The organism is Enterococcus sp. E4-223, from assembly GCF_035727065.1.
Lineage (GTDB): Bacteria > Bacillota > Bacilli > Lactobacillales > Enterococcaceae > Enterococcus_B > Enterococcus_B faecium.
Window position 1 is genome coordinate 1 of record NZ_JAPMLH010000008.1, and the last position, 57,671, is coordinate 57,671.

Annotated in this window: 57 protein-coding genes and 12 pseudogenes (1 of these 69 running past the window's edge); 15 read left to right on the plus strand and 54 right to left on the minus strand. The window is 36.2% G+C overall.

The window, feature by feature from the left end; genetic code table 11:
- Positions 1-83: 83 nt before the first annotated feature.
- From OS139_RS10875 to OS139_RS10930, 12 genes are all read right to left on the minus strand, one after another.
- Positions 84-305 (minus strand): DUF302 domain-containing protein, encoded by a 222-nt coding sequence (locus OS139_RS10875; RefSeq protein WP_224446560.1) that lies wholly within the window; start codon positions 303-305, stop codon positions 84-86.
- Positions 287-424: a hypothetical protein gene (locus OS139_RS10880; RefSeq protein WP_002316088.1), complete on the minus strand. Its 138-nt coding sequence runs from the start codon at positions 422-424 to the stop codon at positions 287-289. The genes OS139_RS10875 and OS139_RS10880 overlap by 19 nt, the downstream gene beginning before the upstream one ends.
- A 401-nt stretch (positions 425-825) precedes the next feature.
- Positions 826-1,590: an ABC transporter permease gene (locus tag OS139_RS10885; protein ID WP_002311027.1), complete on the minus strand. Its 765-nt coding sequence runs from the start codon at positions 1,588-1,590 to the stop codon at positions 826-828.
- Positions 1,587-2,240, minus strand: coding sequence for an ABC transporter ATP-binding protein (locus tag OS139_RS10890; protein ID WP_002307505.1), 654 nt, complete (start codon positions 2,238-2,240; stop codon positions 1,587-1,589). The genes OS139_RS10885 and OS139_RS10890 overlap by 4 nt, the downstream gene beginning before the upstream one ends.
- Positions 2,241-2,324: 84 nt before the next feature.
- Positions 2,325-2,747 (minus strand): cupin domain-containing protein, encoded by a 423-nt coding sequence (locus tag OS139_RS10895; protein ID WP_002307506.1) that lies wholly within the window; start codon positions 2,745-2,747, stop codon positions 2,325-2,327.
- Positions 2,748-3,470: 723 nt separating this feature from the next.
- Positions 3,471-3,659: a hypothetical protein gene (locus OS139_RS10900; RefSeq protein WP_002311028.1), complete on the minus strand. Its 189-nt coding sequence runs from the start codon at positions 3,657-3,659 to the stop codon at positions 3,471-3,473.
- A gap of 556 nt (positions 3,660-4,215) precedes the next feature.
- Positions 4,216-6,021 (minus strand): type IA DNA topoisomerase, encoded by a 1,806-nt coding sequence (gene topB / locus OS139_RS10905; RefSeq protein ID WP_325066917.1) that lies wholly within the window; start codon positions 6,019-6,021, stop codon positions 4,216-4,218.
- A gap of 13 nt (positions 6,022-6,034) precedes the next feature.
- Positions 6,035-6,175 (minus strand): hypothetical protein, encoded by a 141-nt coding sequence (locus OS139_RS10910; RefSeq protein WP_002316998.1) that lies wholly within the window; start codon positions 6,173-6,175, stop codon positions 6,035-6,037.
- Positions 6,176-6,188: 13 nt separating this feature from the next.
- Positions 6,189-6,383 (minus strand): hypothetical protein, encoded by a 195-nt coding sequence (locus tag OS139_RS10915; protein WP_002311030.1) that lies wholly within the window; start codon positions 6,381-6,383, stop codon positions 6,189-6,191.
- A 43-nt stretch (positions 6,384-6,426) separates the two neighbouring features.
- A complete protein-coding gene (locus OS139_RS10920; RefSeq protein WP_325066919.1) occupies positions 6,427-7,776 on the minus strand; it encodes a primase C-terminal domain-containing protein in 1,350 nt (449 codons plus the stop codon).
- 517 nt (positions 7,777-8,293) lie between these two features.
- Positions 8,294-8,485: a hypothetical protein gene (locus tag OS139_RS10925; RefSeq protein WP_002314345.1), complete on the minus strand. Its 192-nt coding sequence runs from the start codon at positions 8,483-8,485 to the stop codon at positions 8,294-8,296.
- A gap of 218 nt (positions 8,486-8,703) precedes the next feature.
- Positions 8,704-8,940 (minus strand): hypothetical protein, encoded by a 237-nt coding sequence (locus OS139_RS10930; RefSeq protein ID WP_002341366.1) that lies wholly within the window; start codon positions 8,938-8,940, stop codon positions 8,704-8,706.
- A gap of 72 nt (positions 8,941-9,012) precedes the next feature.
- Here OS139_RS10930 and OS139_RS10935 point away from each other — a divergent pair.
- Positions 9,013-9,327, plus strand: a pseudogene (locus OS139_RS10935) (transposase); the annotation flags it as partial.
- Positions 9,328-9,507: 180 nt separating this feature from the next.
- Here the strand turns inward: OS139_RS10935 and clpL are convergent.
- Both clpL and OS139_RS10945 read right to left on the minus strand, forming a co-directional pair.
- Positions 9,508-11,622 carry an ATP-dependent protease ClpL gene (clpL, locus tag OS139_RS10940; RefSeq protein ID WP_002343081.1) on the minus strand — a complete coding sequence of 705 codons (2,115 nt, stop codon included), beginning with the start codon at positions 11,620-11,622 and terminating at the stop codon, positions 9,508-9,510.
- Positions 11,623-11,857: 235 nt separating this feature from the next.
- Positions 11,858-12,094: a helix-turn-helix domain-containing protein gene (locus tag OS139_RS10945; RefSeq protein ID WP_077940961.1), complete on the minus strand. Its 237-nt coding sequence runs from the start codon at positions 12,092-12,094 to the stop codon at positions 11,858-11,860.
- Here OS139_RS10945 and OS139_RS10950 point away from each other — a divergent pair.
- From OS139_RS10950 to OS139_RS10965, 4 genes and pseudogenes are all read left to right on the plus strand, one after another.
- A complete protein-coding gene (locus OS139_RS10950) occupies positions 12,057-12,560 on the plus strand; it encodes a LexA family protein (RefSeq protein WP_002308079.1) in 504 nt (167 codons plus the stop codon). The genes OS139_RS10945 and OS139_RS10950 overlap by 38 nt on opposite strands.
- An 80-nt stretch (positions 12,561-12,640) precedes the next feature.
- A pseudogene (locus OS139_RS10955) lies at positions 12,641-13,527 on the plus strand (3'-5' exonuclease).
- 276 nt (positions 13,528-13,803) lie between these two features.
- Entirely contained in the window at positions 13,804-13,929 is a 126-nt protein-coding gene (locus OS139_RS10960; protein ID WP_002356294.1) for a hypothetical protein, read from the plus strand.
- 181 nt (positions 13,930-14,110) lie between these two features.
- Positions 14,111-15,273 (plus strand): annotated as a pseudogene (locus tag OS139_RS10965) (IS3 family transposase).
- 472 nt (positions 15,274-15,745) lie between these two features.
- Here the strand turns inward: OS139_RS10965 and OS139_RS10970 are convergent.
- The 9 genes and pseudogenes from OS139_RS10970 to lacA form a co-directional block, all read right to left on the minus strand.
- A complete protein-coding gene (locus tag OS139_RS10970) occupies positions 15,746-16,645 on the minus strand; it encodes an aldose 1-epimerase family protein (RefSeq protein ID WP_002343084.1) in 900 nt (299 codons plus the stop codon).
- Positions 16,646-16,665: 20 nt separating this feature from the next.
- Positions 16,666-16,939, minus strand: a pseudogene (locus OS139_RS10975) (DUF3884 family protein).
- Positions 16,940-16,961: 22 nt separating this feature from the next.
- Complete coding sequence (gene lacG, locus OS139_RS10980) at positions 16,962-18,368, minus strand: 6-phospho-beta-galactosidase (protein ID WP_002290548.1); 1,407 nt, start codon at positions 18,366-18,368, stop codon at positions 16,962-16,964.
- Between the two features lie 141 nt (positions 18,369-18,509).
- Positions 18,510-20,216 carry a lactose-specific PTS transporter subunit EIIC gene (locus tag OS139_RS10985; RefSeq protein WP_077150578.1) on the minus strand — a complete coding sequence of 569 codons (1,707 nt, stop codon included), beginning with the start codon at positions 20,214-20,216 and terminating at the stop codon, positions 18,510-18,512.
- Positions 20,216-20,533, minus strand: coding sequence for a PTS lactose/cellobiose transporter subunit IIA (locus tag OS139_RS10990; protein WP_002343086.1), 318 nt, complete (start codon positions 20,531-20,533; stop codon positions 20,216-20,218). The genes OS139_RS10985 and OS139_RS10990 overlap by 1 nt, the downstream gene beginning before the upstream one ends.
- 27 nt (positions 20,534-20,560) lie before the next feature.
- Positions 20,561-21,541, minus strand: a complete 981-nt coding sequence (lacD, locus tag OS139_RS10995; RefSeq protein ID WP_002290551.1) for a tagatose-bisphosphate aldolase — start codon at positions 21,539-21,541, stop codon at positions 20,561-20,563.
- A 2-nt stretch (positions 21,542-21,543) separates the two neighbouring features.
- Positions 21,544-22,476, minus strand: coding sequence for a tagatose-6-phosphate kinase (gene lacC / locus OS139_RS11000; RefSeq protein WP_077150579.1), 933 nt, complete (start codon positions 22,474-22,476; stop codon positions 21,544-21,546).
- A gap of 10 nt (positions 22,477-22,486) precedes the next feature.
- Entirely contained in the window at positions 22,487-23,002 is a 516-nt protein-coding gene (gene lacB, locus OS139_RS11005) for a galactose-6-phosphate isomerase subunit LacB (protein ID WP_002345825.1), read from the minus strand.
- 16 nt (positions 23,003-23,018) lie between these two features.
- On the minus strand, positions 23,019-23,444 hold the full coding sequence (lacA, locus tag OS139_RS11010; RefSeq protein WP_002290555.1) for a galactose-6-phosphate isomerase subunit LacA: 426 nt from the start codon (positions 23,442-23,444) through the stop codon (positions 23,019-23,021).
- Between the two features lie 486 nt (positions 23,445-23,930).
- On the opposite strand from lacA, the gene OS139_RS11015 reads away from it, so the two are divergent.
- Both OS139_RS11015 and OS139_RS11020 read left to right on the plus strand, forming a co-directional pair.
- Complete coding sequence (locus OS139_RS11015) at positions 23,931-24,713, plus strand: DeoR/GlpR family DNA-binding transcription regulator (RefSeq protein ID WP_002332308.1); 783 nt, start codon at positions 23,931-23,933, stop codon at positions 24,711-24,713.
- A gap of 5 nt (positions 24,714-24,718) precedes the next feature.
- Positions 24,719-25,681 carry a tyrosine-type recombinase/integrase gene (locus OS139_RS11020; RefSeq protein ID WP_325066923.1) on the plus strand — a complete coding sequence of 321 codons (963 nt, stop codon included), beginning with the start codon at positions 24,719-24,721 and terminating at the stop codon, positions 25,679-25,681.
- An 88-nt stretch (positions 25,682-25,769) separates the two neighbouring features.
- Here OS139_RS11020 and OS139_RS11025 read toward each other — a convergent pair.
- From OS139_RS11025 to OS139_RS11035, 3 pseudogenes are all read right to left on the minus strand, one after another.
- Positions 25,770-25,892 (minus strand): annotated as a pseudogene (locus OS139_RS11025) (zeta toxin family protein); the annotation flags it as partial.
- Positions 25,886-26,959, minus strand: a pseudogene (locus OS139_RS11030) (DNA topoisomerase); the annotation flags it as partial. The pseudogenes OS139_RS11030 and OS139_RS11025, both read right to left, overlap by 7 nt.
- Positions 26,959-27,368: pseudogene (locus tag OS139_RS11035) on the minus strand (recombinase family protein); the annotation flags it as partial. The pseudogenes OS139_RS11030 and OS139_RS11035, both read right to left, overlap by 1 nt.
- 261 nt (positions 27,369-27,629) lie before the next feature.
- On the opposite strand from OS139_RS11035, the gene OS139_RS11040 reads away from it, so the two are divergent.
- The gene (locus tag OS139_RS11040) at positions 27,630-28,211 is read left to right on the plus strand and encodes a stage II sporulation protein M (RefSeq protein ID WP_002332305.1); all 582 of its coding nucleotides are present in this window, start codon (positions 27,630-27,632) and stop codon (positions 28,209-28,211) included.
- A 15-nt stretch (positions 28,212-28,226) separates the two neighbouring features.
- A pseudogene (locus OS139_RS11045) lies at positions 28,227-28,454 on the plus strand (hypothetical protein); the annotation flags it as partial.
- A 291-nt stretch (positions 28,455-28,745) separates the two neighbouring features.
- Here the strand turns inward: OS139_RS11045 and OS139_RS11050 are convergent.
- A complete protein-coding gene (locus tag OS139_RS11050) occupies positions 28,746-29,693 on the minus strand; it encodes an SMODS-associated NUDIX domain-containing protein (protein WP_002332303.1) in 948 nt (315 codons plus the stop codon).
- Positions 29,671-30,909 (minus strand): annotated as a pseudogene (locus tag OS139_RS11055) (nucleotidyltransferase); the annotation flags it as partial. The pseudogene OS139_RS11055 and the gene OS139_RS11050, both read right to left, overlap by 23 nt.
- 315 nt (positions 30,910-31,224) lie before the next feature.
- Here OS139_RS11055 and OS139_RS11060 point away from each other — a divergent pair.
- The 3 genes and pseudogenes from OS139_RS11060 to OS139_RS11070 form a co-directional block, all read left to right on the plus strand.
- Positions 31,225-31,380: pseudogene (locus OS139_RS11060) on the plus strand (transposase); the annotation flags it as partial.
- A gap of 116 nt (positions 31,381-31,496) precedes the next feature.
- A complete protein-coding gene (locus OS139_RS11065) occupies positions 31,497-31,982 on the plus strand; it encodes a transposase (RefSeq protein ID WP_002332301.1) in 486 nt (161 codons plus the stop codon).
- The gene (locus tag OS139_RS11070; protein ID WP_226816283.1) at positions 31,870-32,922 is read left to right on the plus strand and encodes an IS3 family transposase; all 1,053 of its coding nucleotides are present in this window, start codon (positions 31,870-31,872) and stop codon (positions 32,920-32,922) included. The genes OS139_RS11065 and OS139_RS11070 overlap by 113 nt, the downstream gene beginning before the upstream one ends.
- A 169-nt stretch (positions 32,923-33,091) precedes the next feature.
- On the opposite strand, the gene OS139_RS11075 is transcribed toward OS139_RS11070, so the two are convergent.
- Positions 33,092-34,054, minus strand: coding sequence for a LacI family DNA-binding transcriptional regulator (locus OS139_RS11075; protein ID WP_002302077.1), 963 nt, complete (start codon positions 34,052-34,054; stop codon positions 33,092-33,094).
- A gap of 1 nt (position 34,055) precedes the next feature.
- Positions 34,056-35,495 carry a sucrose-6-phosphate hydrolase gene (locus OS139_RS11080; protein WP_002332299.1) on the minus strand — a complete coding sequence of 480 codons (1,440 nt, stop codon included), beginning with the start codon at positions 35,493-35,495 and terminating at the stop codon, positions 34,056-34,058.
- Positions 35,496-35,679: 184 nt separating this feature from the next.
- Between OS139_RS11080 and OS139_RS11085 the strand changes: the two genes are divergently transcribed.
- Together OS139_RS11085 and scrK are read left to right on the plus strand one after the other, a co-directional pair.
- A complete protein-coding gene (locus OS139_RS11085; RefSeq protein ID WP_002332298.1) occupies positions 35,680-37,626 on the plus strand; it encodes a sucrose-specific PTS transporter subunit IIBC in 1,947 nt (648 codons plus the stop codon).
- A gap of 263 nt (positions 37,627-37,889) precedes the next feature.
- A complete protein-coding gene (gene scrK, locus OS139_RS11090) occupies positions 37,890-38,762 on the plus strand; it encodes a fructokinase ScrK (RefSeq protein ID WP_002292418.1) in 873 nt (290 codons plus the stop codon).
- 234 nt (positions 38,763-38,996) lie between these two features.
- Here the strand turns inward: scrK and OS139_RS11095 are convergent.
- Positions 38,997-39,997, minus strand: a pseudogene (locus tag OS139_RS11095) (IS3 family transposase); the annotation flags it as partial.
- Between the two features lie 73 nt (positions 39,998-40,070).
- Here OS139_RS11095 and OS139_RS11100 point away from each other — a divergent pair.
- Positions 40,071-40,751, plus strand: coding sequence for an IS6-like element IS1216 family transposase (locus OS139_RS11100; RefSeq protein WP_002332296.1), 681 nt, complete (start codon positions 40,071-40,073; stop codon positions 40,749-40,751).
- A 455-nt stretch (positions 40,752-41,206) separates the two neighbouring features.
- Here OS139_RS11100 and OS139_RS11105 read toward each other — a convergent pair whose 3' ends face one another.
- The 23 genes and pseudogenes from OS139_RS11105 to OS139_RS11215 all read right to left on the minus strand — a co-directional run.
- On the minus strand, positions 41,207-41,386 hold the full coding sequence (locus tag OS139_RS11105) for a hypothetical protein (RefSeq protein WP_002325533.1): 180 nt from the start codon (positions 41,384-41,386) through the stop codon (positions 41,207-41,209).
- Positions 41,387-41,401: 15 nt separating this feature from the next.
- Positions 41,402-41,602 (minus strand): hypothetical protein, encoded by a 201-nt coding sequence (locus OS139_RS11110; RefSeq protein WP_002325534.1) that lies wholly within the window; start codon positions 41,600-41,602, stop codon positions 41,402-41,404.
- 164 nt (positions 41,603-41,766) lie between these two features.
- Positions 41,767-42,474, minus strand: a complete 708-nt coding sequence (locus OS139_RS11115; protein WP_002325535.1) for a hypothetical protein — start codon at positions 42,472-42,474, stop codon at positions 41,767-41,769.
- The gene (locus OS139_RS11120) at positions 42,467-42,904 is read right to left on the minus strand and encodes a hypothetical protein (RefSeq protein ID WP_002332295.1); all 438 of its coding nucleotides are present in this window, start codon (positions 42,902-42,904) and stop codon (positions 42,467-42,469) included. Before OS139_RS11120 ends, OS139_RS11115 begins: the two co-directional genes overlap by 8 nt.
- Positions 42,905-42,919: 15 nt before the next feature.
- Positions 42,920-43,171: a hypothetical protein gene (locus OS139_RS11125; protein ID WP_002320549.1), complete on the minus strand. Its 252-nt coding sequence runs from the start codon at positions 43,169-43,171 to the stop codon at positions 42,920-42,922.
- Entirely contained in the window at positions 43,171-43,377 is a 207-nt protein-coding gene (locus OS139_RS11130; RefSeq protein WP_002325537.1) for a hypothetical protein, read from the minus strand. Before OS139_RS11130 ends, OS139_RS11125 begins: the two co-directional genes overlap by 1 nt.
- 444 nt (positions 43,378-43,821) lie before the next feature.
- Positions 43,822-44,082, minus strand: coding sequence for a hypothetical protein (locus OS139_RS11135; protein ID WP_002325538.1), 261 nt, complete (start codon positions 44,080-44,082; stop codon positions 43,822-43,824).
- Positions 44,083-44,447: 365 nt separating this feature from the next.
- A complete protein-coding gene (gene ssb, locus OS139_RS11140) occupies positions 44,448-44,933 on the minus strand; it encodes a single-stranded DNA-binding protein (RefSeq protein WP_002325539.1) in 486 nt (161 codons plus the stop codon).
- A 2-nt stretch (positions 44,934-44,935) separates the two neighbouring features.
- On the minus strand, positions 44,936-45,835 hold the full coding sequence (locus tag OS139_RS11145; RefSeq protein WP_002325540.1) for a nucleotidyl transferase AbiEii/AbiGii toxin family protein: 900 nt from the start codon (positions 45,833-45,835) through the stop codon (positions 44,936-44,938).
- Positions 45,836-45,847: 12 nt separating this feature from the next.
- Positions 45,848-46,444: a type IV toxin-antitoxin system AbiEi family antitoxin domain-containing protein gene (locus tag OS139_RS11150; RefSeq protein WP_002293530.1), complete on the minus strand. Its 597-nt coding sequence runs from the start codon at positions 46,442-46,444 to the stop codon at positions 45,848-45,850.
- Positions 46,445-46,524: 80 nt separating this feature from the next.
- Positions 46,525-46,674, minus strand: a complete 150-nt coding sequence (locus tag OS139_RS11155) for a hypothetical protein (RefSeq protein ID WP_002295632.1) — start codon at positions 46,672-46,674, stop codon at positions 46,525-46,527.
- Between the two features lie 15 nt (positions 46,675-46,689).
- Positions 46,690-48,893, minus strand: a pseudogene (gene topB / locus OS139_RS11160) (DNA topoisomerase III).
- A gap of 10 nt (positions 48,894-48,903) precedes the next feature.
- Positions 48,904-50,364 (minus strand): toprim domain-containing protein, encoded by a 1,461-nt coding sequence (locus OS139_RS11165; RefSeq protein ID WP_325066925.1) that lies wholly within the window; start codon positions 50,362-50,364, stop codon positions 48,904-48,906.
- A 60-nt stretch (positions 50,365-50,424) separates the two neighbouring features.
- Positions 50,425-52,797 carry an ArdC-like ssDNA-binding domain-containing protein gene (locus OS139_RS11170; RefSeq protein ID WP_325066926.1) on the minus strand — a complete coding sequence of 791 codons (2,373 nt, stop codon included), beginning with the start codon at positions 52,795-52,797 and terminating at the stop codon, positions 50,425-50,427.
- 12 nt (positions 52,798-52,809) lie between these two features.
- Entirely contained in the window at positions 52,810-53,004 is a 195-nt protein-coding gene (locus tag OS139_RS11175; protein WP_002302840.1) for a hypothetical protein, read from the minus strand.
- A 145-nt stretch (positions 53,005-53,149) separates the two neighbouring features.
- Complete coding sequence (locus OS139_RS11180; RefSeq protein ID WP_002310991.1) at positions 53,150-53,485, minus strand: hypothetical protein; 336 nt, start codon at positions 53,483-53,485, stop codon at positions 53,150-53,152.
- A gap of 20 nt (positions 53,486-53,505) precedes the next feature.
- Entirely contained in the window at positions 53,506-55,098 is a 1,593-nt protein-coding gene (gene mobP2, locus OS139_RS11185) for a MobP2 family relaxase (RefSeq protein ID WP_033582043.1), read from the minus strand.
- Between the two features lie 19 nt (positions 55,099-55,117).
- Positions 55,118-55,540 (minus strand): hypothetical protein, encoded by a 423-nt coding sequence (locus OS139_RS11190; protein ID WP_002302844.1) that lies wholly within the window; start codon positions 55,538-55,540, stop codon positions 55,118-55,120.
- 41 nt (positions 55,541-55,581) lie between these two features.
- The gene (locus tag OS139_RS11195) at positions 55,582-55,857 is read right to left on the minus strand and encodes a hypothetical protein (protein WP_002325546.1); all 276 of its coding nucleotides are present in this window, start codon (positions 55,855-55,857) and stop codon (positions 55,582-55,584) included.
- 385 nt (positions 55,858-56,242) lie between these two features.
- Positions 56,243-56,386, minus strand: coding sequence for a hypothetical protein (locus OS139_RS11200; RefSeq protein WP_002293512.1), 144 nt, complete (start codon positions 56,384-56,386; stop codon positions 56,243-56,245).
- A gap of 17 nt (positions 56,387-56,403) precedes the next feature.
- On the minus strand, positions 56,404-56,634 hold the full coding sequence (locus OS139_RS11205) for a hypothetical protein (RefSeq protein WP_002295643.1): 231 nt from the start codon (positions 56,632-56,634) through the stop codon (positions 56,404-56,406).
- A 22-nt stretch (positions 56,635-56,656) separates the two neighbouring features.
- Positions 56,657-57,463, minus strand: coding sequence for a hypothetical protein (locus OS139_RS11210; protein ID WP_010728920.1), 807 nt, complete (start codon positions 57,461-57,463; stop codon positions 56,657-56,659).
- 10 nt (positions 57,464-57,473) lie between these two features.
- Positions 57,474-57,671: the 3' portion of a hypothetical protein gene (locus OS139_RS11215; RefSeq protein WP_002330620.1), read on the minus strand. Its footprint extends 447 nt past the window's final position; the window shows 198 of its 645 coding nt (coding positions 448-645); its start codon lies beyond the right edge, outside the window; it ends in the stop codon at positions 57,474-57,476.

A 57,671-nucleotide genomic window follows, 5' to 3' on the forward strand; every position in this document is an offset into this window, starting at 1 on the left:
TTTTGATGAACGCATATGTAGTCCTCATTTCTTGGGAGTTTTGAGACTACTATATGCGTTTTTTTGTTGATTTACCAACATGTTTAGACATTTTCCTCTAGGAAAAAATTAACTAGCACCACGGGTAATACTGTTTGTTTTAGTAGTCCAATATACACATCGGCTTCTTTTTCATAAACAACTACCTTACACGGTAAAAAGTAGCCAACTTCAATACGTTTTTCCAATACTTCTTTTGCTTGTTTTGGATTACATATTTCTAATACCTCAAAATTTGTAGGGAAATCTAACCCTTTAGATTTAATTTTTCTTTAAAATTAACTTGATACAATACACCAAATTCTCTTTCTTTGAGTTTCTCAATGAGTGCTTCTGTTGCCGCTTGGAATGATTTAGTTGTTTTAACTTCATACATAAAGTTCACTTATATTCCTCCATTTTTCATTTCATGTATATTTTGTGGAATCGACTTTTTTAGAATCTGCTTTGAATATTTTATCTATTAAAGCTTCTTTGATAATAGTGTCCATGATTTGGAATTCTTATTGGATAGAAATTTCTTTCTAGAACATGATTTCGTCGAAAGTTCTCATTGGTTGAGGATAGGCATGTTCAAAACAATCAGTCCGATATCCTTTTAATCCAGTTGCTGCACTATATAAAAAATTTCATCATAGTTTCGCCCTAGTCGTTCCAAAGATTCGATGACAAAAATATCCTTCTTCCTTAAAAAATGAAGTTCTTTTTGCAATTATTCTCGTGAGGTCTTCTTTTAACTACATAAAATTGTAACCACTGGTTTTAAGAGTAGTGTATCATCCCAAATCATATAATTAATTGACTGCGATTGTTATAAAACTCACGGTAAGCCATATAACTAGCAATAAATGAAGAAATCGCAGTAACTGAAATCAACATAAACATCACAACAATTTGGTAACGAATCGCTTGAACAGGATCAATTCCCGCAAAAATCAACCCTGACATCATACCTGGTAGGCTGACAAGTCCAACCGTTTTTGTTCGGTCAATAGAAGGAGCCATGCCCGTTTTGACGCTTTCTCTTACAATACTCATGGACGCTTGTTTTTTATTGGCTCCCAATGCCAATTTTTCCAATACCTGTTGGCGTTGGTCCGTAAATTTTGAATTCAAAGACCGATAGGTCACTCCAATCGCAGTCATGGCGTTGCTGGCAATCATGCCTGTAATTGGAACGATTTGGGAAGGGGTCCAGTCAATGACTCCTGAAAAAACAAGAATGAGTAAGGACAAGGCTGTTCCTACTCCAATAGCCGTCGTTGAAATTTTAAAAGAGCGGTTGATCCCCTCACTGCGTGTATGGGCGTTATAAGAAGCGTTGAACACAATGAACAAAACCATCGCTAAAGTGAGAAAGTTGTTATCCACTCGTAATACGTAGCTCAATACATATCCAATAAGGAATAATTGAACGACAGCGCGAATTCCCGCAATAAAAATGTCGTTTCCTAATCCCAATTTCTCTTTGTAATCAATCAACAAGGCAACTATCAAGAGGACAGAGGATAAAAGCAAAGAAAGATTACTGATTTCCAAATTGTTTGTCATTTCGATTCCTCCATTTTTCCACCTTTGATAGTAATCAGACGAGAAGCTTGGTCGATTTCTTCCTGGTTGTGAGTGACGGCCAACACCGTAGTTTGTTGGTCTTTCATCATGTCTCGGACTAAATCAAGGACAATCGCTCTGTTTTCTTGGTCCAATGAACTGGTAACTTCATCCAGGAGCAACACTTTCGGTTGATACATCAAATTTCGGACCAATGCAACCCGTTGTTTTTCCCCTCCTGATAGTTCCTTGACCTCTTTCGATAAGTAAGTTTCAGGTATTTGAACTCGTTCTAACAATTTTTTTGCACGTTCCCGATCAAATCCTTCTTCTCTTATGCGGGCAGGAAAAGACAAGTTCTCTTGAACTGTCTCATCGAATAGAGAAGCGTTTTGAAAGAAATAAGAGACTTCTTTTCTATACTCCACAGGATCGATTTTTTGCAGATCCGTACCTCGATAATAAATTTTTCCGGAAGTTGGGGAAAGCAGCGTACCAATTAATTTCAAAAGGGTACTTTTTCCACTTCCAGAAGGACCAGAAAAAACAATCACTTCCCCTTTGTTTACTGTAAAAGAGATATCTTGAAGGATTTGGTTTCCGTTTGCCTGAAAACCAACCTTCTCTAATTGAAACAATGAATCACTCATACCACTTCTCTCCTTTATAAAAAAGACCTGCACCAGTGGACCATCCCATACGGGTGCAGGGCTTTTGTTTCATCCTAGTGTACCTCAGTGTTCGTTTGGATCGTTTTTGGCGTCTTCATGAGTAGGGTGAACCGTTCCTTCAAGGTGATCTGGACCAGCATAAATGGTATACAGTCTGAGCGGCTTATCACCGGTGTTTTCGATGTTGTGCCACATGTCCGCCGGAACAAATACGGCGTCATCATCCATCACTTTTTGTTGAACATGTAAGTTATCTTTAGAAGGCCCCATTTTACACACTCCTTCTCCTTCTTCAATACGGATAAATTGGTCAATGCCTTCGTGCACTTCCAAACCGATGTCATCGCCCGGTTGAATGGACATTACGGTGACTTGCAGTTTACTGCCTGTCCAAATGGTCGTCCGGTAATTATCATTTCCTGTGGTGGCGTCTTCAATATTAATGATATACGGCTTCTTCCCATGATCCTTGTAGTCTATTTCCATCTTCCATTCCTCCTAGTCTTTGTACTGAAACAATGATACCTACTTCTTATTTATAATAATTCTAATTAATGGTACCACATCTAAAAATTCTATGCAAAAAAATTGGCTTTTTGGAGAGCGATTCTAAACAAAGACCATATAACGCGCAATTACAATTGGTACCCCTTAATCCTCAGCACATAAAGGAAAAAATATGGAATCAAAAAATAACCGATATGTACTCTGGTTATGACTTGAATCAGGGAGAATTTCAGAGACGACACATCATATTTTTTAGTTTACACTTGTAAACTAACTAGCGTACATTAAGTTTATGCTCACTATCAAGCGTTATCAATCCTTTAGACTCTTATCAATTTCGAAAGAAAGTAGCAAGGTTATTGATTGTGACTGTAAAAGTGGGGTGTTCCTATAAGCACATTAAACTATCTTTTCTAATTTATCATGCTATTTAAATTCTGTTTTTTCATGAGAATTTTTGTCCAAAACTTGTTAAAATGCTTTTAAAAAATACTTACATACACAATCCCCAAAAGACACTAATGTCATTTCAGTCAAAAAAGATACCGCAGAAAATTTCCACCTGAGATTCAATACGATATTACTCTCTTGACAGCCAGCTTAATTCCTTAGTTGAATAGATTATTAAAGTGCACAAAAAAACAATGCGGCGTTTGTTATATTTTCTGGTATAAGCGATGGTGCTATAAACTTTTTTGCAGATTAAAAATCATATGAATTTAACTCCAGTAATAAGAGTTTAAGTGCCAATGCATGCATGATTCTTTCAATTTCCGTTTTATGAGTAGACAGAGCGATTCCTTCATTGCATTGGAAAATGAGTTTGTTTCTCGTAATATGTATGCTCTCATTTTTGGTTGCATAGTATTCTCTCCATTCGTCTTCATACATAAGAACGCCTCCTTTGATCATCCTATATTTAAGTCCTTCGTTATTAATATACGTAAAAAGTTGGTATTTTATTTTTATTTTCTCTCTCTTTAAAAAAACTGAAAAAAGAGCGGTTTACAGGCATTTTCATGGATAGTTACCCATAGATCAATCTGAAATGAGCGTAGAACTTCCCTCTCAAACACTGGTTTTTTAGAGAAATACGAAATATTAGGGTTATTTGCAGAATAGCTACTTATTCTTACAAAGCAACAAGCGAGCAAAAGAAAAATTCCTTTCAAGCGTTTTTTGGCGGTACACTATTTTAGCGACAGGCAAGCTAGCAAATATTTTTTACAACTGGTTTGACTGTCGGCGACGACAGCCCACAGCCAAAAATAAAGAAGTCAAGGACTGTGAGGGTGGAGATTTTTTGGTGGTCTGCCAAAAAATACTTACCCGTTCCTTGACTTATTTAAGTGTTATTCAGTTTTAGGCTATTACAACTGGGTGACTGAGACGATTTTGGGGGCTTGCCCCTTTTTTCCAAAAGGGGCAAGGTCTAGATCTTGTGTTTTTATTTTTTTGGAAATTCAAAAGCTAATTTCATTTCGTCATTCAGTGTTAACTTTGCCGAGAAATTGCTTCCTTTTTTACTTTTGAACCCTTTGATTAAACTCGTTTCTCTTTTGCTTAATAAATCTTGGACATTTTTCTTTGTGAGTGCTTTTTGGCTCCATCTTTTAGGAAGCGTAAATTTGCAACCGTCTTTGTAGCCCGAGCAGCCATAAAATTTTCCTTTGTCTACTACGCTGTTTTGACATTTCGGACACGTACCCATCACATTTTCTTGTTCCATATGACCGGCTACATCTGCAATGTTTTCTTTTTTGTCTTGGAAGTTTTGTGGCACTTTTTCAATGAGGTGCTGCACAAACCGCTCGATACTGCCTAAAAAAGCTTCTTGTGTGCCTTGTTGGCTTCGGATCTTTTTCAAATAGCGTTCCCATTGGGCAGTCATGCCGGCATTGGCGATTTCGTCCTCTGCAATTATGCGGCACAACAATTCGCCTTTTTCTGTCACATAGATTTTACTCTTACTGATCGTGATGTAGTCCTGTTTCTTCAAGGTTTCAATGATACTGGCTCTAGTGGCCTCGGTTCCAATCCCTTCGGTTTCTTTAAGAATGTCTTTGCTGTCTTTATCGTCCATTGCCCGTCCGACATGTTTCATGGCGGTTAGCAGTGTGCCCTCTGTATAGTAATTGGGTGGTTGGGTTTTCCCTTCCTTTGTTTCAAGGGCGAAAGCCACTGAATCATTGACGGTTACTTCTGGTAAAAGTGGGTCGTCCTTGTCTTTTTCTTCCTGTTTATATAGTCGTTTCCATCCACGCTCTTTTTCTGTCTTCCCTTTTGATTGGAACAGAACCTGATTGATCGCTGTATCAATGGTGGTTTCGTCATAGATATACGGCTTTTCAAAAATTGCGAGGGTACGATACAAGACCAGAAGATAAATGTTTTTTTCGTCTTTCGTTACATCACTGAGCTTCGGCAATGTCTTCGTTGGAATAATCGCATAGTGTTCTTGTACTTTGCTTCCATCTACATACCGTTTATTTTCGTTTAGCTGCGGTTCGGAAATGCCCACTCCTGCTAGTTCGAGATACCGACTGAGGTTGCTTTTCAGGTAGTCAAATTCGGGGCTACCAATATAATTGGTATCGCTTCTTGGATAAGAAAGCACCTTTTTTTCATAGAGTTTTTGAGCGATCGAAAGCGTTTTGTCGGCACTGTACTTAAAGCGTTTGTTCGCGAAAGATTGTAAATCAGACAAGCTAAAGAGTTTCGGCGCATACTGCCGTTTTTCTTCCACTTTGACATTTGTTACTTCGGCATTCTCCGCTTGCTCTAGCTGATTGGTTTCTTTGAACCCGTCAAGGTTTTCGAGTGTATCAAACTGCTCTTTGTATTTCCCTTTGTACTTACCATTCGAGTGTGTGAAAGTGGCATACAACTCATAAAATGGCTTGCTGACGAAATGTTTGATTTCTTCGTTGCGTTGGTAAATCAAGAACAAAGTCGGGGGTTGGACGCGTCCAACGCTAAACACGCCTCTCATGCCGTTTTTCTGCATATAAAGCGTGTAAAGACGGGTGAGATTGATTCCTACCAGCCAATCAGCGATTTGTCGGGTTTCTGCTTCTTTGTAAGTGGAATAAAACGCCTGTCCGTCCTTCAGATTTTGAAATCCTTTTTTGATTTCGCTAGTTTCAAGCGAGTTGATCCATAAACGTTTAATGGTTTTCCGGCTATTTCCCGAAAGGTTGATAATCAAGCGGGCGATTGCTTCACCTTCTCGGTCGCTGTCGGTCGCAATCACGATTGTTTCCGCTTCATCTAAATGCTTTTTGACGATCTTGTATACCTGTCAATACGGATTGAACTGTTGTTAATGCTCCGGAAATTCTTCCTTGAATATCTCCTGCAGCTGCACCTAAATATAAAGTTTGGAAATTATTTTGTAGAAAATTCATAGCTCATTCTCCTTTATTTTTCTTCTTCTCTTTGTAAAGCTATTGTTTGTTCTTGCTTTTGTTCTCTATGTTGGTCTTGCTGTTTTTTAAGCTGTTGAGCCAATTCCTCTTTATCATCTTTATATGGAGTGAGTCGTTTCAACTTATCGCTTTGAAATGTACCGATAAAATATTTTTTATCTCCGTTTTCGTCTTCTCTTTCAAACACGTATCATAGATATAAATGTAATGGCATAGTGCGGGTTTTATTTTCAGCCTGTATCGTAGCTAAACAAATCGAGTTGTGTGTCCGTTTTGGGGCGTTCTGCTAGCTTGTTTAAAGTCTCTTGAATGAATGTATGCTCTAAGTCAAAAGAATTTGTCAGCGCCTTTATATAGCTTTCTTTTTCTTCTTTTTTTACTTTAATGATCGATAGCAACAATGATTTAACACTAGCAAGTTGAATACCACCATTTCTTCCTGATTTAATCTTAAAGAAAATTTCCTGGTTCGCTTTCAGTACCTTCAGCAATTTATCTAATGTCCGCTCAGGAATGCCTAGCGTTTCTCTAATCTCTTTTTTAGTCGTCACCAAATAAGGCTTGTATACATCGCTTTTTTCGCTAATATAAGCCATTAAATCTTTTTTCCATTCTGACAAATGAACACGTTGACGTTCGCTTCTTTTTTTCTTGAATTTAAACCACCCTTGACGGACAAATAAATCTTTACTGGTTAAATCACTTGATACCCAAGCTTTGCAAAGAATGGTAATGTATTCCCTATTAGCCCCTTGATAGTTTTCTGAATAGGCACTTCTAACAATTTTGATTACTTCTTTTTCTTCTAAGGGTTGATCTAATCGATTATTAAACTCAAACATATTATATTCGCACGTTTCGATTGAATAGCCTGAACTAAAGTAAGCTAAAGAGAGGGTAAACATAACGCTATTGCGCCCTACTAAACCCTTTTCTCCTAAAAATTTCGTTTCGTGCAATAAGAGATTAAACCAGGGTTCATCTACTTGTTTTTTGCCTTTTGTACCGCTTAAAACCGTTAGACTTGAACGAGTAAAGCCCTTATTATCTGTTTGTTTGAAAGACCAATCTTGCCATTCTTTGAAAGAATAACGGTAATTGGGATCAAAAAATTCTACATTGTCCGTTCTTGGTATGCGAGCAATCCCAAAATGATTGCACGTTAGATCAACTGGCAAAGACTTTCCAAAATATTCTCGGATATTATGCGAGATTATTTTGGCTGCTTTGACAGATTTAAATTCTGATTTTGAAGTCACATAGACTGGAGTTTCTAAAACAAAATATGCTTGATAACCTTTATCAGATTTGATAATCATAGTAGGCATAAAACCTAAATCAATAGCTGTTGTTAAAATATCACTTGCTGAAATAGTTTCTTTTGCCGTGTGAATATCAAAATCAATAAAGAATGTATTGATTTGTCTTAAATTATTTTCAGAATGCCCTTTAGTATATGAGCGATTTTCGTCTGCATATGTTCCATAACGATAAACGTTGGGTGTCCAATGCGTAAATGTATCTTTGTTTTCGTGAATCGCTTCTTCGGAAGTCAGAACAACGCCACGTCCGCCAATCATGCTTGATTTTGAGCGATACGCAAAAATAGCCCCTTTGCTTTTACCTGGCTTGGTAGTGATTGACCGACTGTGCGTGCGGATGTAAAGTATTTAATTCAACCTATATAGTATAAGAAAGTTTAAACTTTACATATATTTTTCTTGTACAAGGATTAGTTCTTCTTGTCTATGATAAAATTTATTAAACAGTTTGAAAGGAAAAACTATTCAAAGAAAGTGGGCGATAACAATGGGATTTTGGTATTTTTTAACGTTAGCTGTCGGTATAACTTTGTTGATCATAAGTGTTTCAAATAAAGAAGTATCTAGATCAACCAAATTCGTAATAGCCTGTTTTGTTTTAGGGATCTTGTTAGTCATAGGTAGTCTACTTTTATTTTTACCAGGCAGCTCTTCGATTATTGAGCAACTACTTCAACTAAATTAGCTTCGTTATTAAAAGCCGACTTTCTAAAAAAAGAAAATCGGTTTTTATTTGTACTGGTCGAAAAAATTTTTTCTACGGCTGATTTTGACTTTATTTTAGATCCAGCTGAACGATCAGCGGCTCCCCTTCTTGCGTTGCTTCATCCAACATTAAAGAATAAACATCGGCATCCTCTTTCGTGATACGCACCTGTTGCGCACTCATTTCTCCAGCACCCACTTCTTGAATACGCATCATTTGGTTCTCTGGATCCACGCTATTGATAAAGTAATAATTTTCCATGACTTTCCTCTTTCTCCTAATTGAATAGGTCTGACTCTTGACTCATTTTTGCTTGTTCGATTTCACGCTGCAGCTTTTCAAAAGCTACTTTATTTTTGAATTGATCAAATTCATTGCTCGTCACCCGTTCCAGGTGTTTGACTTGATTTGTGACCGACCGACGATACTTTACCGATGATCGATAGAAATAAAGTAAGAGACTTTTTCGAAAATAGCCATCATCTATTCCACTTTTTTAATTTGGTATTTGTTGCGATTAGCTCATAATGATCGATTATATTGGAATAACTGACGTGATCGGATGCTACATAAACAAGGACTTGATTTGAATCCAATCCTTCATATTTGAGATCAAAAACGACGAAATAGGTTTGATCATCGTTCGTATAAACACTTAGATCTTCTATGCTAATTTTGGCATCTTCAAGGTCCATATCCCCAATCGATTGCGTCATTTCCTAGTTATATTCATCAGTAATCAACTTCATTTCGTTCAGAAGTCCCACTAAATGTCATGCCAGGTACGAAAATTGAATGACTTCGCCAACAACTGGCATCAGACCTATCCCAAGTTAATCAAAAATCTGCTTAAAATGCCGAATCTGCTCACTTTCATGGATTTCCCACCAGCTATTCGCGGTTCATTGTATTCAACCAACTTCATTGAGAACTTTAACAAACATCTCAAACGCAACACCAACCACAAAGAACAATTTCCAACGGAAGATTCACTGGATCGATTCCTGGTTTCTCAGTTTAATGTCTACAACGAGAAGTCTATGAAGCGAATCCATCGCGGATTCAAAGGACTTCAGGACACCCTGGAATCATCCTTTATTTAAATTAACTACATATTATATGTACGGAGGCATTTCATTTACACAAGATTCTTGACGCTACCCATATTACTCAATAGATTAATATCAAATGGTGAAAATCAACGAAAAAAGGAGATCTATCAAGCAATCTCCTTCCCAATAAATCTCCTCTTATATAAAGTTATTTATGAACACTGATTTAAGCTAAGCTGCCGATATCACAATCTCAGCATCCACTAAATCAGCCTTCAAGTTTTTGACATCTAAGTGGTCAAGGTAGAAATCTGTTACCTTATCACGAATTTGTTGTTCAATTACTCGCCGTAATGGCCGCGCACCCATTGCTTCATCATAGCCTTGTTCCATCAGCCAATCTTTGGCCGCTTTAGTTACCTCAAGTTTGATGGATTTTTTGGCTAAAGTTTTTTGTACATCCGCCAACATCAAATCGACAATTTGACTTAAGTCTTGCTTAGTCAGATGTGAAAATTCCACGATTCCATTAAAACGGTTCAGAAATTCTGGGCGGAAAAATGGTGCTAACTTATCCATTAATGACTGATCTCGTTGCTTGTCACCACTTAATGCTTCATTACCAAATCCAGCATTAGAAGTAGCAATAATAATCGTATTTTTGAAATTAATGACATTGCCTTGTCCATCCGTTAAGCGCCCATCATCCATCACTTGTAACAGTAACGTTAATACTTGTGGATCAGCCTTTTCAATTTCATCTAATAATACAATGGAATATGGATTACGCCGAACCCGTTCAGTTAGAGTATTAGCATTATCTTCATAGCCTACGTATCCAGCCGAGGTACCAATTAATTTCGACACAGCTGTACGATCAGCATATTCACTCATATCTAGCCGAATAATCGCATTTTCATTTCCAAACATATCTAAGGCTAATTGCTTAGCTAATTCAGTCTTTCCTACGCCAGTTGGGCCCACAAATAGAAAACTTCCAATCGGCTGATCCCCCTCTGAAAAGCCCGCACGGTTACGCCGAATTGCTTTTGCTACCATTTCAACCGCTTCATCTTGACCGATTACCTTACTTTTCAGACGCTTATCAAGATTTTTCAAGCGCTCAATATCATTAGCGCCCATATCAGAAACTGGTATACCAGTTAAACGTTCAACCGATTGTGCCACATCATCAATCGTGGCAGTGATTTTTTCTTTTTGATCCGTTTCTTTAATTTTTTGCTTGGTTTCCTCGATCGACTTCTTGATATCAGCGGCTTTTGTAAAGTCCTCCGCTTTAATGGCGGCCTCCTTAGCTGCCTCTAATTTTTTAAGGCGTTGATCCAATGTCTCAACATCAGTTTGCGAATTTTTAGCCGCTAAATGAGCCGCAGTCATGTCGATCAAATCGATAGCTTTATCTGGCAAAGTGCGTTGTGGTATATATTGGATTGAATAATCCACAGCCGCCTTCAAAACATCATCTGGTAATACAACATGATGATGTTTTTCGTACAGCTCTTTAACACCTTGTAATATACGTAAAGTGTCAGCGGCCGTCGGTTCATTAATCACAACATCATTGAATCGCCGTGCTAAAGCCGCATTTTTCAAAATAGTATTGCGATATTCATCTTGAGTCGTAGCCCCGATTACACTCAGCTCGCCACGTGACAAAGCAGGTTTAATGATATCAGCCAATCCTTTGCCACCATCTTCACCACCAGTGGCACCCGTGCCGAGAATCTGATGAATTTCATCGAAGAATAGAATAATATTACCAGCTGCTTTAACTTCCTCTACCAGCTGTTTAATATTTTCTTCAAAAGAACCGCGATATTGAGTTCCCGCTTCCAAAGACGATAAATCAATCGAATAGATTTCTTTATCTTGAATCGTTTCTGGAACTTTACCAGCCACAATTGCTTGTGCCAGACCTTCGACGACTGCAGTTTTACCTACACCGGCATCACCAACTAAGATTGCATTATTTTTCGTTCTACGACTCAAAATTTCTGCAGTTTCTTGAATCTCTTTCTCACGTCCAATCACTGGATCTAGTAATCCATCACGAGCCTGTTCCGTCAAATTAGTCCCTAACTTTTCTAAAATCCCTCCTTTTTTAACAGCCTGTTTACCATCTTTAGATACTTCTATTGTTTTATTATTTTGGGGTAGCTTACCAGTTGCTCGGTATTGAGCAAACTCATCCGGTGTCAACGATTGTCCATTAACTAAATACCGTGCACGCCCCGAATTTTGATTATCCATGCGCCGAAATAATTGATTGAAAACATCATCCATATCATTGTTGAAAAAAGGATCATTTCCGTAGAAATTTGCCATATTACCACACCTCCATAAAAATTTATATGTGTAACTTAGTGACCATAATATCCTTTAAAACTACGACTGAATTGTATCACAATTTTTATGTATCGCTAAGTAAAGTGCTTATAGAATCAATTAGAAATAATTAGGATATTTTGTTTAAACAATAGTAAAGAAGTGTTAAGCGTATCAGACTAAGACTTTGCTTTTTCGTGGGCTTCGATTGCCAGAACGTCCTTTGAAACTTCGTTCAATTCATTACCTCATTTCTTTTATTATTTATGATACGGATTAAAGCGTACTCTTTGCTCAAAAAAAAATTGTTAATAGGAACTTGATACAGATTAGACAGCTCATTTAAAAGAGAAAATGGAATATCAGAACTATCTATTTCATATTTGGACAACGTTTGAAAATGCACATCAGCAGCTTTAGCGGCTTCTTTGCTAGTGAATCCAGCATTAACGCGCGCTGCCTTTAACGACATAGCAGATTATTTTGGCGTATTGAAGTCTACGATTGATCCGCGGTATGGCGAGATACCGAAAAATTTAATACCTGTTAAAAAATATAGACAGATTCCTGTTTTGGAAGAAATTGCTTGTGGAGATCCTATTTTAGCTGAAGAAAATATTGAAGAATATAGAGAAGAGATAGACGAAAACTTGCCCACTGGTGAAGTCTTTTATTTAAAAATCAGAGGTAATAGCATGGTTCCTACAATCCCTTCTGATAGTTACGTGTTGATTCGAAGACAACCAGTTGTGGAAGATGGAGAAATTGCACCAGTTATAGTAAACGGCGACTCTGAAGCGACTCTCAAAAGAGTTAAACATGTTAATGATGTTGTAATGCTAATGCCCGATAATAATGATTATCATCCTTATATCATTGATGAAAATAATCCAGCAAGAATTTTGGGTAAAGCGGTAAAAGTAAGTTTTGACCTATAAAAAATACCCCATTCGCAGTTGGAGCTGCGGCTAGGGTTCTCATTTCCGAGACTGTGTATATTATTATATCAGAGATGGGGATGAAAAATGAAAATATTGTACGAATATTATTACTTTCAATAGGCGCTTTTCTTGTATTTATAGGTTTATTTGGTGGAATCATAGCAAGTGGAGATTTTTTATCAGGTGGATTTTCTGTCGTGGTAGGAATTCTTTTCTTGAGTTTTTCTCATAAAATGAAAGAAATCATCAAAGAACAAACGATAGAAAAAAATGAAGATGCTACTATTCAAAACCCTGATAAAGAAAACGTTATCGAAAACAAAATAGATATTGATGATTTGATTAAAAACCAGTAAATATAACCAGTCCTACCCCTCCCTCGAAATCAAAAAAAGCAGATAAAAAGAGTCCAACTTACATTAAAGCTCGTAAACTGGTTGATGATTACGTCGTAATAGATTTCGAAACCACTGGATTAAGTCCGTTGGATAGCGAAATTATCCAAATTGGTGCTATAAAATATGAATCAAACGAAGAAATTGATCGCATATATCAAAATATTAAACCATTTAGATCAAACATCCCTAAAAGAATAACTAAGATAACTGGATTAGAATTAGAAGATGTCGTAAATATGCCCACATTTGAAGACTTTTCACCTCAGCTAATGTCGTTCATTAGTTGTTATACTCTTGTCGCTCATAACGCACCTTTTGATTTAAAGTTTTTGCTGCATCAATTAAATGAAAATAATATTGAATTAAATCAACGAATCCGTGTAATTGATACTTTACCTTTAGCACGAAGACATTTCGAAACTCCGAATCACAAACTAATAACTTTAAAAGATTATCTCAATTTAGATAATAATTCACACGATGCTTTAGAAGACTGTTTAGTTACAAACAAAGTTTATCAATACATTAAACACGAAAACAATAAAATAGTACAAGTCTCAAATTAGTAGATTAATACACTTGTTTTTTAGAATTGTAAATAACTCATAAAAAATATTTTGACTTTCAAAATCACTTTTGCTACCAGAAGTTGAGGCGAAGTGTTTTAAGCATAGTTGTACCCTAGTTTGACCGTTAAAAATAAATAACGATCGCTAGAGTGCAACTATGTTTGTTTGCCCTACCGTCAGCGTCGGCTTGGCCTCTCACATCCATTACCGTCGGGATTATCTCCGTTACATACCCTTACAAAATACGCCCTGTAAGCATTGCATGAAACCACCGTGCATTTGCACCGTATTTCCGCCCTAGCCGTTCAAATCGGTCGCTACCACCATTCAGAAACACGTGCGGTAATGGTTACACGTTGCTGTCTCCTAGCATTAGTTATTGCAGCGGCTAATGCTTAACCTTTCTACTTTATCGATAATTTAATATCAGGCAGCTTGGCTCCTACCTCTGATACTATTCGTATGTCTTACAAACAGAATCGTACCAAGCTTTATATTAGTTTTATGGATAGGCTACAATTAACTAGACAGAAAAATTAAGGTGTGTAGACTAGAAGAAAACATACCAGGAGGAATTTTTATGTCTAAGAGAACACGAAGAACTTTTTCACAAGAATTCAAGCAACAAATCGTCAATCTTTACTTAGCTGGAAAGCCACGTGTAGAAATCATTCGAGAATATGAACTAACGGCTTCAGCATTTGACAAATGGGTAAAGCAATCTAAAACGAGTGGTTCATTCAAAGAAAAAGATAATCTTACGCCTGAACAAAAAGAATTGTTAGAACTACGTAAAAGAAACCAGCAATTAGAAATGGAAAATGATATTTTAAAGCAAGCAGCGCTGATATTCGGACGAAGAGACAAGTAATCGATGCGAATAAGCATCTTTACCCTATATCAGCGATGTGCAGAATATTAGGTCTATCACGTCAGTCCTATTATTATCAATCAAAACCAAAGAAAGACGAATCAGAACTTGAAGAAGTAGTCGCTGAAGAATTTATCCGCAGCCGAAAGGCCTACGGCTCAAGAAAAATAAAAAAAGCCTTATCAAAATGAGGCATTCAGATCAGCCGACGAAAAATTAGTAGAATCATGAAAAATAGAGGATTAAAATCGAGCTATACTGTTGCTTATTTTAAAGTACATCATTCTACTTGCAATGAAGCCAAAACGACAAACGTATTGAATCGTAAATTCTTAAGAGACAACCCATTAGAAGCGATCGTAACAGACTTGACTTATGTACGAGTCGGGAAAAAATGGAATTATGTCTGTTTCATTTTGGATCTGTTCAATCGAGAAATTCTCGGCTATTCTTGTGGAGAACATAAAGATGCCGTTCTAGTAAAAAAAGCATTTAGCTGTATCAAACAACCTCTGACAGAGGTTGAGATTTTTCATACTGATCGTGGAAAAGAGTTTGATAACCAAGCTATTGATGAATTATTAACAACTTTTGACATCAATCAATCATTGAGTCATAAAGGCTGTCCTTTTGATAATGCCGTAGCTGAATCAACTTATAAGTCGTTGAAAGTAGAATTTGTCTATCAATACACATTTGAAACCTTACAACAATTGGATTTGGAGTTATTTGACTATGTCAATTGGTGGAACCACCTTCGGTTGCACGGTACACTTGGCTACGAGACACCGGTTGGTTACTGTAACCAGAGATTGGCGCAGCGAATCCTTGATAATGAGCTCGGATGTGCTAACGCTAGCGAGGCAGTCTAACTTTAACTGTTAGCTCCTGCCGAAGATCGTCACATCCGAGGAGGCTCATTGTCAAGGACAATCGGAATAGCATACGGAAAGAAGTTCTGCACCTTATAAAATTTGTCAAAAAAACTGTTGCCATTCCAAAACGCTATATTTAAGATTTCAAACAACTATATTAATAGGAAGAAAACTTCATTTTTCCTCTTAGTTCTATAAAAAGTGTGGCTAATTTGAGGCAAAATATTAAATTAAATTTGCCACAAATTAATGGCTCCACTATTATTTTAAATCAAGAAGTAGTAAATAATCTTATTTTTTTACTACCAGACTGTCTTTAGATATTAGCTTTTCGTCACCCACTACAGTTGACATAGACCCACAAAAAACTTAAAAACCTTGCGATGTAAGACTGGCACGGAGAAGACCAATCTATCATCACAAGGTAAGAGTATTCAAATCTTATTGAAGACTCAAATAATAACAAATTTTAATTAAGGATAGTAATATCATAGATTTTTCTAGAAGTTTCTTGAGGTGAAATTTTCGTTACCTGTCTTTTATCTTCTAAGAAATTACCTTCTTCAAGTGAAGTGGAGAGACCACTCCAAGGTTCCAAAGCAATGAATGGACTTTTATTAGTTGTAGACCACAGAATCAAGTTCGGAAAATCATCAAAATCTACTCGAAGACCTTTACCAGACTTCCTTGACTGAAGCGTTACGCTACGAGACTTGAGCTTGTCAAGTGTAATGGCATCATGGGAAAAAAGTGAGTAGTCCAAATCGAGAATCTTTTGATTTTCCAAAAAAGGTGTCCGATCTTGCAAATCTAATAATCCTGTCTCAGGAAAACTCTTTGGTATCGAGCAAGACTCAACCTCACTAAATTCAATATAATAATCCTCATAGTTTTCACCTTCTACTAAAGGACAATTGAATGCTGGATGGGCTCCAATAAAGTAAGGCATTGTTTTTTCCATTTCCAAGTTCGTTACCTGAAATTCGGTTCTAATTGATTTACCATTCAAGGTATAAACAACTCTCAGTTCAAACTGATATAGGTAATTATCAAGCATCTCAGCATTTGGTTTAATACTAAAGGTCACGCTATTATCATTGACTTCTTCCAGAATAAATTCTTCTTTTCGAACAAAACCATGTCTACGAATAAGACCTGTAAAAAAAGGTCTTTCTTGAGGTCTATAAATAGCCCAATCATTTCGTAAACTACCACAGATAGGAAATAGAATAGGCGCCTGTCCATTCCAATAATTTGGATCAGCTTGCCAGAGATACTCTATCCCATCCTTGTCTTTAATCGAAGTCAGTTGACCACCAAGTGTTTTAAACTGAACAGTAAGATACTCGTTTTTTAATTCGATAGTCACAACTAATTCCTTTCTTTTTATTATTGGAAAGGCAAATAATTTACCTCGAAGTGAATAGTCTCACGTATTTCTACATCGAGTGATTGTAAAAATTCCCATTCAAATGCTGATAACTCTAAATCAGAATGGCAAATCCACTCTTTTCCAGTTAAAACATACCATTTACCACATTTTAGCAACGGGGGTAGCTTCAAGCTCAGGAATCATAGGACAATCTTCGAAACTAACAATATATACCTTTTCAAAGCCTGGTCTAAATAAGTGTTGTACTTTTTCTAAAGTATCGGATAACAATTTTTTACATTTTCAAGTAATATTACTCTATCACTTGAGTTTCTGCTACTTTCTTATACCAATGAGCTGATTTCTTAGGATAGCGTTCTTGCGTGTCAAAGTCTACATAGAATAGTCCATAACGTTTTTCGTATCCGTTTGACCATGAGAAGACATCCATAAGTGACCAGATGAAGTAACCTTTAACATTTGCACCATCCGCAATTGCGTCTGATAAAACTTCCAAGTGTTTCTTCACGTAATCAATACGACCATCATCATAAACGGTATTATCTACAAACTCATCTTTGTATCCAAGACCGTTTTCAGTGATGTAAATCTTCTTGTAGTTTGGATAATCATTTTTCACTCGCATGATTTGGTCATACAAGCCTTCAGGATAAATAATCCAGTCCCAATCCGTTCTAGGCACATAATCTGGTGCGATTCGGCGACCAACACCTTTAATCTGGTACTTAGAACTTCCTTTTTCACCCTTACCATTGTGAATGATTTCAGTCTCACCATCAAAGGCTTGCATCCAATCACTCATGTAGTAGTTGATACCAAGGAAATCGTTCAAATCTTTAGCTGCTTCAAGTGCTTGGAAGTCTTCATCACGAAGATCAAGTTCTCCACCATTTTCAGCTAGGATGTGGTTGACCCCTTCCATCGTTTTATCTGAATAGTGTCCAAGGTAGGTTGCATCCAAGATAAATTTGTTATGGATGATATCTTCTAACTCAGCGGCACGAACATCTGCTGGATTTTCTGGATCATAAGGGTATTTGGTTGGCAACGCATGTACTACACCAATTTCGCCTTTATAACCTTTATCTTTATACAATTTCACAGCACGTGCATGAGAAACCATCATATTGTGGTGTGATTGGAAGACTTTGGCAAGATCATATTGAATGCCTGGAGGGAATTTACCAACCAAGTATTGACCATCTCCAATTGGGCCAATTTCATTGAAAGTTGTCCAGTAGTTTACTTCTGGGAACTCTTCAAAACAGAAAGCGGCATAATCTACAAAGTGTTCTATATTTTCGCGGTTTAAGAAATCTCCATCTGAGTGAAGAACTTCTGGTGTGTCAAAGTGGTGCAAAGTCACGAATGGCTCAACATGACGTTTGTGGCACTCGGCAAAAAGGTTATGGTAGAATTCAACACCTTTTTCATTTACTTCGCCATAGCCAGTTGGGAAAATACGAGACCAGGCAATTGAAATACGAATACCATTAACGCCATATTTTTCAGCTAATTCTAAATCAACAGGATATTTATGGTAAAAATCACTTGCAGGCTCTGCTGTGTACCAATAATTGTCTTCAAGATACTTATCCCATGCAACTGGGCCTTTACCATCCGTGTGAGTCGCACCTTCTGCTTGATAAGCAGCTGTAGCACCACCAAAAATAAAATCTTTAGGAAGTGTTTTAGTCATAACTATAAATCCTTTCAAAAAAAGCATTTGAGACGATATTCTGAGTTCCGGAAACCAAGGAAATGAAATGCAATGATATGGTTAACAATATTATAAGGAACTGAAAGAATAATCTCGTCTCAAATAACTTTTACAAATTTATTAATCAAACTGTTGTTGAACAAATGCAAGAGCACCTTGTCCATCACGTGTCAATTTGATATATTGAGCTCCTTCAGTTTTTGCAAGTTTAATGCCCAATTTATCTGTTTCAGCCTTCATATCATCGAAGTTTGAAGCGACCTGTGGAGCCAAGATAACCAAGTCAAACTCTGGCAACATTTCACGGTGAGCACCGTAACCACCCGCTGCCGCTTTGACTGGAACATTGTATTCTGCTGCTGCTTTGTTCAAGGCATTGGCAAGCAAGCCACTTGTACCTCCACCTGCACAAAGAACAAGGACATTAGTTTCTTTTGTGATATTATTGTTTGCTGCTACATCTTCTTTAGCAACGCCTGCTTTTCCAAGAACGGCATCTGCTTTAGCAGTATTGAAGTTTGCAGCTACTTTTTCTTTAAGAGCATCGTTTGTTTTACCAGAACGTTCTTCTTCAAGAATTTGTTCATCGTATACCTTAACAAATGGGTAATAAATGATAGTATCAACAACTACCAAGAGTCCGGCTAAGATAAATGATAGAACTTGGAAGTTAGTACCGAGTACAATTCCCAACGGACCAGGAGTAACCCATGGAAGGTTGGCAGAGAATGAGTTCATGTTCAATGTGTCAACAAAGAATTTAAAGATCCAAACGTTGACAATCGGAGCGAAAATGAACGGTACAAAGAAAATCGGATTCAATACGATTGGTGCACCAAATAAGATTGGCTCATTAACCCCAAAGAATGTTGGAACAACTGAGGCACGTCCGATGGCACGGTTACGTTCTGATTTACAAATCCACATGAACAAGAATGGAACAATCAATGTAGCTCCTGTTCCACCCATGGTAACAATAAACATTTGAGTACCAGAAGTGATAACTTTATCTGCATGTTGTCCAGCTTGGATAAGATGCAAGTTGGCATCGATATTGGCATAAGTGATAGCAGCGATTGCTGGTTCGACAATTGAAGGACCGTGGATACCAACAAACCAGAAGAAGGCATAAGCACCAAAGATAAGTGTAATTCCAAGGTAACCATCTGCAGCTGAGAAGAGAGGAGCAAGAAGGGTACCGATTGATTCTGCAACGGTTACACCAAGAGTTCCCTTAACAATGAGTTCAAATCCATAAAGGAGAACAACCGATACAGTGAATGGAATCAAGTCTTTAAATACTTGAGAGATATTTGGTGGAACCTCTTCAGGCATACGAATAGTAACATTATTTTTCACACAGACCTTGTAAATATTAACTGTCACAAAGGCTGCAATAAATGCTGTCAAAAGACCTTTTGTTCCCGTGAAGGCTGTCAAGAAGCCTCCTTCTTTTGCAGGCTCAGCTGCCATCAAAAGGAACCCTACCATAGACGCTAGCATCGTAGATAAGAAGTTAATCTGATTGGTCGCAGGTAGGTCACGGTTCATTGAGTCCGTCAAAGCTTTAGCGGTAGTACCACCAACAAAGAATGCTAGGATACCCATCGAATAGCTATAAGGAGTCATCAAGAAGGTCTCAATGTCTTTTGACCAGTGGAATCCCCAAGCATTTGGGACATAGGCAATAAGGATAAAGATAGATGAGAAAAGGATGACTGGCATACCAGCGATAAATCCATCACGAATAGCACGAAGATAGATGTTTCGAGAGATTTTCTCAAAGAACGGTTTCCCTTTCTCAATAAGTTCAATGAGTTTATGCATTATTTTGCTCCTCTTTTATAAAGTTCGATGAGGTGATGAATCACATCTTTTAATAAGACAGTAGTCATTAAGTGGTCCTGACCATGCATCATGGTAACGCTGTATGGAAGTTCCTCCCCAGAAGCTTCTCGAGCCAACATAGCTGTCTGAGAATTGTGAGCCTCTGCAATACAGCTTCCTGCTTCTACTGCAAGACTATCTGCCTTAGCGAAATCACCATTTTCAGCCGCTTTAAGCGCTTCTAAAAGTTTAGAGCGAGCATCTCCAGCATAAGCAACAATTTCAAACCCTAAGAGAGTCATCTCTTCTCTGTTCATAACAATATCCTCCGTTTTATGTTTTTACTATACTTTATCAGTCCATGGACTAGCTGTTTTAACAAGAACTTTGTTAAGTTCATCAATATTTTCGAATCCAGTAGTACGCAACCATTCACGTGCTGCTTTTTCACCTTCTTTGATGTAAGGTTCTACAGATCCTGCCCAAGTAGCACGTCCACAAAGCACACCATTAAACTTGGCACCTGAGTCGTGAGCAAATTGCAATGTTTCTTGGAACAATTTAGCAGATACACCTGCACTTAGGTAGATGTATGGAAGGTTAGTCGCTTCTTCTTGTGCTTTAAAGAAGTCAGCAGCTTCAGCTTTACTGTAAACCACTTCACCATCAGCAAAACCTTCGACATATTTAACGTTAACTGGTACTTCTACTTTAAGAACATCAATGTTAAAGCGTGGATCAGAGAAAACTTTCATCGCTTCAATGACTTTGCGAGGTTTCACTTTTGCATATTCAACAGAACCTGCATCTGAGATTTCTTCATCATAAGCAAGGATTTCCAAGAAGAAAGGAATATCTTCAGCGACACATTCAGAACCAACACGTTCAATATAAGCTTGTTTTTGTTGGTTAAGTTCATCTGAGCTGTCTACATCATAGTAAAGCAAGAACTTAACGGCATCAGCGCCTTGCTCTTTGATACGTTTTGCAGACCAAACATCCAAGCAGTCAGGCAAACGTTTTGTACTTGATGTATCATAACCTGTTTTTTCATAGGCAAGAAGAAGACCTGCTTCTTTATCCAATGCTTTTGTTGCTGGAAGTCCATATTCAGGGTCAAGCAACATTGAAGAAGCGTATTTTGTAAGTTCATCAGCAACCAAAACCTTTAGTTCTTCCATTTGAGCTACAGTTGGTTCTGTATCTTGATACTGTGCCATCAAACGTTTCAAAGCACCACGTTGGTCAAATGCCAAAGCTGAGATAACACCGTTTTTATCTGAAATTTTTTCCAAAGATTTGCGTTTCTGTTCTGTAAGTACCATTTTTATACCTCTTTTACTCCAATTTGTGAGTTTAGTGTTTCGTAATTAGTCATATTCACATGCCCTGTCATTGTTTCTTGAGCATTTAACATACCCAATGTCATCGCATGTTTTAATAAGTCAGCGTCACTTTTTTTACTATTTAAAGCTGATGCAATACCAGCTACCGTTGAGTCCCCTGATCCGACTGGATTAACAACTGGGATATCAGGAATATCTACCTTATAGAAAACATCACCATGTTTTGCAAAGGCACCGTTTCGACCTAATGAGACCACTATCCATTCGATACCACTAAAAAGTGACTCTTTAAGAACGTCTTTGAGTTCTTCAATATCTTTTGTTACTTCTTTTCCAAGCAACTGTGAAAGTTCCTCATTATTAGGTTTGATGGCAGTAGGTTTAGCCGACGATTTTAGAACTGTTTCAAGAGGTGTACCTGAACAATCCAAAACGACTGCTACTCCTTCATCCGAAGCAAGTTGGATAAGTTTTTCATAATAATCGTTGGGAAGTCCTGAAGGTAAACTTCCTGAAATTGTCACAACTTCTGATTGTTTAATAAGATTGCTATAGTGGTCAAGAAAGCCTTCTGCTTCTTCATGAGAAGTTGTTGGTCCTTGTTCCAAAATTTCTGTTTGGTTACCCTCGTGTAAGATAGCAATACAGTTTCTAGTGTTTCCTGAGATTTTATAAAAAGCTGGACTAACAGGAGATTGTTCTAATTCGCTTTCAATAAATTCACCAATTTTACCACCTAAGAAACCTGTAGCAGTAACTTTATCACCAGATTCATACAAGACTCTAGTAACATTTAAGCCTTTTCCACCAGCTGTCTTACTAACATCTTTCACCCTATTCACTGTATCAATTTTCAATGTTTCTAGAGGATAAGAGATGTCTACTGAAGGATTTAGTGTGACTGTCAGAATCATTTGTTATACCTTAATCGTGGTAGTCACCACGGTCCCATCTTTCAAGGAATTCTGTAAAGAAATCTTCATCTGCTTGATGTGCATTATGTGTTTCAACGTGTTCGATTTTTGCAATCAATTTTTTATTTTCTTCTGTTGGTTTGTACTCAGCTTCAATGAAAGCTTCAATGATGTCATTCATAAGAAGACCACCAGTAATCATTCCACCGAAACCGATAACATTCGCATTTAACTCTTCTTTTGCATATATAGCTGATGTCATATCACGAACCAACGCTGAGCGAACACCTGGAACTTTATTGACTGCATTGTTAATGCCGACACCTGTACCACAGATACATACTCCCAAGTCTGCTTGACCACTTACTACTGCTTCACCGACTTTTTTACCATAGATAGGGTAGTGAGTACGTGCGTGGTCATATGTCCCGAAATCAAGGACCTCATGTCCTTTTGATTTCAAGAATTCTGATACTGCCATTTTTTCATCTGTGACAATGTGGTCACATCCAATTGCGATTCTCATTCCTTAACTCCTTTTCTTAACACATCTTGTTAAGCATATCTACTCGGATTTGATGACGTCCGCCATCATATTTACCATTGACGAAACCTTTAGCGATGTTTTTAGCAAGCTCATCACCGACGATTTCAGCGCCAACCGTAATCATTCGTGAATTGTTATGTCCACGTGTCATATAAGCTGAGCGTTCATCTGAAACTTCTGCTGCAACCATACCTTTAATTTTAGTTGCTACCATGAATGGACCAGCTCCATAAGCATCAATTACAATACCTAAGTTTTGCTCATCTTTATTTACTTCAGAGGCAACTGCCAAGGTAACATCAACAAAATCTTGTCCGTCCTTAGTCACATCAATTACCTCAAAACCTTCTTCTACAAGAAAATTTTTCACAACATCTTTTAATCTCGTACCTTTGAGATCTGCACCAACAACAATAGCCATTTTGACCACCTCCTAAATTTTAGAAAGAAATGCTACGTAGAAGTAGAAAACATTTTGTAAAATGTTCGAAAAAACGTTTTCATCATTTCTTTGTTTATATAATATCAAGCATTCAAACAAAAAGCAACACTTTTTTGTTTATTTTTTGTTTTTTTCTTTGTTTTTTTAAAAAATAGATAACACCGTTAAATTATTGTTCATTTTTGTTCATTTAATCCATCACAAAATGGACGTGAAATATCTATTCAAGTATTACAAAAGTCTTTTACTTTCTATAACTTACTGATTAAGAGGTCCTACTTTATTTTCGTCTTATACAAAATCTGACCTAAGCTAATATACGTCAATCCTCTGTTCTTATTTCATCATCTAACATTTGTTTTTGTTTGAAATTGTTTGTTTTACCTTGAAAATATTGTCTTTTATGATACAATTAAAAGAGAATTATCTTTGGAAAAAATTACTTTATGAAAGAAGGGTCTTCATATGAACAAAAAACGACGATTAGAAAAAATTTTAGATATGTTAAAGATTGATGGGACCATAACCATAAAAGAAATAATAGATGAACTAGATATTTCCGATATGACAGCCCGTAGAGACCTTGATGCTCTAGAAGCTGATGGACTTTTAACACGTACTCATGGTGGTGCACAATTGCTTTCCTCTAAAAAGCCACTTGAAAAGACACATATCGAGAAGAAAAGTCTAAATACAAAAGAAAAAATTGATATTGCTAAAAAAGCCTGCTCTTTAATCAAAGATGGAGATACTATTTTTATTGGACCCGGAACTACACTTGAACAACTGGCATTAGAATTGAAAGGTCGTAAAGGTTATAAAATTCGTGTCATTACAAATAGTCTCCCTGTGTTCTTGATTCTAAATGATAGCGAAACCATTGATTTATTGCTTCTTGGCGGTGAATATAGAGAAATAACTGGAGCTTTTGTAGGTTCAATGGCTTCGACAAATTTAAAAGCAATTAGATTTGCCAAAGCTTTTGTTAGTGCAAATGCTGTTACCCATAATTCTATTGCTACATATAGTGACAAGGAAGGTGTGATTCAACAACTTGCCCTAAACAATGCTGTAGAAAAATTCTTATTAGTAGACAGTACTAAATTCGATCGATACGATTTCTTTAACTTCTATAATCTAGATCAACTCGATACCATCATTACAGATAACCAGATTAGCCCTCAACACTTAGAGGAATTTAGCCAGTACACTACTATTTTAAAAGCGGACTATAATTATGACTTATAAAAATATTGTTTGACCTTGATGACACTCTTTATGACCATCAACTCCCCTTTAAACGTAGCGTTGAGAAATGTTTTCCAACGATTGATATCCAACAAATAGATAACATTTACAAACGTTTCAGATATTGGTTTGATGTTGCTTTTCCTAAATACACGAAAAAACTCATCAGTATTGAGCAGCTTAGAATTTTTCGCTGTCAGAAGACTATGGAAGAATTTGGCATCGATAGTATTTCTAGGACAGAAGCTCTAGACTTCCAAGCTGACTATGAATATGAACTCGATCAGATTACGATGATTCCTGAGATACATCAACTACTGCTGGCTCTACATAAAAACCGCATCCCAATAGGTATTCTAACTAATGGCCCTGTTGACTTACAGAGTCGAAAACTCCAAAATATTGGTGCCTATCAATATTTTGAAAAGCAAAATATCATCATTAGTCAGTCCACTCACGGAGGAGCTGCAGAAAATAGCTATGAAGGTAATGTAAAAAACTTACAAAGTTACCGAAATGTCCAATTATCTAAAAGGGCTATAGAAATTCTTAAAGAGGAAATTGAGTTAAATCACCAACATATGAGATTCAATCCTGATTATAAAGATAATGGATGGATTTTTACTTCCAAAAGTCGTCATAAACCCGACTATAATGGAACACCTCTTCATTATAGTGTCCTTAACAATTTCCTCAACTCACCTGAAAATGGAAAATTAAATCGAAAAGGTAATCCAAAACGAGCAGGAATTGATATTGATAATAAACTTAGTTTTAATAAACATATTACGACCCATATATTCCGTCATACGCATATTAGTTTCTTAGCAGAGCAAGGAATGCCCCTAGAAGCAATTCAAGACCGTGTAGGGCATTCTAGAGGTAGTCGTGTAACAGAAATTTATTTGCACATCACTAAAAAAACAAAGGATCAAATTATACCTATCCTTGATACTCTTACACAATAAGTGTGGCAAATCTGTGGCAAAACATAAGAAAAAGGCTTGTCCATATTGGACAAACCCTTTATTTTCAAGCTTATATAACCTAATTAAGCTTTACCAGCTGATTAGAATAGGATGTTGCATGTTTTACTACGTCTTTTTCATAGAGTTTCACTAATTCGTCAAAATTTGGGTGCTGTTGTTTGAACGTATCATTATCAATGATAACAACATTTCAAGATCAAGTCCTAAAAAACCGCTATATTTGCCAAAATTCGCTTTTAAATAAGCAAATTCGTTCTCTGTAATAAATGGTGTATCTGTTCTTGGATAACTCAATAATTTTGCTTCATACAGTCCTTGCATAGCTTTTAAAGTTTGGCTCGCTGTCGCTTTATAAAGCTGATTGACTTTTGATTGCAAACTACTTAAAGAAAACAAACTCGGACTATTCGTTTTCTTCTCTTTGGTTTGAACATCAGCAATTATCCCCTCTTGATTGCCTATTTTAGCTTGTTTAGAAGAAACAAAAGCTAAAAGCTCCTCTTGGGTTTTAAAACGCTGTGTGGGGCTTAGAACGCCCTTAAATGACCCTTGTTTTACTTTTATACTAGCTTCCACCTCGAAAAAAGGTTCTTTTTTAAAATTCTCTATGGCTTCCTGGCGCTGAAAAATAAGGTATAAGGTGGGCGTTTGAACACGTCCTAGTGAAAATGTACCTTGTACGCCCTTCTGTTGTAAATTTAACGTATACAAAGGGCTTGCGTTCATGCCGATCAACCAATCGGCAATTTGGCGTGTTTGCGCTTCTTGATAAAAGGGATAGTAATTCATTCCTGGTTGCAAATTTTGAAAACCGCTTCGGATCACATCTTTTTCTAAGCTATTGATCCATAGTCTTTTAAATGTTTTATCTTTTGAAAAGGCATTTGCTTTATGGATAATCGACCAGGCGATATTTTCACCTTCTCTGTCGCTATCTGTTGCAACAATAATTGTATTTGCCTTTTTGAGAAGTTCTGCAACAATTTTAAACTGCTTTCCCTTATCTTTTGCAACTTCAAAATCGTATCGATCAGGAAAAATCGGCAAAGATTCAAGTTTCCAATTTTGCCACTTTTCGTCATAATGACCTGGTTCTGCTAATTCCACTAAATGCCCAAAACCAAAGGTGATAAACGTTTCATCTGTAAATAGTGGGTCTTTGATCTCAAAATAACCGTCTTTTTTGGTGCTTTGTTTTAAAGCACTTGTGTAGGCTAATGCCTGGCTTGGTTTTTCAGCTAAAATAACCGTATTCATTAACTATCCCTCTTTTCATTGTTTTTTCTTTGATCTACTGTCACGTTATATCTTGCTCGATACCTTCTAAACGTTCGGCGATTGATTCCAGTTTGTTCTTCAACTTCTTTATCGGATAAACCATTCAAAAACAAATCGAAAGCATGCTTTAAACGTGGATCATTTTTTTAAATTTCAGTTGCCGACCTTTGAATTTGCCTTTTTTCTTAGCAATTTCGATTCCTTGTGCCTGACGTTCCTTAATTTTTTTTCGTTCTGATTCTGCTTGATACTTGTACAATTCAATGACAAGGCTATTAATCAAACGCCTTAAATTTTCATTAAATTTTCATCTTCAATACCATTCATTGAGGGTAAATTTAAGACTTCCAGGGTTGCCCCCCTTAATTTGAATTTGATTCATCAATTTGTCATTTTGATATTTAATTGGCACAGTTTTTTCTAATTATTTGTCATATTCATAGTCAACTATAGCTACAAAAGCAACTAATTTTGGAGATAGATTGAGATATTTAAAAATCTATCATGAAAAATTAGTTGCTTTTGTCACTTAGCGCTGAAAATTTATGCCATTTATCTAGAAAAATGACAGCCCCTTTAATCTAACTGTCAGATTAAAGGGGCTGTTTATTTATTTTAATGATATAATAACCCTAAAAGGAGTAGGCTAATGAATAGATTTTTTAAACCCATTAAATATTTAGGGATCTTGACGGTTGTTATTGTTATTTCAGCTGTAATAACTTATATTATCAATCCTAATTTATCAGATACATTAAATTCTGTATCAAGCAATGTCCCAAAATCCGTATCACAAAAATCAGGATTACAATTAGTAGTTGCGTATATTTTTAATAATGGGTTTAAAGTCCCGATAGGTATGTTAATTTTATCAATTATACCTATCCGATTTTTATATTGGATTCAGCCACTTTTTACAGTCATACTACCTGGAATATTATTTGGTATAGTTTTTAGATATTCGTTGGCAAAAGGATTCGTTATTTTAATCTCCTCGCTCCCTCATATGTTATTTGAGGTCTTCGCATTTTGCGTATGGATGGTAGCTTTGGATCAATTTAATAAATGGATTAGATACAAAATATCTAAGAAAAAAAGTGCCGATACAAATCTATTGAAAGAGTTAAAATTATTATTAAGCCCTTATATTAAATATGTTCTCCCATTAATTGTTATCGCAGCTTTCACCGAAACTTACGTTGCTGATTGGATTAGTCATATATTAAGTTAAAGGAGGAGTAATAATATGGTTCAACAAATCGTTCTACCCATCAAAGATTCAAATATCTTAAAAATGGTTCAAGACACCTTACTTGATAGCTTTCGTTCTGGACGTCGTAACTATACGATCTTCCAAGTTGGAAAAGCAACGCTTCTACGTGTGAGTGACGTCATGAAGCTAAAGAAATCAGACGTATTCAATCCTGACGGAACAGTAAAACAGACTGCTTTCATTCATGATCAAAAGACAGGTTGTCATTTTATATTTAATTGGCACAGTTTTTTCTAATTATTTGTCATATTCATAGTCAACTATAGCTACAAAAGCAACTAATTTTGAAGATAGATTGAGATATTTAAAAATCTATCATGAAAAATTAGTTGCTTTTGTCACTTAGCGCTGAAAATTTATGTCATTTATCTAGAAAAATGACAGCTTTATAGTGTATAAAAAAATTAGTGTTAATTTTGAGTGTACCGTAATTAGACAAAACAAATAAAAAAGAATCAAATAGTTAAATATTTGATCCTGTAAAATATTATGTTAGTCAAATTTAATTGTGATAATATTTTTATATCTACTTTTATTTATTAAGATATCCGAGTTTTCACTTAGAATTTTGGGAGCGTGATTAGCAATATTATCCTTCAGATCACTGGTTCCATGCTTTACCCCACCTGTTTTAATTTCATTAAATGTAGCAAAAATATATTGGTTATCAGTTTTTTCCATAAGTTTTCGGAATAATTCTTCTTGTTTATCAGTCAATCTAACTTCGATAATGTCTGCTAAAAGCAATTCATAGCATTCAAAAAAATCACCATATTCTACATCTGTTATATGTCTTCCACAATATTTATATGTTAAATCTCCAAATGTATCTTTGTCCAGAATATTTGTTGTAAATAATTCTTCAATAAATTCCCTGCTGAGATTATTTATATTTTCCCTATAAGGAGTTTTATCAAATCTTTTTATAAATCTTCTTAAATCTTTATTTTTGACGTATAATCGGTAATCTCCCCTTGTAGTAGTGTCTATAGGAATTCGATCATCATCTTCAACTGGTATTTTTTCTGATAAATACTGTGCTTCTTTAGGTTCTAATTTATATGCGCCACCTACTGGTTGATACTTTTTTGTCCGTACATTCTGTACTAAAAAATATTTTCCGTCTACTTTTATCCTAAATAAATATGCAAAAGAAATTCTTATTTTAGTGTCCTTGTGTATCAATCCAGCTCTTTTTAATTTCCGTTGGGAATTTTTCCAACTTTTATTATCACTTAAATCTATCATGCTTGATAAAAAATAAGGAATTGTAATACCTACAAAAGTGCCGCTTAGAATTGATCCAATAGAATTTTTTATAAATTCAAAATAAAATATTCCGCCTAAAAATACACATGAGATAACAAAAAGAAACAATATTTTTAATACTATCATTTTATAATTATAATTTCCCAAGCTAAACACCTCCAATTGGAACATCTACATGTCCAATTCCTACACATACGTCATCTTTTATTAAGTAACACTCAATGAAATGATTACCACGAAAATTAGTATTTTCAGTTATTTGGCTACCTCTATCTTGAACTTGCCCACGAATATCATTTCTTTTTTCAGCTTCGTGTCCTACATTTAATACCTTCCATAAAATTTTATCGTATGCAGGGCAATTAGTACTTTGAATACTACATTCAATTTTAAATTTAGGTGGAATGAATTTATTTAGGTGTGGTGCATATTTGTCCAAATACTTCTGCAAAGACATTAAAGTAAACCCGTTTCCTGATACTTTACAATCGATTGTTACATCAAATTGTTCCAAAATAGGATATAAATCTCCTATAAATTCTTCAGTGTCAGTAAAACTTTGTTTTTTAACTGTATTTGATAACTCGTTCCAATAAGAATGCTCAAAAAATATTTCCCAAGCTTTTACTGCCTCTTCGAAAGTACACTCATCATCAAATAAAATATTTAGACTGTCAAGTTGAGTTTCAAGTCTATTTTTCCAATTTTTCATACGTTGATAGTCTATGTCACGATTTACTAATGGCCTTCCATTATCAACTGGAGCATATACCTCTAAATAAACATTTAAACGATTTACAATATTCTTCATTGTATAATAAAATATTTCATCTAATCTTGAATAACTTTCATTAAAATTCTCTTCACATATAACGGTTTGAATCAAGCCACTTGGCATATTCTTCCATGATTCTCTTGATTTACAGAACATTTTAGATAAGCGGATAACTTTTCTTAAATTATCTCCTTTATCTTTTATTCTTTCACTAAACCATAATTCTAAGTCCTTTATATGTCTTACTGACCATTCTGATCCAGAATGCTCATAAATGTAATCATCATCATCAGGATTTTTTTTATATCTTTTGAACACTGCAAAATCAACGTGGTACCCTTTTGAACTGTATTTCAAACGTACACAACTTGTTTTTACTTCAGGCTCTTCTGCAAATTGCTTAGTTTTTCTTTCTAAAGCATTTGCTACCATATTTCTGGTAGCTAAAGAACCTAATTCATTTAAGTTATCCTCTTCAAATACTATCCCAACGTCAACATCGTAGTCTTGTTTATCATTTTGAGTGATAGTATGCATGGCCATACTTCCTTGAATTCTTTCTTCTGCAATCTTATAATCTTTATTTTTTTCTGAGTTATACTGTGGTGTCCCTTGGTAAACATCTCACAGAATTTAGCAAAAGGAAAAATCTGCGAAGAAAATATACCATCATAAATAGAGCTAGTATTGATGAGTCTTTAAATATTTTTTTTCGCCAAGAATCATTACAATGAATGCTAGCTTAATATCAAAAATAATTTATAGATATTTTTTATATTAAAGATCTATTCATTTATCACTTTAAACACAAGGATAGCCAAAGCTTTTTCGATATGATCACCAGCTTAGATCTACGCCTCCCACAACGGTTTTGTAAGAAGCTGACGTTTTGAATAAATACAAATTAGGGATTCAATATTCTTTAATAGTAATTGTGCATTAGAAGGAACAAACAACAAGATAAAAGTGATAAAACGAGTAGCCTACGGCTATCGAAATTCCCACAACTCTCGAACAAGAATTTATCTCATTCAAGGCTTGATCTTCCAAGTAAAACAAAAACCAGTTAAGCACTTTGCCTAACTGGTTATGACTAAATTTGGCTCTATAATTTATGGGACTGATGAATCAGAATTGATTCTGTAGTGACCCCAAAAAGTTAGACCAAAAAATCTAACTTTTGGAGGTCGGTATTTTTTATGGCTAAGTATACTTTTGAACTTAAATTAAAGATCGTTCATGATTATTTGGATGGCAAAGGCGGAAGTGATTATCTGGCAAAGAAGTATTCCATTAAGGCTCCATCACAAGTGAAGCGCTGGATCAATGCCTATCAAGAATTTGGTGAAGAGGGTCTAGTAAGAAAGCGACAAAAGAAAAAGTATTCTGTTCAATTTAAGCTGGATGCGATAGAGTTATATCTAACAAGTGAGCTGTCCTATCGTGAAGTTGCCAACACACTTAACATGAACAACCCTAATTTGATCGCTAGTTGGATGCGTCAATTCCGTGAGGGTGGGATCGATGGACTCTCAAAAACGAAAGGATGTCCACCTATCTTGTCTAAGAAAAATGAACCCAAAAATAAGAAAAAATCTACAACTAAAGCAACGTCTGAAGAACGTGAACGCATCGAGGAGTTGGAGAAACGAGTCCGTTCCCTTCAAATTGAAAATACCTTTTAAAAGAATTGAGGAAGCTGCGAAAACAGGAAGCCCAACAACGACGAATGAAGCAATCGCACGAATCATCGCAAGCCTCCGAGGACCGTTTAAATTAGTTGAGCTTCTAGAAACTTTAAAGTTCCCTAAGGCAACCTTTATGTACTGGCAAAAACGATTGGACCGTAAAAATCCAGATCAAGAGATTGAAGCGGAAATGCTTAAAGTTCGGGAGAAGCACAAGGATTATGGCTGTTTACGGATGACCAATGAACTAAGAAACCGCGGTTTCTCTATCAATAAAAAGAAAGTTCAGCGCCTGATCAAGAAGCTAGGAATAAAAGTAACGGCATACACACGTAAATCACGGCGCTACAATTCTTATCGAGGACAAGTCGGAGCAGTAGCCAAAAATCGGATCCATCGTCGTTTCTACACCAGTATCTGCCATCAGAAAATCACGACGGATACAACTGAATTTAAATACCATGAAGTGGATGCCAAAGGCATTATCCGTCAAAAGAAATTGTATCTAGATCCTTTTATGGATATGTTCAATAGTGAGATTTTATCCTATCGTATCTCTGAAAAGCCCAATGCATTAGCGGTAATGGAAGGTTTGGAGGAAGCTATCCAGACCACTAACGATTGTCCCTATCGTCGTACGTTTCACTCAGATCAAGGTTGGGCGTATCAAATGAAAGCTTATAGAAACAAATTGAAGGAGTACAAAATCTTTCAAAGCCTGTCTCGGAAAGGGAACTGCTTAGATAATTCACTTATGGAGAATTTTTTTGGCTTATTAAAACAAGAGATTTTTCACGGGAAAGTTTATAACTGTTTCGAGGAATTAAAATCAGCCATCGATAGCTATATCTATTACTACAATAATGAACGGATAAAACAGAAATTAAACTGGCAAAGTCCCGTCCAATTTCGTAAAACAACCGTAACGGTTGTGTAAAAATATCATTTTAGAGCATGAAAAAAGGAGTGGATTTCTCCACTCCAAAAAAGTCTAACTTTTGGGGGTCACTACAAGTTGACAACTCCTTTTTGTTTACAAATCAATTGGATATCTACAAATTGTATTTTCTAACGAATTTTATAGACATTAAAAAATTAATTTGACGTTAAATACTTCCTCCAGAAAGTATTGAGATTGGTAAAATATAATCCTTATTTGTCTTTTCGCCTTTAATTTTTTTCAGAAGAATATCAACAATAAGACTTGCAATTTCATCAATTGGTTGTCTTATTGTTGTCAATTGTGGGAAAAATTTCTCAATGAAAGAGGTACCATCGTATCCAATAATTTTTAAATCTTCTGGGATATTAAGTTTAAGTTGATGAGCAATTTTCATAGTGAGAATGGCTGTTAAATCATCAGAAACAAAAATACCATCTGGTTTGTGATTTATAATAGTTGACTTTATTTCCATTTCACGACGGATAGTAGACAGATTATTAGGAATTTTGAAAATTTTTCCATTTGGATTTTGAAAAGAAAAACCTAGTGCACGTAATTCTGTGGGAGAATCCGTGTTATCATTTCCTGTAATCATAATGGTATTTTGACAACCATTTTTTTGTAAAGTCTTAGCTGCAAGTTTTCCCCCTTCAAAGTTATCTGAAGAAACAATGGAAACATTAGGAGCTAAATTTCTATCAAAAGCAACAATAGGTGCTCTCACACGCTCATAATCAGCAATTCCAAGATTATGGCTTGATGAGATTATGCCATCAACTTGGTTGGCTTCAAGCATTTCAATGTATTCTCTCTCTTTAGCAGGATCATTTTGACTATTGCAAATAATCGTTTTATATCCATGTTTAAATAACTCGATTTCGAGATACTCAATGAGTTCAGAGTAAAAGATATTACTAATATTAGGAAAAATAAGACCAATAAGCTGAGGTGACTTTCCTTGAAGTCCACGTGCTAAATTATTTGGTTTATAACCAAGAGTTTTCATAGCTTCATGAACTTTTTGTTTTGTTTTTTCTGATAAATATCCCTTATTATTAATGACGCGTGAAACGGTTGTTGGGCTAACTCCAGCTAATTCAGCGACATCAGTTAATTTTGCTACCATTTTAATATTTTAATTCAAAGTATTTTCCAGTAGGTTCGCCTGATTTGATTTGAATACCATTTTGGTGATTTTCAGGGAATACACGACTAGTAAACACTTTTTCTCCTTTATTAATAAAAATCTCAATGATTGAGTTATCTACAAAAATGTTAGCAGTTGTTTCTTTAGTATCAATTGAGCATTCACGAATCGTACCAAAGTCAGTGGCATATGGAATGCCTGCTTTGCTGCGATCTAAAATAATTTTTCCTTCTTTGGTATCTACAATCAAGCTAAGTCCATTTCCTTTACTATCAGAGAAAAGAAGTAACTCCGATTTCTGATTTGGAGGAAAAGTTAGTTCAAGCTCATAAGTATTATTTGTTTCTGCTTTTGCTGTAAATTGTTCAGAACTAGCACGTAATGATGTAATAGCTTCTACGGGATATTGGTAAAGTTTACCATCTTTTATTGAAAGTTCTTTTACAAGACTCATTGCTCCCTGATAATCATACTTATCAGTTGGATAATCGATATCAGGTAGTCCAATCCAACTGACAATCAGAGCACGACCATCAGGAGTATTGAATCCTTGAGTCGCATACGCTTCAAATCCATAATCAAGATTTTGAATTTCTGAAGCGCCCACAAGTTTTACTTTTTCTATGTCAAGCGATTGATAGATCTTAAAAGTATTCGGATAGATATTCCCATAATTTAGCTCAGATTTATCCAACCCTTGAGGACAATAAATGAGAACAGGTTTTTTGTCTACAAATACTAGATTTGGACACTCAATCATGTATTCTGAACCAGTGCCGCCAAAATCAAGGTTGCCAACTTCCTCCCATGTTTCCACGTTATTGTCATCCGCTTTGTAAAGTTTGATAAAGCCTGATTTTTCTAAATTTTGTGCTCCAACAATCGCATACAATTGTCCTTCATAATTAAACATTTGTGGATCACGAAAATGATCAGTTACATCAGCAGGTTTATGAATAAGAACATTCTCACCTTTCGTAATGTTGTAGTCTTTATCCATCCATGCTCCGATTTGAAGTGTATCACGTTCCCAATTTTCATTTCGAACGTTTCCTGTATAGAGTAAGAATAGATTCCCCTCTATTTCATATGCAGAACCGGAATAAGCGCCGTGGCTATCTCGTTTTGTGTCTGGAAGAAGTTCTGCTCCTGTTACATGAAAATGAACTAAATCATCTGATTCATTGTGTACCCATTCTTTCAACCCATGAGCAGCTCCAAATGGCCAATTTTGATAAAAAAGCGTATATTTTCCGTTAAAAAAAGAAAAACCATTAGGATCGTTTAACAATCCTGTTTTAGGTTCGATATGATAGCTAGCACGCCAAGGTGATCGTTTTACATTATCCTTAATTTTATCCATCTCATCTTTAGTCCAATCAGAATAAGCACGATATCGTATTTCTCGAGGTAAGTTCATATTTTACTCCTTCAATTTATCTTTTTACAACTAGTATGGTAAACGTTTTCCGTTGAAAAATCAATCATTTCATTTAAAAAAATAAACTATATGACAAACGTTTGACATATTTTTAAGATATGCTAAAATAAATTTGCATTTCAGTGAACCGTTTTCACGTAAAAATAAAAAAGGAGTGATTCGAATGAATTACAGTAAAGTAGCTTCCGACGTAATACAAGCGGTCGGAAAAGATAACCTTATTGCAGCTGCACACTGCGCTACACGTCTTCGTCTCGTACTAAAAGATGACACGAAAGTGAATCAAAAAGCTTTAGACGAAAATCCAGATGTGAAAGGCACATTTAAAATTGATGGACAATATCAAGTGATTATCGGTGCAGGTGATGTTAATTTCGTTTATGACGAACTTATCAAAAAAACTGGACTTTCGGAAATTTCAACAGATGATTTAAAACAAATTGCTAGTAAAGATAAAAGATTCAACCCCATTATGGCATTAATTAAATTATTATCAGATATTTTTGTTCCAATTATACCTGCCCTTGTTGCAGGTGGTTTATTAATGGCATTACAAAACTTTTTAACAGCTGCTGGACTTTTTGGACCAAAATCAATTGAAGAAATGTATCCTGCGATTGAAGGTATTTCCTCAATGATCCAACTGATGTCCGCTGCACCATTCATGTTCTTACCAATTTTAGTAGGTATTTCAGCTGCTAAACGTTTTGGAGCAAACCAATTTCTTGGTGCTGCAATTGGTATGATCATGACAACACCAGATCTTGGTGGCTCAACTGAATATTGGAATATTTTTGGTTATCATGTTTCACAAACAAACTATGCTTATCAAGTTATTCCAGTTTTAGCAGCTGTTTGGATATTATCTATATTAGAAAAATTCTTTCATAAAAAATTGCCATCATCTATTGACTTTACATTCACGCCATTATTATCAGTAATGATTACTGGATTTTTGACTTTCACAGTTATTGGCCCTGTAATGTTATTGTTGTCTAATGGAATTACAGACATTATTGTTTGGCTATATAACACTACTGGATTTATTGGAATGGGTATTTTTGGAGGAACATATTCACTTATAGTCATGACTGGTTTACATCAATCATTTCCAGCTATTGAAACTCAATTACTTTCAGCGTGGACAAATGGTATCGGACATGGAGACTTTATCTTTGTAGTTGCATCTATGGCAAACGTTGCTCAAGGTGCTGCAACATTTGCCATTTGGTTCTTAACTAAAAATTCTAAGACAAAAAGTCTTGCTTCCTCTGCGGGTGTCTCAGCACTTCTTGGAATTACAGAGCCTGCCTTGTTCGGAGTTAACTTAAAATACCGCTTTCCATTCTTTTGTGCTTTAATTGGTTCAGGAATTGCTACAGCAGTAGCAGGATTACTTAAAGTAGTTGCTGTTTCACTTGGTTCAGCAGGTTTCTTGGGATTTCTTTCAATTAATGCAACATCTATTCCATTTTACGTATTGTGTGAATTGATTAGCTTTGTAGTTGCTTTTGCAATTACTTACTTCTACGGTAAAACAAAAGCTGCTGGTATCTTTAAAGCAGAAGAAATTGCTGAACAAACACCAGTTAATTCTTCAAAAGTAGCAACAACAGATCCAATATCTACTGATGTTGAATCAACACAAACAAAAGTTTCATCAGAAACAATTGTTAGTCCCATTTCTGGTAAAGTGATTAGTCTTTCTTCAGTAAATGATCCAGTCTTTTCATCAGAAGCTATGGGAAAAGGGATTGCCATTAAACCAAATGGAAACACGGTCCATTCTCCAGTAGATGGTACTATTCAACTCACGTTTGAAACTGGACATGCTTATGGTATTAAATCAAATAATGGTGCTGAAGTTCTAATTCATATTGGTATTGATACTGTATCAATGGGAGGAAAAGGATTTACACAAAAAGTTACTACTAATCAAAAAGTTAGAAAAGGCGATATTCTTGGAGCATTTGACCGTTCAATGATTGAGAAAGAAGGTCTTGATGATACAACAATGATTATTGTGACCAATACTTCGGATTATTCAGAAGTAAATATAGTAGCTGAAAATACAGTCACTGAGGGTACTGATTTACTTGAAATCAAATAAATATATTTCCCTGAGTAAAGATGGAATTTTCTTTCCAAAATCAAATAATATAGATTAATCAAATATTTGAGAATAACATTTTATTTAATCTTTTCATATATCAATTGTATGAAAAATTATTAGAATTTTAAAAAATGATAAAAATTCAAAAAGAAAAAATAGTAGTTATTTACTTGTCATGTTACTAAATAAAAAAATAATTTAAATATGATATATAGTCATTTATTTAGTGATTTCATTCTAAAATAAAGGGAGAAATGTCTATGCTATACGGTGCAATTGAAGCAGGCGGCACAAAATTTGTGTGTGCCATTGGCGATGAAGAAATGACGATCAAGGAAAGAGTGAGCTTTCCGACAACGACACCTGAGGAAACAATGCCTTTAGTCATTGACTTCTTCAAACAATACCAAGCAGATTTAGCAGGGATTGGGATTGGCTCATTTGGGCCTATCGATATCCATCGCGATTCCGCCACTTATGGGTACATTACCTCGACCCCGAAATTGGCATGGCAAAATTTTGATTTCATCGGTACCATGAAAAAAGAATTTCCGATCCCGATTTCTTGGACAACAGATGTCAATGCGGCTGCCTATGGTGAGTATGTCTTCGGCAGTGGCAAAGGATTGAGCAGTGTCGTTTACTATACGATCGGTACGGGTGTTGGCGGCGGTGCCTTACAAGAAGGGCGCTTTATCGAAGGGTTTAGTCATCCAGAAATGGGGCATATGCTCGTCGTCCCTCATCCAAAAGATGACTTTGCTGGCAGCTGTCCATTTCATGGCAACTGTTTAGAAGGGATGGCCGCTGGACCCGCCATCGAAAAACGCTTAGGGAAAAAAGGACAAGAGGTTGCAGAAGATGATCCTTATTGGGAAATCGAAGCCTCCTATATTGCTCAATGTGCCTACAATACAACCTTGATGTTTTCTCCAGATGTGATCATTTTTGGCGGTGGTGTGATGAAACAACGCCATATGCTGCAAAACGTCCACGACGCATTTGCAAAATTGGTCAATGGGTATGTCGAAACACCTGAGTTAAGCAAATATATCGTGACCCCAGCATTAGAAGACAACGCTGGAACGCTCGGTTGTTTGGCATTGGCTCGAGAAGCGGTCTTACATTCATAAACGAAAAAAGGCTCTTCGACATTTAGTGTTGGTAGAGAAAGATACAACTGAAAATTTAGTCATAACCAGTTAGGCAGAGTGCTTAACTGGTTTTTGTTTTACTTGGAAGATCAAGCCTTGAATGAGATAAATTCTTGCTCGAAAGTTATGGAAATTTCGATAGCCGTAGGCCACTTGTATTGTGCAATAGTTTTTTACAAAAAAAAGGGGGTGCGGATATTTTTTTGGACCTTTTTAACAAATATATCTTTGCTTCTTCCGATATTGAAGAGGGCTTAGCCCTCCTAAAGATAACTTAATTCGTTGATTATTATACCAATGAATATAATCATCCAATTTGTTTATAAACTGATTGATTGTTGTATTCTTCCAGTCACGTTGATAAAACATCTCGTTTTTTAATCGTCCAAAGAAACCTTCGCACGCTGAATTATCTGGTGAATAACCCTTTTTAGACATAGAGTGAAGCAAGTTGGCTTTGTTCCAATAGTCCAACTAACAATAGCACCATCGTAACAATCGACAAGTGGTGATAAGTAGATTTTCCCTGCGGGAATTCTAAATTCAGTAATATCTGTTAACCATTTTTCATTTGGCTTCTTTGCTTTAAAATTCCGATTTAATAAATTGGGGTGTGCAGGAGAAATTTCCCCAGCATACGAAGAATACTTTTTTCGTCTAGAAAATTTAACAAATAGATTTTCCTCAGTCATCAATCTACGTACAACTTTTTCAGAAAGCTTTTTACCCATATTTTTTAAAGCTTGGTGAATTCTACGGTAACCATACGCACAGAAGTTATGATTGAAAATCGTGATAATTAATTGACGTTCTTTGTAATACTTATCTGGTTTCTCAAGTGCTTGTTTTTGATAAAAATAGCTGCTTTTAGGCAACTGGAGCTGTTGAAGAAGCTCTTTCAAGGTGAACTGATTTCGTAAGGCATCAATCAATATCGTTTTTTCTTGATTTGATAGACAAAGAAGATTGACGCCTTTTTCTTTTTTTAGCAGTTCAGCCGCTCCTTCGAGTAATGCTTTTTCGAGCTGTAATTGGTGTACTTGTTTTTGTAAGTCTTCTACTTCCTTTAAAAGTAGCTCTTTTTGTTTTTCCTGATTTTTTAAAGTCATACGCAATGGAAAATCCTTTCCAAGAACCGTGTTTTTCCATTGATATAGAGTAACTCTACTAATTCCTTCAGATTCGGCTAAATTTTTCCTATTAGTTTGCGGTTGATTCTGTTGCAAAGTTTTAAATCTACTATCAAATAAGGTAGAATAATAGAAAAAGATAGCAGGAGGAATGACGATGAATCATTTTAAAGGAAAGCAATTTCAGCAGGATGTGATTATTGTAGCCGTGGGCTACTATCTTCGTTATAACCTTAGCTATCGTGAAGTTCGAGAAATCTTATATGATCGTGGCATTAACGTTTCTCATACGACGATTTATCGTTGGGTGCAAGAATATGGCAAACTACTCTATCAAATTTGGAAAAAGAAAAATAAAAAATCCTTTTATTCATGGAAAATGGATGAAACGTACATCAAAATTAAAGGAAAATGGCATTATTTGTATCGAGCCATCGATGCAGATGGTTTAACCTTGGATATTTGGTTACGTAAAAAACGGGACACACAAGCAGCCTATGCTTTTCTTAAGCGGTTAGTGAAGCAGTTTGATGAACCGAAGGTTGTAGTCACAGATAAAGCCCCCTCTATTACAAGTGCCTTTAAGAAACTAAAAGAATACGGCTTTTATCAAGGGACAGAACATCGTACCATTAAATACCTGAATAATTTGATTGAACAAGACCATCGTCCAGTAAAGAGACGCAATAAATTCTATCGAAGTTTACGCACTGCCTCTACCACGATTAAAGGCATGGAAGCCATCCGAGGATTATATAAGAAAACCCGAAAAGAAGGCACTCTCTTCGGGTTTTCGGTCTGTACTGAAATCAAGATATTATTGGGAATCCCAGCTTAAATCATAGATACCGTAAGGGATTTTATTCTTTATTTAAAACTTTGCAACAGAACCGTTTATGGTGACGTGATTGGATTAGAACAAATTGACAACCGCAACTCCACTGACAAAGAAATTCAAGAAGCTATTGAAAAATTGCTTTATTGGGGTACTGCTATTCCAAGAAATGAAGCAACAAAATAATTTTAAAGACAAAGAGAATATGCAATAGTTATTTCTGAGAAAGAACTATTGTAAATTCTCTTTATGTTTTTCTTGTACAAAATCTTATTTACTAGTTTTTCTTACCTTCCAGAAGAAATCATTTAATTCTTTCCAAAAATAAGACACTTATTTAGAAATCTACTCCTATTTCTCTATCATCATAAAAATTTAGAATAGTTTAGTTTTTTTCTCCACCTTTTCCATTGTTTAAAAAGTGCTATCACTTTTAGGTTTAAGGACAAAAAGTGACGTCACTTTTTGAGTGCTGGTACCTCGAATCCTGCTTTTTCTTGCGCGATCAATAAATCTAACGCAATACACATAATCCTAGATTCACTTTTCCCGTACTTCTGCTTTAGTTGCTGCAATTCTTTTTGTCTTTTTTCATCCAACGTAACGGGTAACCGTTTATTTCCTATTGCAATCGACATTGGTACTCTCTCCTTTCATCGAAATAACCCTATGAAAAATATAGCTGCAATCATCTTGAATAGTAGACTCACAAGGGCTAACACAAAGCGCCAAAAGATCAAACAAAATATCAGTATTCCTAAGAATACTACGAAGTTTAAATGTACAGCTGCACTATGACGCATAAGTATCTCGCCAATACACAGTACGAACAACAGAGGAATGATTTTATTCATATGGATCTCCTTCTTTCTCTTAGGTTATCGGGCTTTGCCCGCTTATTTCGCACCACCTAAGCGGCGGGGGCGGTTGGAGCGATTGGTGCGAAATAAGAACCATTCCCTTAATTTCAAGGTTTTTTGTTCTTATTTCACACATTCTCACTTTTCGGTATAAATGGTTATTGACCTTTTTTCCTTTCAAATCGTTGATATGGCATTCGTTTACGGTCAAGTTCATTTTGGATTTCTTCTGTATCGTCGTAAGTGTAGGTGTCTAAAAAATCAGTTAAAGTCGTGTACCAGTCGTCGCCTGGATTATCTACTTCTTCTACATATTCCCTCAAAAATGCTTCGGGTACAGCGAGTTCATAATCCATTCCCATTAACACGATAGATTCCGTCCCACACGTCAAAAATCTAGTAAATACAAGATAATAATCGTCTACCGTTGCATCTTTGCTGTTTAGCTCTTCCATTTCTTCTTCCATTAATTCCATGCTCTCAAAAATTGAATAATATTCTGATTCTGAGTAATAGTGTTTCCTACAAATCGTGTAGCTGACAAAGTTTTCAACCAGCTCACTCCTTTCTAGGTACACATTCATGATGTATTTTTCTGTTTCTAGTCGTAGAAGCTCTGTTCCTTTTTTTACCGTTTCAGGACGACGTTTATACACGTCTAAATGATTATGGCTGACTGTGACCTTCGTTTGACTCGTTTCGCTTTCCATATACAACTGTTCTTCCACTCTTTGAATAAAGTACTTCATTTCTTCCATACAACTAAAGTCTTTTTGAATCCGTCTGACTACTTCATTCAAATGTTCTTTGTTTGTTAAAAAGTGAGAAACATCTTCCATTGTTAGTTGATAAGCCACATTACTCATTTTCATTTTCCTCCTTTTTCATGATGTAACATGCGCCATACTTGTTGACATTTTCAAAGTAGTCCAACCATTCACTTGAAACAGTCTTGGCTTTTTTCGTTTCGACAAATTTCGCATACGTTAGTTCTAAAGCTTGATATTCAGAATGTTTAATAGTGCTTGGTTTGACACCTACTTCCAAGCATAGTAAGGCTTGGAAAAACCATTTTCCATTTTGTTTTTTCAGTTCTTCCAATGTTCGATAGTACGTCGCAATGAGATTCATTTCGACACCTGATTCAATCATTTCTTCCACTGCGACTGACAATTTTTCCTTGTAATGTTTTTTAGGTACACGTGTTTCATGGTATAGGAACGTCATATCCTCCATTTTTTGTGCCATTTTATCCAAAGGTAATTTGACAAATTCGTCATAGTAATTTTGAGCCATATTTTTTTCTCCTTTTTAGTTCTCTAATTTGGTTAACCAATATTCGTTTTCATAAGTTTCCAAGTTTTCTTGATAATGCAGTTCATATCCTGCAATCTTCACTAGGTCTTCAAATAGCATAGTCGGTGCATCCTCTACTAAAGGGGTTTCTATCGTCCAGTACCGCGGAATAAGTAAAGCTTCTGCTACTTTTTCAGAAATGACTTCTTTGTCCACCAAAATTTGAACGACTTCTTTTACAGTCAATAATTTATGTTGTGTTTTCATCAGCGTTTCTTTCCTTTCTCATCAATCAAAATATAATCGCCATAAGACAAGGTGTATTTTTTTCCGCATGTTGGACATTGATACAAACGATAGCTTTTGATACATTTCGCTCTTTGTCCACAATCGCATTCGACAGTATGTGGTGCATGATAGTTTGGGAATAATTCGCTGAAGGGAACACCCCAATAATCAAATTTCTTTCGCATGATTGATTCTGCCTCCTCTTAGGAAAGGGTTTACTTCCTTTCGTTAGTTCTTTCTTTATTGATTTGTTGGCCAGAATGAATCAACGAAAAGCGACAAGGACAAGGGCGCGCAGCGTGCCATTTACCCTTGTCCTTGTCGCTTTTTGGTGATAAAAGGCAACTTGTTGCCGGTCTGGCAAATCAATAAAGAGATAACGAACAGGAACGAACCTTTTGGTGAGAGGAAGTTTTTTCTATTTTGTCTTGCTTTGCAAGACCCTTTATCTTAGTGAACGTGCAACGTTCACTTCCTTTCTTCTCGAACGGCGGTGGCGGTTGGAGTGAGAGAGGTTTTTCAATTGAGAAGGCGCTCGCGCCTTCCTAAAAAGGCCTTTTCATTTTTCTTGTTTCTATGTAAAACAAAAAGAGCTGCAGTCCTACATTAGGATTGCAACTCTTCTTTTTTTATATGCCCATCGATCGTGTAAAATGATCGGGATTTCTAACATACATGCTAGCAATAACTAGCTGATTTCGTTTATTGAAGTGACCTGTGACGGCAATATTGTATTTTCCATCATCCATAACTAGCAATTTATCGATAATTTCAATATCTGCAACTACACAATTAATCGATTCATGAATCGTTTGTAAAGTAAAGCGAACCAATAACGGTTGCGTTTTTATTACTCGGATTTTATCAAGCAAACCAACATATTTGTTCATCACAATCACCTCGCTAAAATTATAGCAAAAATCCAATCATTTGGATATTTCAATTATGCTATAATAGTCTTGCTGTCTGCTACCCCGGCCTAATCTGGCAAGGGGAGGAGGTTATAGGTTTGAAAATTCTTTTTGATTTTGTTTTTGCAATCATGGCAGAAGTAGCCGCGCACTATATCTGCAAATGGCTTGATTGTAAATTTGCCAAGAAAGACAGTAAGCCTACCCGTTAATTCTTATAATAGAAACGTAAAAGAAAACCACTAGCCCGCCAGCTAGTGGTTTTTGGTTATAGATTGAAAATTCTTTTTGTTGACTAAATTATAACATAAACCGTAGCAAATGCAACCAATAGAAAATGCTACTTAAAACGGTAGATCATCATCGCTAATATCGATTGATTGTCCACCAAATGGATTCTGTGAAGCGTTCAATCCATTGTTGTTAGGCGTCGCTGTATCCCGTTGTTCAAAAGTGGTGGTGCTTGGACTCGTGGACGATTGATCAGCGTGCGCACGGCTCTCTGTCGCTGCTTTGCTTTCTAATAGTTGGAAGTTATCAGCTACAACTTCTGTCACATACACACGTTGTCCTTGCTGGTTGTCATAAGTCCGTGTTTGAATCCGTCCGACAACGCCGATCAAGCTGCCTTTTTTAGCTAATGTCGCCATCGTTTCTGCTGGTTTGCGCCAAATCACGCAATTGATAAAATCAGCTTCTCGATTGCCGTTTTGATTCGTGAAATTACGATTAACTGCTAGGGTAAAAGTAGCCACTGCTGTGCCACTTGCGGTATAACGTAAATCTGGATCTTTGGTTAACCGTCCTACTAAAGTTACATTATTGATCATTTTTATCTCTCCATTTCTCTGTTCATCTGTTGGTGTCTTTGATAAGCTATTTTTCGCTCTTTTTCTTCGACGTGAATCACTTTTTCCATCAAATTACTAATCGAATCCATTGTCTCTTCGTACGTGATCGACGCAGCATAAGGATTGCTTTTTTGATATTTCTTCCAGGTATCTTTTAGCTCATGACTATTTTTCAGTACATCCATATCCTTTTCGTAATAAATCTTTAACGGATCAGTTTTTCCTCGACGTGTAAATGTATTTCTCACACTATCTTTCAAGGTCTTCTCATCGATCTTTTCCATTTTAGGAATAGTATAGAGATCATAAAAATCTTTTCCTCTCGAATTATCTGTTAAAAAATCAAAGGTTGCACTTAATTTTTCGGCAATAATTTGTTCTGTAGGATAAGATTCCAAAGGAATCGTTCGATCTTCAAACATCAATTTATGACTGTGAGTGATCGTTGCAGGATAGATCGAGTCACCTGTAGTCACATCTACCTTAAAATCTGGCCGCATATTTTCCAAATGTGCCAGCACACGTAAGCTAAATCCTGGATAGTAATCGGCTTCTCTCGTTTCTTTCATTCCTTGAATCTCAAATTGAATGCCTTCTTTCGTCGGCGTTGAAAAAATATCGTTTAGAACCGTTGTTAATGTTTCTTTGGTTACTTTCATTTCCCGTAAAGTCGTATCAATGTCTTTGGTTGTACGATTTTCAATGCCATACTTTGAGCCAATTAAGAAGCCGCCTTTTAACACAAAATTTTCACGATAAGGAGACTCTGAGATTTTTTCCAAGAATTTTTCCATCATAAAATGTCTTAAAACAAGCTGCGGATCAACTTCTTTTTCTCTAGAAATATTCTTCACTTTTGCTTTTAATTGCGTAGGTGTCATGTGTCTTCTCCTTTAATTTAAAGCCATAATATAAGAGCGCATCGTTTTATCTGTAGGCAAAATTCGTCGATACTCATTCAATTTTCTAAGATTTTTTCTGTCCGACTCCATGTAGTTTTTGATTGCTTTTACTTTGATTTCATCCTCAACGTTATACCAGGGATTCCAAATGTCACACAAGGTTCTTTCTGGATCATAAGCTATAACAGGATTCCCATAGCGACTCTTTATTTCGATCTTGCCTAATTCATACCATTCCGCTTTTGAATAGTGTAACTCAACCGCGAATTCCTTCAACCCCTTTTCAGAAACGTGATAACCGTAAGGCACGGTTAGATCGATCTGTCTAGGGATCATATCCGTTAAATCATATAAATCCAACGCGGTGATATGCGAAATAATGCCGCGTTCATATTTTTTTTGCGCCATAAACAATTCATCAGGAAATTGACCAGGTAAGGTGAAAAAGCCTGGATACTCTCGATCCAGCTCCCCTCGATCTACCATACGTTTGATCGTAACAGGAGAAATGCCCGCTTTTTTAGCATCCTTCAAAGCCAAAGTTCCATTAAATTCTTCTAGTAGCTTATATACCATTGCTTTTGTCATTTTCTCCCTCCTTTGTATACGTATAAACTTATAAATATAGTATAACATAAGTTTATACGTATACAATAATCAGGAAGATTTTATCGATCTAATTCGATTTCTTTTTGAATCCGTTGCTGGTTCTTTAATTGCTGCAGTCTTCGTTTGCTGGCACGCATTTTTTCCTGTTCTGAACGAATTTTGGCTTTTTGATTTTCGATTTCTTGTTGTTTGTGTGTTGTATTACGCATAAGATTAACCCTCCATTATTTTGTAGTGCGTCGTGTTCTTTTCTTGAAGTTCGTTTTTTTCTTTTCAGAAAATTCAAAGCCTGTAGTGAAGTCTTCTTTTAAAACAATCGTTGCTTCAAACGAACCCTTCTGACCTTTTAACCCTTTCACTGGTTGGCTTGTTCGGCTGTTTTGAATAATCTCCTTCAGCTGTGTCGCTGTGAGTTTCTTTTTGGCAATCGTTGTCCATAATTTAAAATCACAGACTTCAGACGTACATGCTGCCACCTTTTGATAAAGTATGACTTCTTGTTCCTGGCATTTTGGACAAATTCCTAAATGACGCGCGGCTTCTTGCTTTTCACTGGCTGCTTTCACTTCTTGTAACGTCGATCCAAAATCAGTGGATTGGATTTGCCCTGGTACGACTTCCAATAAGTGAGAGACAAATTTTTGGATATTAGCTAGAAAAGTGGTTTGTGTTCCTTTTCGTTCTCCAATCTTTAATAAGTAGCTTTCCCATTTGGCGGTCATTTCGGCGCTCGTAAGCAGCGGCTCTTTTTCCACGGCTTGGCAAAGCAAAATCCCTTTATTCGTCACCACGAGCTTATTTTTCTCTACCTTGATATATTCCTTTTGTTTCAAGATTTCAATAATATTTGCCCGTGTCGCTTCTGTACCGATTCCTTCTACTTCTTTCAATATGGATTGCGCTTCTTCACTATCCACGGTTTTCCCAGCTGTTTTCATCGCAGTGATCAACGTACCTTCGGTATAAGGTTGTGGTGGCTTGGTTTCTTTTTCAAGGACTTGTAGATCTACCGTCACCATTTCTCCTTTTGTCACTTTAGGAAGTAGCGGATCTTCTTCCTTCTCTTTTCCGTCGCTCTCTTTTCCAAATAACTTCTTCCAACCTAGATCTACCGGCACTTTTCCGATTGCTTTTAACTGAGCTGCTGAACTTGCGTCAAGATCGTTGTTTCTTCATAGGTATATTTTTCCGCAAACATGGCCACCGTTGTTTTTAACACTTGTTCATAAATGGCCTGCTGCAGTGGACTTAATTGTTCAAAAGCCGCTGCCGTCATGACCGTTTTTGTAGGAATGATCGCGTAATGTTCCTGGACTTTCTTATTATTCACATATCGACTATTCGGTGTATGAATAGGAGTAGGAATGGCTTCGGCCTTTAAAAAGTGTTTGTATTCGTCTAAGTGATCCAACAGATACGCATATTCCCCTTCTGTAATATAAGGGGTATCTGTTCGTGGGTAGCTTAGATATTTCCCTTCATACAACCCTTGCATGGATTCCAAAGTATCTTTGGCACTAGCTTTCATGAGCTGATTCATTTTAGACTGAAGGCTGGATAGAGAAAAAAGACGTGGACTTGCCGCACTTTTTTTCTCGGTTTCAACTTGGTGGATCGTACCTGGCTGTTTTCCCAATTGAACCCCCTTTTCTTTTAAATAATCTTCAAATGCTTCTTGCGTCGCTTGGGTTTCATTCGGATCAAGCTTCGCATCAAATGCGCCATTTTGAGCGATTACTTGGGCTTTTCCTTCAAAATAAGGCTCTTTTTGGAAGTTTCTAATCTTTTCCTGCAGCTGATAAATCATGTAAAGCGTTGGGGTTTGGACTCTGCCTAAGGAAAAACTTCCTGGTATGCCTTTTTGCTGCAAGAGTAAACTATACAGTGGGCTGCCGTTCATGCCGATCAACCAATCAGCGATCTGGCGTGCTTGTGCTTCTTCAAATTTGGGATAGGTCTCTTCTGCGTCTCGTAATTGCTGGAATCCCTGATAAATGGCTTCTTTTTCTAAGGAGTTGATCCAAAGTCTTTTAAATATCTTTCCATGATCGGCGCCTGCTTGTTGAATGATCGTCCAAGCTATCAGTTCCCCTTCACGATCGCTATCTGTCGCAATAATAATGGTGTCGGCCGATTGAAGTTGCTGTTTCACCACCTTGAATTGCTTTTTCTTATCTTTAGGAACATGATAGTGATAATGTGTAGGGAAAATAGGCAAATGCCCTAATGACCATTGTTTCCAATTTTCATCGTACATATCGGGCGAATCTAACTCGACTAAATGACCAAAACCATACGTGATCACAGTTTCACCAGGAAACAATCTATCTTGGATTTCAAAATACCCGTCTTTTCGGGTGGCTTTAGAGAAGCTATCGGCATAAGCTTTCGCTTGTGACGGCTTTTCTGCTAAAATAACGGTTTTCATCATGACGATTTCACTCCCTTTCTTGTTGTTTGCCTTGTTGAAACAACATCGCACGTTTTTGCTTTCTGATCTCTTGTTGGTGGATTTCATGCTTCAATTGATCATTCCAATCCTTTTTTACTTCAGGTACAAATTCATGTTCATGATTTTTATAGCCTTTGTAGTATTGTTCTGCTTTATAAGAGAAAAGAATCTGAGCATTAATATCCCCTTTTTCTTGATAAAAACGATCAAAATCGTACGTACCATCCACGCGTTCACAACCTTTTAATTCTTTTGCGACTTCTCTACAAATATCTTTCAAATTAATAGCTTCTATTGAATCGTTAACAGAAAGCTGCTGACCAAAAGACGTATTTACTTTGTGAGCGGAAACCAGCTGGTTTGTTAATTGCAGATTGTTCTCTGTCTTGTGTATGGCCATAATAGCTTCTGGTGTGACCTTTTCTTCTTTTGCGACTTCTTCATAAATGATTTTGTATTCTTTTGGCACTTGCCAATCATTAGCGATTCCTCGTTCACAACGTACTTTCTGATTCGTAAATGGATCGACTGCGCCCATTAATTGTTCTTTTTCGTAGAAAATATGTCCTGCACGGTCATTATCCACACAAATCTCGATGGATTGAGGAAAGGCTTGTTTCTTTCTCAATTCAGATACTGCCTCACCAAAATAATGACTGATCACATGGTGTTTTAACCCTTCCATAGAGACTAACCACGTATCGTTTAACTGATCACGATTCAGTGCAGCATAGCTAAGTAAATCAATACTACTCTCAAAAAATTTTAACTGCTTAGGGTCACCGATCTTTAGGTTAAAGCCATGATTCGCTGTCGAATTTTTATCTATATGCTTATATGTGCCTCTCTCACCAAAACGTTCATAATCAATGAACGTTCCTTGATAACTCGCCCCTACTGTCTCTTTTGTCTGTGGATCTTTCCATAAAAAGGCAACCTCATGATCTAAACGATCGTCTCGAACTAAGAAATTTTGCCGTTCATGTTTTGGCTTTAGTTCGGCAATCAACCCTTCTTTTTCTGCATAATCAATCAGCCACTCTGGTAGTTTTCGTCCTTCCTTCAGATAATTCCTTCCTTTTTCTGTGAGTGGTTGATAATCAACGGGGTGATCTTTGTACTTTTCTGTCTCAAAATGAAGATTTTCCACTCGTTCTGTTTTGTCTTCATTCTTTAGAATAAAATCAGTGGCTGCTTTAAATTGTTGCTTAGGGTCTTGGATATCTTTGTCTATGAAAAAAAGTTTAGCTAATTCAATAATGTCGCCACTAATATTTTGACTATTCCAATAAAAACGTTGTTTTCTTCGATCAAAAACAAAAGAATCATGGTCTTCTAAGCGATAGTCTTGTCCTTTATTGACTACAGCCATTCCATTGTTTCGAGCAAAATCCACTATATCGATCTGTTTACATCGATCAATAAGACTCATTTTTTTCTCTGTCATTTTCAAACCTCCCAAAAGAAAAAAGACTATCCGTTTTTCAGATAGTCTTTTTTACTTGTTTTATACGCGTTCTTTTTGTGACAATTGTTGTTCATAATAGATTTCATTTTTTCGTTTGGCCACTTCTGACACTGTTTCAAGTGAAAATCGGAATGGATTTCCTAGCGCAAATTCTTCTGAAGGTAACGCCGTTTGAATCTCTTTTCCATAACTTTTTCCTTTTAAAATCACTTGATTATGCTGCGGATCTTCAATAAACGCCGCATCCTTCAAATGTAACGTTCGGCCCGTGTCTTCTTCCAGGACTTTCCCGTCTTTCTTGTCGATCCAAAGTGAGCCAACGGGCACAATATTCTTTTGTTCTGCTGTTTCTACAACATTTTTCTCATCCTGCTTCACTTCTGCTGGCTGGATCTCTGGTTCTCTTTCTCTGTATTGATTGATTTCATTAGAAATGGTTTGAATGAATTCATTTGCGACACGACTGACATCATTCATGATTTTCCCACGTTCCGCAGCTTCCTTATCATCCAACGTCTGACCATTCTTCGTCCATGTCGCAATATAAGGAATAGCTTTCTCCGAGGTGTCCATCCCAAAATGCTTGCACACAATATAGGAGGTCATTTCTGCCTGTAGTTCTTTTGTTGCAGTATCTAATTCTGAAAATTTGTGCATTCTAGCATGGGCTAATTCGTGAATACTTGTGGCTAAATGCTGCGTAGGAGTATTTCGAGTATTCATGACGATTTCTTCTTCGCCAGTAAATTCGTTACGAACGTACGCCCCACGTGCTTGTCCTAATTCTCTTTGATAGACTTCACTTTCTGTCATATCTCGAATTTGAATTCCAATATTTTTGGCTACCGCTTGAATCCCAACTTGAAGTTCTGTATGCCCTGTTTGATCCAATTGAAAATCAAAGACGCGGTTCGGGAAGATTTTCGGATAGTCTTCAGGCTTCAATTGTGTTTGTGTGATATCAAACACTTTTTCAATCGTGTAGTAAGGTTTTTTGATCACTTCGATTTGACCACTTTCGATTCGTTTTTTATCTTCTGGTGTAGCCTCTGTTTCTCGAACAAAGCCACGTCCTTTCTCATAAAATCCTTTGACCGTTTTTCTGACAAAGATCTTGTTCCCTTGTTCCCCTTTTTTGATATAGATTCCTTCTTTTTTCAACGCGGCACGACCTAAACAAGCCGTTGCGCCTGGAAATTGTTCCTCGATCAATAATTGATTTCTAAAGGATCGTTCTGGAAAACGAGACATAAAATTCAAAAGTTCTTTGACGTCTTCAGGTGAATGAGTATGCTTTTTCACCGCATCAAGCGCCTGTTGGGAAAGTGATTTGACTTCTTGCTTAATCTCTTCTGCCGTTCGTTTTTGATAACCCTTTTGTTTTGTTTTTGTCTCTTTAATCTCATTTTGTACTTTTGAAATAGGTTCATTTTTGACTGTTTGTTTTTGTTCCTTCTCAGGTACTTGTTCGCACAATCTAGCTAACTCTAAATAGATGGGGTGATTACTATTGACGCCATCCCCTAGATCCATTCGTATCTGATCTACTACTTCTCCATTCTTCACTTCTTCAAAATAGAATTTATAATAGCCTGCTTCTGCGGCGAATTGGTTATCCAGTGTTTTGAGTTGATCGATCAATTCTAGTGTTACGATCTCCCCACCATAACTTTTCAACCCTTTTGCTGGATCATTTTCGTTGAATTCTACTCGATAGAAATGATCGGTTTCTTTCTCCTTCACAGAATCAGTAGGTGTAGCTTCTTCAAGTAATTCACGAACAGCTGCCTTTTCTTCTTCCGACGTGGCTTGGTATTTTTTAGATTCCTCAAATCCCCCGTTTTCATTGAGTTCTAAAGCGACTTTTCGATAGCCTTTCAGAAAATAGATAGTTGGATTCTTTTTCCATTGCGTCACTCGTCCGCTGTCAATGATCGCTTGTACTTCAGGAAGAATATTTTCTTTTCCTTTCTCTGATTTTTCTTTCAGCTGTTCTAATGTTTCCAATTTTCGTTGGTGTTTTCGGATCGTGGCAGCTGAAAAAGTCGATTCACCTTTTTCAAAGCGTTCGATTTCTTCTTTGATTCTTGGAATATTTTCGATCGTCATATCCAGGCCACCGTACTTGTTATAACCAATTTCCTTTAGCTCTTCTTGTCTTTCAAGTTTTTCTACCTGTTTTTCTTGTTGCTTGATCTCTTCTCTCAGACTTTGGACTTTATTTTCGATTCGTTCTTGTTGCCTAAACCAAGAATGCCCGTTTCTCTTATCGTTCATTGGTTGACCGTTGGTCTTTTTTTGGTGTTCAAACATCTTTTCGATTTGATCATTTAATTCATTTTGCAATCGTACTAATTTTCTTTTGGATTTTCCCAAACGACTATTGTCTAGTGGTTCTTTTTCTTCTGCCATGTCCGTTTCCTCCTAAACAAATGGATAATCTTCTGCCGCATCGACGAACGTCTTCGTAGTCAGATTTAACGTTAAAATATCGCCACTTTGATACGCTTTTGCCGCTTTGTCTGTGACGACAAAAGCTCTGCCCGTTTGAATTTCTGTCACAAAAACGAGATTGTCTCTGCTTTTTTCAACAACAACTCCAATCGTTGAATAAGCCATTTCTTCTTCCTCCCTTCTCTTTCTTTTGATATAATGTAGTCGCAAATCGCACCACTCATTGAATTGGCGGAAAACAATTCATTGAAAAAAAGAGTCCTGGACAATTACGTTCAGGACTCTTTTACTTCTTTTATTCACTTAACAACTAACATTCTGTGAGTGAAATAGACTCTTCAATGCTTTTACACGGGAAGTTATTGATCCCCTCTTCATTCATTTCCCAAGTAGTATAATAAGGCGCTAACTTGCCCTCATATTCTTGAATGATAAAATATTTTTCACCCTTCACATGATTACAACAGTACACACCAGTAGCTGGGTACTCAACGACTAAAAATTGATTTGGATCAAACTGTTCGTTTCTCAACATTTCTCTTATCTGAAACAAATGCTCTTTTTCTAAACAATCGGGAAGTTGTTCGATTCGTTCTTCTCTTAATGATCCTTCTATAACTTTCCATTGATCTAAATATTGTTTCATTGCTATTCCTCCTACTGTCTTTACTGTCTTTCTTGTTCCATTTGAATTCTTCGTTGTTGCTCTTCGTAGGCTTTACTTGCGTGGTATTTTTCTTCATGGGCATTAATCGTTCGATTTAATTGACGCAAACTCCGTTGCGTGACAACTCTTTGTTGGAATTGTTTCCTGCGCTTCATGAATTCTTCGTAACTATATTTGTATTCATTCGTTGGTAACTGTTTAAGCGTTCGAAAGGATCGTTCATTGTAAATAGATTGCATCTGATCCATACTTTCTATTAAAGGTTTTATTTGACTATCCTGTTTCTTCAGTTCTGTTAGAATGGCATTTCCTGTGCGCTTCTTCAAATCAAAGAGAGCATTTTTTTCTGCATCCTTTGATTCTCTCTTGCTTTCCCCATAAAGACTTTTTGCTTCTTCTTTCAATGATTTTGAAATCTGTATATATTCTTGATATTCAGGTTCTTTTGTTAACACATATTTGGTTAACCCATCGAGTTTCTCTCTTGTGTATGGTGAAAGTTTGGTTCGTTTTTCATCCCCATAATGCCATTCCGAACGTTTGTCAGGTAGGGTTTTATATACTTCATTTAATAAGTTCATTGCGTGTCGATCGTAACGCGCTGGCTCTTTTACCACTTTTGTTAAGGTGTTACGCAAATCACTTTTCCGCGTCAATAAATTTCGTTTCTCCATACCAATCATTCGATCCTTTTCATAAGAAAAACGTTCTAACTCATGTACATAATTGGTCTTCATTGCGTCTAATGTTGCTTGTCTTCTCTTACCTTTCGGTACGATATAACTCACACCATTTTCAACCTCCGTGTAAGGTTTACGCGTATTTTCTTTTTCAACAACTGCAAAATGAATATGGATATGCTTAGTGTTACGGTGAATCGTTGCCATCCAGTAACCTGTTTCATTCAATTGTTCTTTCTCGAATAATGTCTCCATCATTTTTCTTCCAGCTGCTTTTAATCCTTCTTCATCTAAGGTATCTGTTTTGGGATCGTACAAGCCCATTTTTTCAAGATACGAATTGTCGTGAGAGACAACATCTTGATAAATGATTGAGCCTTTTTGTTGTCCTCTTTGGAAGATTTGTTTGATCTCCTTCAGATCACTTCCTTTCACTTCGTCTGAAGCCATAGAAAAAACTCCAGGAAGATTTCCTGAAGCTTTTTTATGTGGCTCTGTTTGATATTTTTTCATTGCTTGGTTCAACCGTTGGTATTCTTTTTGTTCCCTTTGCGTCAGTTCTTTCTTTTGTTCTAACGCATAGTGACGGGTCATATAAGAAAGATATTTGGTAAAATCTTGTTCCTCTAACTTGTCAAAATTGATTCCATGTTCCATCAACGATTGAGCTTCATTCGACGTTTCACTGAATTCTTTATCCGTCTTACTCTCCGAAAAAGTTTCTCCTTCAGGAATATAAAAATCCTCTAAAGCATTCTTGATTCGTTGCAGTTCCTGTTCTTCGTCCGGCGTGCGTCGTTCCTTTTCTTCCAGCGCTTTTTCTCTTGTCATATAATCAATGTATGTTGAAAAAGATTTTTTATTGGGCAAGGTAAATTGACAAGTGAGAATGACTGCAGGCGATTTATTCATCATGTTCCCCTTCTACTTTTTATCTTTTTAAAAACTTTGTTGGATCAAACGGGTCTACTCTGGCATGAACAGATTCATTTATTGGTTTCTTGATCTTAGGAGAATACTTTTTCGTTTGATTCGCTTTTATTTTCCCTTCCACACGCTCTTTTGCTTCTTGATAGACAGTTGAATTTGTACCAATTAGTATTCCTGTATCTTTCAAATGAAGATCCGCAAACTCTGAAACCATTTCGGTTAATATAGAAATTTCTTTTCCCATTGCATTCAATTTAATTTGAATTGGATTTATTTTTTCTTCGATTTTTGGATCATACATCATACACAAATGTCTGACTGCTTCACTATAATTAGATATATCTTCATGAGTAGAAATTATTTCATCAAGTACTTCGATATGCATATCGTAAAGATATACATGTTTTCTTGTTGCTTTTGCCAAAATTGATTTCCTCCTTTTATAAATTCACAATACTATTTTTATTATTCAATTAACAAACCAATTAATTGATTATTTGTTGCAATATATTCTTCTAAAGTTTTCGTATTATAAGTTTGAATATCCACAAATTTTTCTAACAACCGATCAAATTGGTCTTTTTTATAATTCAGAAGAGCGTGATCAAAATCATTTTCGATCAAAACTTTTAGGTATTGATTTCGACTCCATTTTTTGCCAGTCTTGACCGTAAGTTCTTCACAACGTTTGTCAATTTTATTAATATACTTTTCTTCAATATTTCTAATTAATAAGTCCATATTTTCCTCCAAATTTATTATGTGTAGGGATATGTGTAGCTACACATATCCCTACACATTTTTTGATTTTGCTACACACAAACGCTTATTTTACTGCCCGCATTCGCTTTCATCCTACCCACAAATCTACACACAAATCCAAAATTTTGATATCATTTATCTTTCTTAGAAACGTGGTAGGCACAGCCTACCTAACACCTTTCGTGAGAAAGTGATATCACGTTTCCTTATGCTCTTTAAAAATTAAGGTTATTTGTGTATTTAGACAATAAAAAATCCTTCTAACTTTGTCGATTAGAAGGAAATATTTTGTCATATGAAAAATGAATTTAAGAAAAAGTGTATGCTATAATTGATACGCTGTCTTCCTGTTTGGTTGAAATCTTCAGCCAGAAAGGAGGAGTGTTAAATGTTTTATGTGCTTGATGTTTGTGTTAGAATCGTGGTTAATGTTTTCTCCCATCTCTTTAACAGCTATACCTAAGGTGATATAGCTGATCCATAAACATTTTTGATATACTTTTTTCACATAAAATCCTCCTGTTTTTATTTTCTTTCAGCCGTAAAATATTTTTTAGCAGCTAAATACAAAGCTTCAAATGATCTGAATTTTAAGGTATCTAAACTCTTTCTACCATTCTTCAACTCAGATATTGTTGTGTTAGATAAATGCACTTCTTGACATATTTCTTTAGCTTTTACAACTTTGAGATAGGCTTTAATCAATACTTTCTGCTCAGCGAAAGTATCTTTGCCGACCAAGTTCGCTCGCTTCATTTCTTTTACTCCACCTATTCTTCTAAATATTTTCTTTTGTCATACGATCAATTTTTTCTTGAAGTTTTTGAATGATCTCTTCTTGATCTTTCATTTGCGTTTTCGATGTTTCAATTTCTTGCTGGTAACTATTAATCTTATTTTCAGTATTTTCCTGATCGTCTGCAACTTGATAAGGCAATTGATCTTTTAGTTTCTTCACTAATTCTTCATTCAAATCAATGGTTGCTTGGAAGGATTCAATTTGTTTTTGTGCTGCTTTTTGTTCTTTCTTGTATCCTTTCACTTTGTAATTCATCGCATGTTGTTCATAATCTTCATCTTTCACTTGATCTTTAACCTTATCTTCGTGAACGTAATAAATCAGATCTTGTGGTTCTTGCATATCCACTTTTGGATCAATTTTTTCAGGAATAATGGTTAAACGCATGGCAATATATTCTTCTGGTACATGCGATAGCTTCACTGCAAAATAATCATTAGACACCTTAATCACTTTGGCTTTTATTGCTTGATAATCTCCTTTAGCTGTCTTTACTTCTACGCGATAATTAAGATTAGCCAGTTCTTTTAATGAGCTTTGATCTTCATCGTCAATCGCAAATTCAAAAACTAATTGCTGGTTCGCTCCTTTTTCTTTTGAAACCATCGTCAGTTCCTTCGTGTTTAAAAATGCGTTCGTGCTTACTTCATCTGGTATGTCTACCTTTTTATGTGTGTAAATCGGACTAGCAAGAATCAAAAAGCCGAGAATCATAAAGATTCCCAGCCATCTAAGATAACTTTTTCGTTTTTTGAAACGTTGTCTTGCTCCTTTTTTCTTACTCATTTTCTTCCTCCTAACGAGTGAAATAACTAAAGTCTGTGACTTTCCATTGACCATCTACTTGTTTTTCAGTGACAGTTAATCCACCTTTTATTTTTTGCGGTTTGACATCTTTAAATTGAGGATTGCCGATTGTATAATCAACAAATACCACAAAATTTTGTTCCTCTTTTACACTGCTTGTTTGAGCGTAAGTTTGCACGTCACCTAA

Bases quoted from the DNA above. Each gene is read 5' to 3' on its own strand.
- lacB (WP_002345825.1), bottom strand. From the start codon at position 23,002: ATGAGAATCGCAATTGGATGTGACCACATTGTCACAGATGAAAAAATG.
- OS139_RS11120 (WP_002332295.1), bottom strand. From the start codon at position 42,904: ATGGCTCAAAATTACTATGACGAATTTGTCAAATTACCTTTGGATAAA.
- OS139_RS11040 (WP_002332305.1), top strand. From the start codon at position 27,630: ATGAATAGATTTTTTAAACCCATTAAATATTTAGGGATCTTGACGGTT.
- OS139_RS11135 (WP_002325538.1), bottom strand. From the start codon at position 44,082: ATGAACAAATATGTTGGTTTGCTTGATAAAATCCGAGTAATAAAAACG.
- OS139_RS10985 (WP_077150578.1), bottom strand. From the start codon at position 20,216: ATGCATAAACTCATTGAACTTATTGAGAAAGGGAAACCGTTCTTTGAG.
- OS139_RS11050 (WP_002332303.1), bottom strand. From the start codon at position 29,693: ATGTTCCAATTGGAGGTGTTTAGCTTGGGAAATTATAATTATAAAATG.
- OS139_RS10920 (WP_325066919.1), bottom strand. From the start codon at position 7,776: ATGATTGGCGGACGTGGCGTTGTTCTGACTTCCGAAGAAGCGATTCAC.
- OS139_RS11110 (WP_002325534.1), bottom strand. From the start codon at position 41,602: ATGAATAAAATCATTCCTCTGTTGTTCGTACTGTGTATTGGCGAGATA.
- OS139_RS10910 (WP_002316998.1), bottom strand. From the start codon at position 6,175: ATGAATTTTCTACAAAATAATTTCCAAACTTTATATTTAGGTGCAGCT.
- OS139_RS11205 (WP_002295643.1), bottom strand. From the start codon at position 56,634: ATGAAGCGAGCGAACTTGGTCGGCAAAGATACTTTCGCTGAGCAGAAA.
- OS139_RS10930 (WP_002341366.1), bottom strand. From the start codon at position 8,940: ATGACGCAATCGATTGGGGATATGGACCTTGAAGATGCCAAAATTAGC.
- OS139_RS11070 (WP_226816283.1), top strand. From the start codon at position 31,870: ATGAACCCAAAAATAAGAAAAAATCTACAACTAAAGCAACGTCTGAAG.
- OS139_RS10925 (WP_002314345.1), bottom strand. From the start codon at position 8,485: ATGGAAAATTATTACTTTATCAATAGCGTGGATCCAGAGAACCAAATG.
- OS139_RS10895 (WP_002307506.1), bottom strand. From the start codon at position 2,747: ATGGAAATAGACTACAAGGATCATGGGAAGAAGCCGTATATCATTAAT.
- OS139_RS11155 (WP_002295632.1), bottom strand. From the start codon at position 46,674: ATGCGTAATACAACACACAAACAACAAGAAATCGAAAATCAAAAAGCC.
- OS139_RS10990 (WP_002343086.1), bottom strand. From the start codon at position 20,533: ATGAACAGAGAAGAGATGACTCTCTTAGGGTTTGAAATTGTTGCTTAT.
- OS139_RS11170 (WP_325066926.1), bottom strand. From the start codon at position 52,797: ATGGCAGAAGAAAAAGAACCACTAGACAATAGTCGTTTGGGAAAATCC.
- lacA (WP_002290555.1), bottom strand. From the start codon at position 23,444: ATGGCTATTGTTGTTGGTGCAGATCTCAAAGGTACGAGATTAAAAGAT.
- mobP2 (WP_033582043.1), bottom strand. From the start codon at position 55,098: ATGAATAAATCGCCTGCAGTCATTCTCACTTGTCAATTTACCTTGCCC.
- lacG (WP_002290548.1), bottom strand. From the start codon at position 18,368: ATGACTAAAACACTTCCTAAAGATTTTATTTTTGGTGGTGCTACAGCT.
- OS139_RS11080 (WP_002332299.1), bottom strand. From the start codon at position 35,495: ATGAACTTACCTCGAGAAATACGATATCGTGCTTATTCTGATTGGACT.
- ssb (WP_002325539.1), bottom strand. From the start codon at position 44,933: ATGATCAATAATGTAACTTTAGTAGGACGGTTAACCAAAGATCCAGAT.
- OS139_RS10890 (WP_002307505.1), bottom strand. From the start codon at position 2,240: ATGAGTGATTCATTGTTTCAATTAGAGAAGGTTGGTTTTCAGGCAAAC.
- OS139_RS11015 (WP_002332308.1), top strand. From the start codon at position 23,931: ATGAACAAAAAACGACGATTAGAAAAAATTTTAGATATGTTAAAGATT.
- OS139_RS11210 (WP_010728920.1), bottom strand. From the start codon at position 57,463: ATGAGTAAGAAAAAAGGAGCAAGACAACGTTTCAAAAAACGAAAAAGT.
- OS139_RS11100 (WP_002332296.1), top strand. From the start codon at position 40,071: ATGAATCATTTTAAAGGAAAGCAATTTCAGCAGGATGTGATTATTGTA.
- scrK (WP_002292418.1), top strand. From the start codon at position 37,890: ATGCTATACGGTGCAATTGAAGCAGGCGGCACAAAATTTGTGTGTGCC.
- OS139_RS10885 (WP_002311027.1), bottom strand. From the start codon at position 1,590: ATGACAAACAATTTGGAAATCAGTAATCTTTCTTTGCTTTTATCCTCT.
- OS139_RS11130 (WP_002325537.1), bottom strand. From the start codon at position 43,377: ATGCGAAAGAAATTTGATTATTGGGGTGTTCCCTTCAGCGAATTATTC.
- OS139_RS11075 (WP_002302077.1), bottom strand. From the start codon at position 34,054: ATGGTAGCAAAATTAACTGATGTCGCTGAATTAGCTGGAGTTAGCCCA.
- OS139_RS11115 (WP_002325535.1), bottom strand. From the start codon at position 42,474: ATGAGTAATGTGGCTTATCAACTAACAATGGAAGATGTTTCTCACTTT.
- lacC (WP_077150579.1), bottom strand. From the start codon at position 22,476: ATGATTCTGACAGTCACACTAAATCCTTCAGTAGACATCTCTTATCCT.
- OS139_RS11175 (WP_002302840.1), bottom strand. From the start codon at position 53,004: ATGGCTTATTCAACGATTGGAGTTGTTGTTGAAAAAAGCAGAGACAAT.
- OS139_RS11065 (WP_002332301.1), top strand. From the start codon at position 31,497: ATGGCTAAGTATACTTTTGAACTTAAATTAAAGATCGTTCATGATTAT.
- OS139_RS11180 (WP_002310991.1), bottom strand. From the start codon at position 53,485: ATGAAACAATATTTAGATCAATGGAAAGTTATAGAAGGATCATTAAGA.
- OS139_RS11145 (WP_002325540.1), bottom strand. From the start codon at position 45,835: ATGACACCTACGCAATTAAAAGCAAAAGTGAAGAATATTTCTAGAGAA.
- OS139_RS10900 (WP_002311028.1), bottom strand. From the start codon at position 3,659: ATGTATGAAGACGAATGGAGAGAATACTATGCAACCAAAAATGAGAGC.
- lacD (WP_002290551.1), bottom strand. From the start codon at position 21,541: ATGGTACTTACAGAACAGAAACGCAAATCTTTGGAAAAAATTTCAGAT.
- OS139_RS11195 (WP_002325546.1), bottom strand. From the start codon at position 55,857: ATGGACTTATTAATTAGAAATATTGAAGAAAAGTATATTAATAAAATT.
- OS139_RS11125 (WP_002320549.1), bottom strand. From the start codon at position 43,171: ATGAAAACACAACATAAATTATTGACTGTAAAAGAAGTCGTTCAAATT.
- OS139_RS10945 (WP_077940961.1), bottom strand. From the start codon at position 12,094: ATGTCGTTAAAGGCAGCGCGCGTTAATGCTGGATTCACTAGCAAAGAA.
- OS139_RS11085 (WP_002332298.1), top strand. From the start codon at position 35,680: ATGAATTACAGTAAAGTAGCTTCCGACGTAATACAAGCGGTCGGAAAA.
- OS139_RS11150 (WP_002293530.1), bottom strand. From the start codon at position 46,444: ATGACAAAAGCAATGGTATATAAGCTACTAGAAGAATTTAATGGAACT.
- OS139_RS11105 (WP_002325533.1), bottom strand. From the start codon at position 41,386: ATGTCGATTGCAATAGGAAATAAACGGTTACCCGTTACGTTGGATGAA.
- clpL (WP_002343081.1), bottom strand. From the start codon at position 11,622: ATGGCAAATTTCTACGGAAATGATCCTTTTTTCAACAATGATATGGAT.
- OS139_RS11165 (WP_325066925.1), bottom strand. From the start codon at position 50,364: ATGACAGAGAAAAAAATGAGTCTTATTGATCGATGTAAACAGATCGAT.